Consider the following 57,671-nt stretch of genomic DNA (forward strand, 5'->3'; position numbering starts at 1 on the left):
TGTTTGATCCACGCAGCCCATATTTATCCCAGACTTCGGTCAGCAGGGTTTCGCGCGCCAGTATTTCTCCCTGGGAATTCAGTAACTGCTCAAACAGCCGGCCCGATGAAATACTCAGACTCAGCGTGTCCTGAGTAGGAATATGGCTCAGCGTACAATCATCTGAATTGTAGTTAATCTGGTCATCGATAATGTAAATCATTAAGAAATCACTGAATTTGCGCTCATTTCCGACAGTATAATTCAGCTGATCTCAAGAAGCACGAATGAGTCCTGAATCAATCAACGCATAGAGGTGACGTTTAACTGGCATTAAAATGCGACAGGCATGAAGATCTGCAGCCTGCCGCATCGTTCTCGTGATTAATTCCGGCTTTCAGGGCTGATTCTCTGCGGCAAACGCCGGGTAATTAGCCTGCGTGATGGTCTTATAGGGGATCCAGTTCAACGGGTCGACTTTCTGTTTATCCAGCAATGCCTTAACGATCTTAACCGCTCCTGTCGCCTGCCCCTTAGCATCCTGGAAAATTGTCAGCGTCATCTTTCCATTTTTAACAAACTGCTGACCGTCGGGCGTACCATCAATTCCGGCGACCAGAATGTGACTGTTTTTCGCCTGACTCAGCGCCATGATCGCGCCGATGGCCATTTCATCATTATTTGCAGCAATCGCATCAATGGGTCGCTGATTAAGCAGCCATCCCGACACCACGTCTACCGCTTCATTGCGCTGCCAGCGTGCGGTCTGTTTTTCAATCACCGCCATCTGCTTATATTTAGCGATCACGGCTTCAACAGCGCGTGTCCGTTCACGCGCTTCTTCGTTCGATAATGCACCCATTAAAATAGCGACATTGCCACGGTAGTTCATCTGTTTTGCCAGCGCCTCCATCTGCATCTCACCTCCCAGAGCAGAGTCCGAACCGACATAGGCCATATTGACCGGCAGTTTCACTTCCGGCTTGCGGTTAACAAACACCAGCGGAATGCCTGCGGCTTCTGCCGCTTTCACCATCGGCAGTACGCCCTGCGTATCAACCGGATTAAGAATAATTGCATCCACGCCCTGATTGATAAAATCCTCAACCTGCTGAACCTGAAGCGCAACATCACCTTTGGCATCGACAAACTGCCCCTCCATATTCAGCGCCTTTATCTCACCCACCATCTGTGTTCTCAGAATTGAGACGAAGTTAAGGTCGAAATTCGCCAGTGCAACCCCGATTTTTGGTGTTTTCGCCCAGGCAGTAACGCTAATCAGCAGGCTGAGCAGCAGTGCTAACAACATTCTGGTTTTCATCGTGTATTCCTGTAGGGTAATTTTTATTGAGTAAACCACCGGGCAACAGGCAAATACCCGGTGGAATCGCTTATAACGTAAAATGATCGCGGAACTGCGCCAGCGCGGTTTCGCTGTCACCTGCGGCCCAACCCTCCAGCGCAATAACGCCGCTGTAGCCCATGTGATTCAGCGTACGGGCGATGGCACGATAGTTAATTTCTCCAGTGCCCGGCTGCATCCGGCCCGGCACATCGGCTACCTGAATCTCCCCGATGGCGTCACCACAGCGGCGGATAAGCGCGATCAGATTTCCCTCTCCAATCTGCGCATGATAGAGGTCAAGGTTCATCTTCAGAGCCGGGCTGCTGACCGCTTCGACCAGAGCCAGCGTATCGGCAGCTCGCGCAAATGGCGTACCCGGATGATCCACCGCCAGATTGAGGTTTTCGAGGGTAAAAACCCGACCGGCTTGTTCGCCCAGTGCAGCCACACGGCGCAGGGTGTCGGCCGCTTTAAGCCACATCTCGCCGGTCACTAACTCAATCGGACGAACCGCCTGGCCGCTGGCATCCAGTCCGGTGCCATGCAGATTCAGTCGCGGGCAGTTCAGACGTTCTGCAACCGCCAGTGAGGTTTCTGCGCTTTGCAGTAGCTGCGCAATTTCATTATCATCGGTCAGGTTCCCGGTGAGGTAGCCTGTCATGGAGGTAAAACGTGCGCCTGTTGCCACCAGCGCGTCGATATCTTTATTAGCCCAGTTCCAGATCTCCACCCCAAATCCCAGCGCATGGATCTTTTCCACACGCGCGATAATGGGCAGATCGAGAAACACCATCTCGGCACAGACTGACAGCTGATAACCGGCCATTAGCGTGCTCCCAGCAGAATGGGTTTACGTTGTCTGACTGATTCAATGCAGGCCAGCGCAATTTCCAGCGCGTTGCGCGCATCGGTGCCGGTCGCACGCGGTTTATCACCGTGCAGAATTGCGCGCGCAAACTCTGTTATTTCAGCAACATATGCCTCACGCAGTAGATCGGTATCCAGCCGGGAGGTGGCGATTGCAATACCGTCGGCGTGATAGCGTACGCAGTTATCCTGATTGATATTGCCTGTCTGCAGCATGCCTTTACTGCCAAACACTTCGCCGCGAACGTCATAGCCGTAAACGGCCTGGAAGCTGGCTTCCGCCGTGGCTATCGCTCCGTTATCAAAGCGAATTGTCACCACCGAGGTATCAAGTAACCCTTTATCTTTAAAATCAGGCCGTACAAGTGCATCAGCCAGCGCATAGACTTCGACAGGTCGCGCCCCCGGATTAAAGTGCAGCAGAGTGTCAAAATCATGGATCAGGGTTTCAAGAAAGATGGTCCATTGCGGGATCGGGGCCGGATCGCGCAGGCCTGGATCTCGGGTCACAGAGCGGCTTAACTGGGTGGTGCCATTGTTGCCCGCCCTGATCGCTTCAATGGCTGCGGCGAAGCCCCTACTGAACCGACGATTGAACCCGACCTGCAACACGACGCCCGCGTCCTCAGCGGCAGCGATAGCCCGATCGGCTTCCTGCAGCGTCACCGCCATCGGTTTTTCGCAGAAAATATGTTTGCCCGCCTGCGCGGCGGCGATCACCAGTTCAGCATGCGTGCGGGCGGGTGTAGCAATAGCAACAGCATCTATTTCACTGTCATTAAGCAACGCCTGGATATCGGTATAGGCTTTCTCCACTCCCAGCCCATCCGCCAGTTGCTGCGCTGCGCCAGGCTGCAGATCGGCAACGGCTGTCAGCCGGGCGCCGGGCACCCGTAGCGCCAGGTTTTCTGCATGAAAACTGCCCATGCGGCCAGCGCCAATCAATCCCACTCGTACCGTTTTAAGACTCATAACTGCTCCTGTCATTTATTGTCAGCCCGTCAGAGCTGGGTAGGGTTCGGAGTTCGGCTGCACTTCAGCAGCAAAACGACCGGATTCTGAACGCATCATTGGCTCAGTGCGTTCCGGCAAAACGCGCCATCCATTTTGCCGGCCCGTCAGTGCCGGATGTTCCGTTCAGGACTCAGTGACGCCGGACAACATCGGGATATCAAAGCCTGAGGTCGTGCTGTTCTGTCATGCCGTAAGTCAGATAAACAGCAGTAACTTCAGATTTTGTTTACGCATAACCGCTTAACTTTCAGGTTGTTTTTAACCGGTGAGCGTTATCAACAGCGTTGCAAAGCGGATGCCAGTTTTTAAGCAGGTGTTTCTGTGAACGCGCTCGCAGAAGCCTCTTCATAACTGAAAGTAAAATGTACATGTCAACTTAACATGTCATTAAAATGGACATTTCATCGACGTCGGGAGAGTGGAATGCAATCGCTGCATGATTTATTGCCAAATAAAGAAGAGAGCGACGCCATATTCAGCCTGCCGGACAGCAGTGACGCGGCACAGTGGGAAACACAGCTGGTGCGCGGCTGGCAGGCGTTTATCCAGGGTGAAAAGCCACACTGGATCCGCCGCAGTATTCTGCAATCCTGGGCACGCTCACGCGAGCATCACATCGATCCGACGCACTTCTGCTACACCCCGGTCGCCCCGTCAGAGCTGGCCGCTATCCTGAGTCATCACAGCGAGCTGATCGCCGTGGCTCATAGCGTGATGGAGAATCTGCTGGCCTATAATCCCGATGGACACATTAATCTGACCGATGCTCAGGGCGTTGTGCTGAGCTTCTGCGGCAGCGACCTGACGCCGGTTGGCAGCGTTCTGCGTGAGGAAATTCTGGGCACGAACTGCACCGCGCGCTGCCTGCGCGAGCAGCGGCTGGTATACGTGCTGAGTGGGGAAAACTGGAAAACCGCACTGCGTAAACGTAACCGGCAGTGTGCCGCAGCGCCCATCCGGGATGCCAGCGGTCAGATGACTGGCGTGCTGACGCTGACCGCCACTCCTGACAACTTCAATGCTCATACGCTGGGAACGGTACAGGCCGCCGCAGAGGCGATCGGCCAGCAGCTGACGCTGCGCCGCCTGCTGGCCGAGCAGCAGTCGATACTGGAAAACCTGAATGAAGGCGTGGTGGTCTGCGACCGCGAGGGACGCATCAAAACGCTGAATCGCTATGCGCGTCAGATCTTTGCCGGTCTTGATGCCGGTAACGCTTCGATTGACCAGCTGCTGCAACCTCAGTCTGGTTCGCTGCTTACCCTGCCCTGCTGCAATGACCGTGAGATGGTTTTCCGCCCTGATGGCAGGCACAGCGTCTCCTGTCTGGTCTCGCTGATGCCGGCCCCGGACGGCGGGCGTATCCTCTCGCTTCGGGAAAACCAGCGCATTCGCGCCATTACGCGACGGGTTCTCGGCGTCAGCGCCAGTTATACCTTTGATATGATACGCGGTCAGGCCCCCACGCTTCAGCAGGCGCTTCAGGATGCCCGCGCCAGCAGTCGCAGTGACAGCACCGTTCTGCTGACCGGTGAAAGCGGAACCGGCAAAGAACTGTTTGCTCAGGCGATCCACAATGCCAGTAGCCGGGCACATGAGTCCTTTGTCGCCGTCAACTGCGGCGCGCTGCCGCGTGATCTGGTACAGAGCGAGCTGTTCGGCTACGTCGATGGTGCCTTTACCGGTTCACGGCGCGGTGGGTCGGCAGGCAAGTTTGAACTGGCCGACGGGGGCACACTGTTTCTGGACGAGATTGGCGAGATGCCGCTGGAGGCGCAGACCAGCCTGCTGCGCGTGCTGCAGGAAAGTGAAGTACTGCGCATCGGGGCGGCGCATCCGGTAAAAGTGGATGTCCGTATTATCGCGGCGACCCACTGCGATCTGCAAAGCGCAGTCGAACAGGGTGCCTTCCGGCGTGACCTGTTCTATCGCCTGAATGTCATTTCGCTGACCATCCCCGCCCTGCGTGAACGGCAAAGCGATATTCCCGATCTGGTGAATACCTTTATCCGCACGCTGTGTCAGCGGCTGAATAAACCGCCTCCGCAGGTCAGTCCTGAAGCAATGAACGCTCTTGAGGCCTGGCACTGGCCTGGCAACGTGCGTGAGCTGGAAAATCTGGTCGAGCGAATCGTCAATCTTTGCCAGAGCCACATTATCGATCTCGCCGATTTGCCGCCCGCGATGGTGACCCGCAGTGATGCTGAAAACTCTACGTCTGCCAGCAGTCTGCTGCAGGATAATGAGCGAGCCTGCATCCTGCAGACACTGCGCGCTCAGGGCGGAAATATGCGCCAGTCCGCTAAGCTACTGGGTATTTCGCGTACGGCGCTGTACAACAAGCTCAATCAATGGAACATCGCCATCGACACACTGCGTCAGTAAATTAATCATAAAACGCAGTAACTGGCCTGGCGGCCTGCAAGAATAATTCTTACGCGGCAATTCATAGCTTTTCGCCGCAGCAGGACTTAAAATGTGACCACCCATAACAGTGGTCACTGAATTTATCACCCACCTTCAATTTGTCAGGCTATCACAATGACCCAATCCGTAACGGACAGTGGAACGCGCGGTCCTGCCGATCACAATGTGCGTGACCAGATTGTCGAGGCTGCCATGCAGCACTTTGCGCATTACGGCTACGAAAAAACCACTGTCTCCGATCTTGCCCGGGCTATTGGCTTTTCCAAAGCCTATATCTACAAGTTTTTTGAATCGAAACAGGCGATTGGCGAAGTCATTTGTTCAAACCGACTGGCGATGATCATAGCGCGTGCTGAAACCGCGATCGCCGATGCTCCAGGTGCATCAGAACAACTGCGGCGGCTGTTTCAGACGCTTTCCGCCACCAGTACTGAGCTATTTTTTCACGAACGTAAACTCTATGACATTGCCGCTGTCGCGTCGCGCGACCGCTGGCCCTCTGCCATGGCTTACGAAAAGCGGATTCTGAATCTGATTCAGCAGATCCTGCGCAGGGGTCGTGAAATGGGTGAGTTTGAGCGTAAAACTCCGGCTGACGATGCGGCAGAAGCTATCTATCGGGTAATCAGACCCTATATCAGCCCGGTGCTACTGCAGTTCAGCCTCGATGAGGCTGAGGCCGCTTCCACGCAACTGGCCGCACTGGTATTACGCAGTCTTGCCCCCTGAACGAAGTGACTATTGACTTAATTAGTCACAAAGGCAAAGATAACGGCCTGTCTGATTATCGCTCAGGATCCTGATGCTGCTAAGCTTATCTTTGTCTGTTCACTTTCATACCTGCATTCGCATATCGCACCCTTCTGCTAAGGGTCTCGCTAATCGCGCTTCAGGCGCGCATCACCTTTCTGCGGCAGTACTTTATTCGCTGTCCGGACTGACTACGGGAGCAACCGCATGAGTCATTCAGCCTCATCTCAACGCATCGTCATCACCGGCGCGGGTATCGTCTCGCCGCTGGGTTGTGGCGTTGAAACCGTCTGGCAGCGATTAACGGCGGGTGAATCGGGTATTCGCGTTCTGCCCGATACGCTCACCGCAGGAACCGGTATTTCAGTGGGGGGCAGCGTGCCTAGCATTGAAGACGATCCGCTGGCCGGATATGACCCGGAGTCGTTCATTGCGCTAAAAGAGCGAAAAAAGATGTCGCGGTTTATTGAGTTTGCGCTGCTGGCAGCGGAAGAAGCGCTGAAGCAGGCAGGCTGGCATCCTGAAGATGCGTCTGCTCGTGAACGCACGGCTACGATCATTGCTTCTGGCGTTGGCGGCTTTGGTGCGATTGCCGACGCAGTGCGCACGACCGACGCGCGTGGTCCGCGCAGGCTCTCACCTTTTACTGCTCCCTCGTTTCTGGCGAACATGGCAGCCGGTCATATCTCAATTAAACACGGTTTCACCGGCCCGCTCGGCGCGCCTGTTACTGCCTGTGCAGCAGGCGTACAGGCTATTGGTGACGCCGCAAGATTAATCAGAAGTGGTGAAGCGGACATTGCGATTTGTGGCGGCACCGAAGCGGCGCTGGATCGCGTGACGCTGGGCTGTTTCGCAGCCGCGCGCGCACTATGCGCAGGATATGAAGATGAGCCGCACCACGCCTCACGCCCGTTTGATCGGGACAGAAGCGGCTTTGTCATGGCCGAAGGCGCCGGCCTGCTGGTCATTGAGTCGCTGGCCCATGCAGAGGCACGCGGAGCGACGCCGCTGGCGGAGATTGTCGGCTACGGCACCAGCGCCGATGCTTACCATCTTACGGCGGGTCCGGAGGATGGCAGTGGCGCTGCGCGGGCAATGAGGTTAGCTCTGCGACAGGCGGGTATCAGCCCGGATGACGTTCAGCATATCAATGCTCATGCAACCTCGACTCAGGTCGGCGATCACGGTGAGCTGTCCGCTATTCGCGCCGTTTTTGGCGATGATTCGCCGGTCGCGATCTCATCAACCAAATCCGCCACCGGCCATCTGCTGGGTGCGGCGGGTGGCGTTGAGGCGATATTCACACTGCTGGCCCTGCGCCATCAGCTTATTCCGCCAACACTGAATCTTTATCATCCCGATAAAGCAGCAGGCAGTCTTGACCTGGTGGCGCTTAAAGCCCGACCTGCCGCGCTGAACTATGCCATGTCGAACGGATTTGGTTTTGGCGGCGTCAATGCCAGTATTCTGCTACGTAAGTGGTAATGTCGGCATTTTGACGACTCAATCGGTGCTGCCGGATATACTGGCAGCGTCGCTGATCACATCACCATCCAGCCTATACAGCGCATTCTGTTATTTCCTGTCTGCCACCAGTCTTCAGCCCTTCAGCATCAGCTTTATAAATCTGTACCTTTCCTGACAAAATTGCCGTCGCCTGGCCGTCTGCCCTTTTCTTTCAGCACTACAATTAATTGAATGAAAACAACTTCAGAGAACGTTGATGAAAATTGCAGCTTTCGATATTGGTGGTACCTCTTTAAAAATGGGTGTGATTGACGATCAGGGAAATATTCTGACCAGCGATAGTGCTGATATTTCCCATAACGCACGCGATAAAATACTTGATGAAATCCTGGCCTGGCTGGAGAAAAATCCCGGTTGTGCTGGTATTGCCGTCAGCACACCCGGTTATATTGATGCTGACGCTGGTTATATTGCCATGGGCGGCACCATACGTGACTTTGACCAGTTTCATCTGAGCCAGTGGCTGACAGAAAAAACGTCCCTGCCTGCTACCGTCGAAAACGATGCACACTGTGCGCTGCTGGCTGAAAAGTGGCTGGGAAAAGCGAAAAAGCTCAACGATTTCCTGATGCTGACGATAGGCACCGGGTTAGGCGGAGCGGCCTTTTGCAATGGCGCACTGATTCGGGGTGGACGCAACCGGGCTGGCGAGTTTGGTTGCCTGCTGACGTCGCGTCCCACCAGCGGCAATATAGAACGCCACACCATAAGCCAGAGCTGTACCATGACGGCGCTGCGGGAGAATTACAGCCAGCTTATTGAAAAGCCTGCCGACGATGTCAGTGGTAAAGATGTCTTTGACGCATACGATCGTAATGAAGACGCCGCGCAGCAGGTGGTAAATAAATTTTATGCGGATCTTGCGGCCTGCTTATATAACCTGTTCAGCGTGTTCGACCCGCAGAGGGTATTTATCGGCGGGGGAATTACCGAGCGCGAACCCTTCCTCGAGGAACTGGGAGAGCAGCTGGCAAAATATGATCCTGATATCCGCATAGATGCCGCAACCTACGGTAACGACTCCGGCATGCTGGGTGCAACCTGGAATTACCTGCAGCGCCAGCCGGGCGGACAATAAGACCTGATGACAACTTTCCCTGAAATGAAAAGTTGTCATCAGGTCTTATCCGCAGAGGCTTAATGCTGGATGTTAGCCAGATCGTCTGAGGAAAGGCCTGTCATTTCCATGATGGTTTTACGTTCAAGGCCGCGCTGTAACATAACGCGAGCGATTTCCAGAGTGGCTTCGCGCTTACCTTCACTGCGGCCTTTCTCCATTCCACGCTGTTCGCCCAGCTCAATACCTTCAGCGCGGCCTTTTTCTATACCTTTTGCGATACCTTTTTGCTCAAGCTGCTGTGCAATAGTCATCAGTGCATCTCCGTGTTGCGGCACCCGCTGTGCCAGTTCGCGAACGAAAGCTTCGTGATCAGCTGATTCACCTGCCTGCATTAAATAGTGTATCAGCGCCAATACCTGGGGTGAAGAAAGATAATCGGCCATCAGTAAGGTACTCAGACGGTCAATGATCGAAGCCATATCACGTTGATGAATATGCTTCTGCATCAGTGTCAGTGCGGCCATGCTACGGTGCTTCATGATTTCGTCATCAGGAATAACCGTGACGTCCACCAGCGGAAAAGCACTTCCATAGAGTTGTTCTGCCACAACCGGATCATCAAATTCGTCGAACCAGCGGGTCGAATAAGGATAGGGCGAGCGCTTACCCGTGTAGAACAATACAGGTATCACCAGAGGCAGCTTTTTATGACCCGCTGCAAGATGCTGTTGCATAGCGGCAATCGCATAACGCATCAGGCGAAACGCCATATGTCTGTCAGGTGTAGATTGATGCTCAATCAGAACGTGTATATAGCCGTCCCCGGCTGAGGTTTTAAGACTGTACAGAACGTCACTAAAATATTGCCGCAAATCGTCTTCGAAAAAGGAGCCGGATTCAAGCTTAAGTGTGCCGAGATCGCAGATTTTACGCAGTTCTTCAGGAAGATGCAGCTGCATAAAATCTCTGGCAACATCCGGATTTGCCAGAAACTGTCGGAATGCCGCGTCATGGGGTACAAGGCTTTTTTTCTTTCTCATCGGTTTACTTTCTATAAGTTTCACATACTGATAGCTCAGGGGAAAATGGTTTACCCAGTCCGGACGGCAATATTATCGTTGTGTTATCTGTGAATTAAAATGGCCTACACCCATGATGAATTAACTGAAATTCTTAAAAGTAAAATCAATGCATTAAAAATAAGCCACCCCTTAATATAAAAAATAAATATCGTTAAAAAACAGCAGGATGTGCGCTGATGAACTGAAAAAAACCATGATTCCCCACATCCACCAACAAGATTGAAACCGGAATAAATAAGAGATAATGAATTATAAAAAAACGATCATTTCCTGAATCACCTGTTTTTTTCAGCACAACCTACCAATGATGAAACGGCTCAGTTTAAATTTATAAACCACGCCTGTTAATTAGCAGTATTACATTCACTAGCAAGGTGTTTTTATTTTCTGCCAGCCGCTATATCAGCATTGATTTATTCGGTAACAGGATGACTTAATAACTATAAGCCCTGCAGTGATTATTATTGATGTCCTTATCCCTGTAACGGCGCATCAAACAGACTCAGCGCTACGACGAGAAGGACGTAAACCAGCAGATAGAACAGAATCAGCGCAGCCAGCAACAGGCGATGGCTACGCATCTCACTTTTCTTCATGATGCTATTCAGAAGGTGTAGCTCAATGCCAGCGTGGCCGAGGCGCCATTGTGCCGGGCGACGATGGGGCTATCTGAAGCGTGCTTATCCAGCCAGGTGTAATCGCCGATCACGCTGGCAGCCCAGGCGGGCGTGAACTGATGACTCCATGTCAGGCTGGTGTCTGTGCCATAAAATCCACCCGCGGCGTTATAGCGTTTAAACCCGCTACGAGCACTCTGCTCGCTGTTCACGCCATACCAGGTATTCATATAACGCGCATCGCCAGCCAGACCTGCCACCTGCAGTGCCACCGTATCGTCCTGGGTCTGCCAGGGGATCAGAGTTACAGACGTCCGGTACTGCACGCCCTGACTGTCACTTAATGGCAGCGTCGCTTTCCCCTCAACCACAAACCACGGGGTAACCGACCAGCCCACCGCCAGCGCGGTGTTAACCGTTGCGTCGATATTCCCCATGCCTCTCAGCCGGTCATCACCGTCGCGCCACGATGAATTGCGGTCAGAGCGGCCCAGTCCGTAGCCCAGCGTATGTTCCAGATACAGCCCGTTATCCGCCTGCAGGTCATATCCAACGCCTTTTTGCGAGTCGAAAAAGAATGCTCCGTCGCGCGCCTGAATAACCGGCATCAGCTGCCAGTGTTGCTTATCTGCGCCGCTGTAGCGCGGGGCATTAATGCCCGCAATGCCCAGCGTCAGACTGGGCGGTGGCGTGGGACTCTCATCAGCCATAGCAGTAGCGGCACTTAACCCCAGCGAAAAACAGACCATGTGAAGCGTTATTTTTCCGGTTATCATCACGTTTCCTCATTATCACATCAGGTGCGGAGCTGAGGGATTCAGTGCCGCGTCACTGGCCGGAGTATGCGAGGCGAGTGTCAATGAACGACCAGGGATTTATGAAGAAACAGTCAAGGTGATCCGAAAATGCAGTCAAAACGTGTACTGATTATTGAAGATGACGCGGATGCGGCGGGAGTACTTGAGGCCTACCTGAAACGTGAAAATTATGAGGTCATGATTGCCGGTGACGGACCCGGCGGGCTGGAAACTGCAGGACGCTGGCAGCCCGATCTGATCCTGCTGGACATCATGCTGCCTGGCATGAACGGCACCGAAGTGCTGGCCGCGCTGCGTCGGCGTGACGATACCCCGGTAATCATGGTGACGGCGATGGGGGACGCGCCGGACCGCATTGGCGCACTGCGCTATGGCGCTGATGACTACGTGGTCAAACCCTACCATCCAGGCGAAGTCGTGGCGCGCGTTCAGGCCGTGCTGCGCCGCAGCCAGAGTCACGCGCCCGCCGCAGAATCGCTGCGCTGGGCGGGTCTGGTGGTTGATCCACTGGCACTTACCGCCGTGGTTGATAGTGACAGTGATGCACCGCGCCGCCTGGATCTGACGCCTACCGAATTTTCTCTGCTGGTCACGCTGATGCGTGCCCCGACGCGGCCTTTTACCCGCCTGTTTCTGCTGGAGCACTGTCTGCCGGAAAGCGATGCTCTGGAGCGTGTAGTCGATACCCACGTCTATAACCTGCGCCGTAAACTGGAGGCTGCAGGCATCTCTGACGTCTTACCGGCAGTACGCAGCGTCGGTTACCGGTTCAGACAGCCATGAAGAACAATACACATACCTCACTGTGGCGCTGGATCTGCATCCGGGTGCTGTTTCTGGCTATCGGCAGCGTGATCCTCATCGCCGCCTGTATGTGGTTGCGCTTTGCGGTGCAGGCGTTCTGGGTCTACCACCGGATGCCGCCCACGCTGCTCGATGAGTTCACGCAGCTGCGCCATCATCCCGCCAGCGATCCGGCACGCTTTCATCAGATTGTCGATCAGTGGTGGGGGATCAAATTTTCCGATCCTTCGCTGGCATCCTCTGACTGGCTGACCGTGCTGGTCCTGGTAATGGTCACCATCCCGTTTATGGTGATGATGGCGCTGCGTTTCGCCCGTCCGCTGTCGGCGCAGTTCAGCCAGCTGGCGACGGCGGCGCGTGCGGTGTCGAAAGGAGAATTTGGCCGGACGGCGGCGGTAGTGAAAGAAGCCCCACAGGAGCTGGTGCGCTTTACCGACGATTTTAACCAGATGACACAACAGCTGGCGCGCTACGATCGTGAGTTGCGCACCTCGCATGTGGCGATGGCACACGAACTCCGCTCACCATTGACAGCAGCGATGGGCCGCCTGCAGGGCATTCTGGACGGCGTCTTCCCTGCCGAGCCGCAGCAGCTGGCGATGATCATGAAGCAACTGACACAGCTCAGCCGCCTGACCGATGAACTGCATCTGCTGTCACTGGCAGATGCCGGGCAGCTTACCCTCAACCGCGAGCGATTTAATCTCTCTGAGTTACTGCGCGAGCGTTCAGGCTGGCTGCTGCCACAGGCAGAAGAGTCGGGTGTCGTCATCAGCGTAATGGCACCCGGCGATCTGCTGCTCTGCGCCGATACCTTTCGCCTGGGTCAGGTCATAACCATCATCTGTGAAAATGCGCTGCGCTACGCCGCCGACGGTGGCGCACTGTTGATCACCGCCAGCCAGAACGATAAGGCGACCACGCTGACTTTCCGTGATTACGGTCAGGGCGTAGAGCCAGACTTCCTGCCGCAGCTGTTTGACCGCTTTACCCGGGCTGACTCCTCACGCGCTCGCCACTCCGGCGGCAGCGGGCTGGGGCTGTCGATCGCCAAAGCGATTATCGAGGCGCACGGCGGGTCGCTGCACGCCACGCTGCCTGCCGACGTCGGTCTGCTGATTGGGATAACGCTACCGGCAGGATAAATTTACTGACTTGACCATTTCTTGATGGTTCATGGAACGTTTCTGGACACAGGCCGGGTTCAATGAGCACAACTCATTAAAGGAACCCGGTTATGACAGACTTCTTATCGGATGCTGCCCGCCAGGTGTGGCGTCATCTCTTCAGTGTACATATTTTCGCGCCGATCGTGTTCGTGCTGCTCGGCGTATTCATCATGACCGGCTGCCGCGACAACAATGCTGCCCCGCCAGCCGCCCCACTCCGCCCGGTCAAAACGGTGATTGCCCCGCCGCTCAGCAGCAACGCGTCACGCGTGCTGACCGGTGAAATTCGCGCCCATGAAGAGGTTGCACTGGCCTTCAGGCTGGATGGCCGGGTGGTGAGCCGCGCGGTTGAGCTGGGCGATCGCGTCACCGCCGGGCAACCCCTGGCCGCGCTGGAAAACGATCAGTCACGTAATCAGCTGAGCAGCGCGCAAGCCGATCTCGACAGCGCCCGCGCCGCCGAACGCGTCGCCGCGCTTAACCTCCACCGGATGCGGCTGCTGATGCCCGGCGGAGCCATCGCCCGCAGCCAGCTGGACAGTGCCGAGGGAGACTGGCAGAGCGCGCAGTCCCGCCGTCTCAGCAGCGAAGCAGCACTGAAAAATGCCCAGGATAATCTCAGCTGGACCCGGCTCACTGCGCCCGCCGCAGGCCGGATTACCGCCCTCCCGGTTCAGCCCGGCCAGGTGGTCAGCGCCGGACAGACTGTGATGACGCTGGCAGCCGGTGATGCACGCGATGCGGTGTTTGATCTGACAACGCCTGCTTTGCTGCGAGCTGACGACCAGACTCCTCTGAAGGTGACGCTGCTCGCCGATCCGGACATCCAGGCCAGTGGCACGATACGTGACATCAACCCACAGGCCGATTCACAGACCCGTACCTGGCGGCTGCGCATCTCAATGCATCAGCCACCCGAGGCGATGGCACTGGGTGCCACCGTCACCGTCACGCTTCCCGATGCGCAACCGCCGGTTATCGCCCTGCCCGCCAGCGCCCTGACCCGGTTTGCAGACAAGCCCGCGCTGCTGGTGGTTGATGCGGCATCACGCTTACAGCTTCGTCCGGTGGTGCTGGCCCGCTTCAGCGCACAGCAAATCTTTGTTTCTGCCGGGATCCGGCCAGGCGAGCGCGTGGTTACCGCCGGTGTCGGCACCCTGCAACCCGGTGAAAAAGTGACACTGGCGCAGGAGGGCTCATGAAAAAAATGACTGGCTTTAACCTTTCCGGCTGGGCGCTGGCGCATCAGCAGCTGGTCATCTTTTTCATGCTGCTGGTAATGGCGGCGGGTGTGCTGAGTTATGAACGCCTGTCACGTAATGAAGACCCGGCGTTCACCATCAAGACCGCCGTGATCTCTGCCCGGTGGCCCGGAGCTGACGTAAACTCCACCGTACAACTGCTGACGGACGTGCTGGAACAGAAGGTGCAGGAAATCCCGTCGCTGGATGCGGTTGAGAGCGAAACCCGCGCCGGAGAGACGGTCATTTATGTCAACCTGCGCGATGACACGCCGCCGTCCGAGGTGGCCGGTATCTGGTATCAGCTGCGTAAAAAGATGCATGACGTGGCTTCTTCACTGCCGCAGGGTGTGCAGGGTCCGGCGGTTAACGACGAGTTTGATGATACCTTCGGGACAATATACGGTTTCACGGCGGATGGCTTTACCGCCAGAGAGCTGCGCGATCGGGTTGATAACCTGCGCCGCAGCCTGGCCAGTCTGCCCGACATAGGCAAAACCAGTCTGCTGGGTGTAGAGGAACAGCAGGTGGTTATAGCCTTTTCCCCACGCAAGCTGAACGGCATGGGGCTCGATTTACAGCAGGTCAGCGACGCCATCAAAGCGCAGAACGATGTGGTGCCCGCTGGCAGCCTGCGCACCGACCGCGAAAATATCGCGCTGCGGGTCAGCGGTACGCTGACCTCGGTCGAAAGCCTGCAGGCGATTACACTGCATATCGGGGAGCGTTTCATCCCGCTGACCGATATGGCGACCATCAGCCTGCAACCTGCTGAACCGCCGGCGCCCACCTTTCGGGTTAACGGCGTGCCGGCTATCGGGCTGGCAATTTCCATGGCCGCCAGCGGCAACATGCTCGATTTCGGTAAACAGCTTAATCAGCGCATGCAGATACTGGCCGGTCAGTTACCGCACGGCATCACCATGACCCGCGTCGCCGATCAATCTTCGGTGGTGAAACAAGCGGTCAGCGGCTTTGTGCGGATACTGGGCGAAGCGGTTGTCATCGTGTTAGCTGTCTCCTTTGTTTCGCTGGGATTGCGTGCCGGTCTGGTGGTGGCGGCGGCTATTCCGCTGGTACTGGCGATGACCTTTACCGGCATGTTGCTGGCGGGCATCGGACTGCAGCGCATCTCACTGGGCGCGCTGATTATTGCGCTCGGGCTGCTGGTGGATGACGCCATGATCACCGTCGAGGCGATGGTGGCACGGCTCGAAGCGGGCGACAGTAAGTGGCAGGCCGCGACGTATGCATTCAGAACCACCGCCTTTCCGATGCTGACCGGCACGCTGGTGATGATCGCCGGGTTCATCCCGGTCGGATTCGCCGCCTCCAGTGCCGGGGAGTATTGCTACTCGCTGTTTGTGGTGATTACGCTGGCGCTGCTCTGCTCATGGGTGGTTGCGGTCATCTTCTCGCCGCTCACCGGCTGCTGGCTGCTGTCAGCGAAGCGCATCAAAGCCCACCAGTCGCCGGGCTTACTGACGCGCGGCTATCATGGGCTGCTGGAGGTCATTCTGCGCCACCGGCTGATGACGATTGGCGCAGCGCTGACGGTGCTGCTGGTCAGCCTGTACGCCACCACCTTTATGCAGGGTGAATTTTTCCCGGCGTCAGACCGCCCTGAACTGCTGGTCAGCCTGACGCTGCCCGCCAGTACTTCCCAGGCGGAAACCACGCGCCGTACCGCACAGTTGGAACAGATGCTGCGCAACGATCGGGATGTGGCGAACTTCACCAGTTACGTCGGCTCTGGCGCAATACGCTTCTATCTGCCGATGGATGTATTGCTGGATAATGAAAACATCGCACAGCTGGTGGTGGTGGCGAAGAATCTGGCGGTACGCGATCGGCTGCGCAGCAGGCTGGAGAAGAAACTGGCCGCGGATTTCAGTGATATCACGACGCGGGTCTCGCCGCTGGAGCTGGGTCCGCCGGTGGGCTGGCCGCTGAAATATCGTATCACCGGCCCGGACAATGGCCGGGTGCGGCAGGCTGCCGGTGAGCTGGCAGCGCTGATCGCCCGCTCTCCACTGACCCGCGAGGTGAATCTCACCGCCGGGGAGCCGGAACGGGTCATGACGCTGGCCGTAAACCAGACCGCCGCCCGTGCCGCCGGACTGTCGTCCGACACCATCGCCTCTGCGCTGAACACCCTGATGTCCGGCAGCGTGGTGACCACTCTGCGCGATCGCAACCGGCTGATTGACGTGGTGCTACGCAGTAATGACGCCGAGCGGCAGAACACGGAGACGCTGGAAGGATTGATGATCACCAATGCCAGCGGACAGAAAATTCCGCTGCGCCAGGTAGCGACCCTGAACTGGGGTGTGGATGATCCGGTGATCTGGCGCCGTCAGCGGCTCTCTTACATCACCGTACAGACCGATATCGCACCCGGTCAACGGGCTGAAAAGGTCTCGCAACAGCTCGCACCTGATGTCGCCGCCCTGCGCGCCTCACTGCCTGCCGGATACGGTATTGAAGAAGGTGGCGTAGTGGCGGAATCGGACAAAGGCAATGGTTCGGTGTTTGCTCTGCTGCCGGTGACGATCTGCGCCATGCTGGTCCTGCTGATGATTCAGCTGCAACGCTTCTTCGGTATGCTGCTGGCGCTGAGCATGGCCCCGTTTGGCCTGCCCGGCATCGTCTCCGCGATGCTGCCGGCAGGCACACCGCTGGGGTTTGTGGCGCTGCTGGGGATTATTGCGCTGGCGGGGATCATCATCCGCAACGCGGTGATTATGATCAGTGAAGTGGATGCGTACAGCCGCGCCGGACTGCCTGCTGGTGACGCTATACGGCAGGCCGCCCATCACCGGGCGCGTCCCATCCTGCTGACCGCCTGTGCCGCGATACTTGGCATGATCCCTATCGCCCATCAGGTGTTCTGGGGGCCGATGGCACTGGCGATTATTGGTGGTCTGGTCAGCGGCACGCTGGTGACGCTCACGGTGCTGCCCGCCGCGTTAAGTCTGCTGATGCAGCGACGTTCAGGTTAAAGCAGGCTGTATAAAACGTCCGGCGATCCCGTGCTGAGAGCAGCGGGATCGCCGGACGCGTTCAGTTCATCACCTCAACCAGAATCAGCGGGCACTTTCTGACTTTGCAGGCCTGACTGTAGGCCAGCGAGCAGACCGAACAGAGGTCGCGCACGTCAGACTGGTACTCATACTCCATGAAATAGCGGAACCGGCCGCCCGCCGAATCTGTTCTCCAGAATCGCTGCGGCTCCAGAATTTCATCCAGTTGCCTGAATGTCAGGGCTGACGGGTTGTGATACCCGACTCTTACGCGGTATGTAGTCATGCAGTGATTATTGGCATCCCGGCCCCGCCGCCGCCAGTTGGTTGTTGTTTTCAGTTCAATAGCTGGCGCTTATCAACCCGCTTCGCCTGGTGTCGCAGGCGGGTCGGCCAGCAGCGCCAGCAGATGCAGCACCGCTTTTGATGGATGATGCCGACGCCAGGCAAACGCCACGTCGGTAAACAGCGTGTTGTTCTCGATATCGCAGAAGCTGACTTCGGGATTATCGACGCAGCGCAGCGACTCCGGCACCAGCGCAATTCCGCAGCCTGCAGCCACCATGCCCAATGAGGTGGTGATCTGTGGCGCCTGCTGGAAGGTGTGGCGTGAAAAGCCCGCCCGCAGACAGGCCGTAACAATCAGCTCATAGAGACTGGGCGAAACGTCGCGCGGGAAGATTATCAGGGTTTCATCCGCCAGCGCGGACAACGAGACTGTCGGCGTGCCGCTGAGGGGATGGCAGCGCGGAAGCGCAATCAGCATCTTTTCGGTGGAGATCACGCGCAGATTAAACGCCTTGCTGCTTTCGCACGGCAGCCGGATAAAGGCAGCATCCAGCAATCCCTCCTGCAGATCCTGCATCAGCAACGACATATTCTCTTCGCGTGTCAGCAGCTCCATCGCCGGATAGCGTTCCGTAAACTGACGGATCAGAGTGAAGATGCGCGGATTAAACGCCACCGAGCTGGCAAACCCCAGCGACAGCTGGCCACTGATCCCGCGGGCAATCCCGCGCGCGTTCTCCAGTGCCTGATCGGCCAGTTGGACAATTTGCCGGGCATCCGCCAGAAACGCTTCCCCCGCTTCAGTAAGTTCCACTCCGCGCGTCAGCCGCTTCAGCAGCGGTGTGCCAATCTCCTGCTCCAGCCGCAGTATCTGCTGGCTCAGCGGCGGCTGAGAAATCCCCAGCATTTCAGCAGCGCGGGTGAAGTGAAGCGTCTCGGCTACGGCAACAAAATAACGCAGGTGGCGCAGTTCCATATCAAAAACGTCTCAAAGTTAACAGGTTTCGCTATTGGACCCACCGACTGAATCGGTTCACCATTAGGTTAACACGGCTTAACGGTTAATCGATGAGGCATGAAATGAGCAATTGTGTAACTGATTGTTCCTGCGAGGATCAACTAAAACATACTGTCTTAACGCTTTCCCAGGATGCACCAGAAAGCGTTATCTATCAGACATCTTTAATGAGTGCGCTGCTGAGCGGCGTCTACGACGGCAACGTCCGTATCGCCGACCTGCTGCGCAAAGGGGATTTCGGCCTGGGCACGTTTAACCGGCTGGATGGCGAGATGATTGCGTTCGACAGCAAGGTCTATCAGCTGCACTCAGATGGCAGCGCGCATCCGGCCGATCCGGCACAGAAAACCCCGTTTGCGGTGATGACCTTTTTCAGGCCGCAGCACCTGTTTGAGTTTGACCGGCCCATGTCGCGCGACGATATCCATCGGGTGATCGACAGCGAAATCACCTCCGATAACCAGTTCTGCGCGCTGCGCATCAGCGGTCGTTTCAGCCGCGTCGACACCCGCACCGTACCGTGTCAGTGCCGTCCCTACCGCTCCATGCCGGAAGTGCTGGGCGATCAGCCGACCTTTGCCTTCAGCCAACGCGCGGGCGAGCTGATTGGCTTCCGCACGCCGCAGTATATGCAGGGCATTAACGTAGCGGGCTATCACGAACACTTTATTACCGACGACCGCGAAGGCGGCGGCCACATTCTCGATTATGCGCTGGAACAGGGCACCCTGACCTTTGGTGCCATCAGCAAGCTGGTCGTGGATTTACCGCAGGACAGTGACTTTCTCAATGCCGACCTGAATCCCGCCAATCTTGACGCCGCGATCCGTGCGGTAGAAAGCTAATCAGAGGAAAGACGATGAAAACTCCAACCGATACCACACTCTGGACCTGCGGCGCTGACCTGGTGGTCGCACAGCTTGAGGCGCAGGGCGTGCAGCATGTTTTTGGCATCCCTGGCGCAAAGATCGACAAGGTTTTCGACTCGCTGCTGGATTCCTCCATTCAGACCATCCCGGTTCGTCATGAAGCCAACGCCGCCTTTATGGCCGCCGCAGTGGGCCGGCTGACCGGCAATGCCGGTGTGGCACTGGTTACGTCCGGGCCGGGCTGCTCCAACCTGATCACCGGCATGGCCACCGCCACCAGCGAAGGCGATCCGGTGGTCGCCATCGGCGGCCAGGTGAAACGCTCGGACAGCGCCAAGCAGGTTCACCAGAGCATGGATACGGTGTCCATGTTTCGCCCGGTCACCAAATATGCGGTTGAAGTGACCGATCCCTCTGCGCTCTCTGAATGCCTGTCGAATGCGTTTCGTCACGCCGAGCATGGCCGCGGCGGCGGCGCCTTTATCAGCCTGCCGCAGGATATTGTCGACCAGCCGGTGACCGGCAAGGCACTGAGCAGCAAGGGCCGTCCGGTGCTGGGTGCCGCGCCAGACGCGATGATTGACACGGTCAGCCAGGCGATTGCCGGGGCGAAAAATCCGGTCATCCTGTTGGGATTAATGGCGAGCCAGCCGGAAAACAGCGAAGCGATTCACGATCTGCTGAGCCGCAGTCATATTCCGGTCACCAGCACCTATCAGGCGGCGGGCGCGATCAGGCAGGATCACTTCTCACGCTTCGCCGGTCGCGTCGGACTGTTTAACAACCAGGCAGGTGACCGGCTGCTGCAACAGGCTGACCTGATCATCACCATCGGTTACAGTCCGGTAGAATATGAACCGGCGATGTGGAACAGCGGTAACGCCACCCTGATTCACATCGACGTGATTCCGGCAGAGACCGACAACCGCTACCTGCCGGACGCCGAGCTGGTGGGCGATATCGCTGCCACGGTGCGTAAACTGGCAGCACGCATTACCGCGCCGCTGCAGCTGACATCAGAAGCCGCCAGCATTCTTGAAGATCGTCAGCAGCAGCGCAAACTGCTGGCGATGCAGGGTGCCAGTCTCAATCAGTTTGCCCTGCATCCGCTGCGCATCGTGCGCGCTATGCAGGACATCATTAACAGCGACGTCAGCCTCACCGTTGATATGGGCAGCTTCCACATCTGGATTGCCCGTTATCTTTACAGCTTCCGTGCCCGCCAGATCATGATCTCCAACGGTCAGCAGACCATGGGCGTGGCGCTGCCGTGGGCGATTGGTGCCTGGCTGGTCGATCCGCAGCGCAAAGTGGTATCGGTTTCAGGGGATGGTGGCTTCCTGCAGTCCAGCATGGAGCTGGAAACGGCCGTCCGGTTAAAAGCCAATATCCTGCACATCGTCTGGGTCGATAACGCCTACAACATGGTGGCAATGCAGGAAGAGAAAAAATATCACCGCGTCTCTGGTGTCAATTTTGGCCCGGTCGATTTCAAAGCCTACGCCGAAGCGTTTGGCGCTGCGGGCTTTGCGGTGACCAGCGCGGCAGAACTGGAGCCGACGCTGCGTAAAGCGATGGATGTCCAGGGTCCTGCCGTGGTGGCTGTGCCGGTCGATTACGCCGACAACCCGCTGCTGATGGGTCAGCTGCATCTGAGTCAGCTTCTTTAATTTCACAAAAGGAAATCAGGATGAAAAACAGAGTGGCATTGGTAACCGGCGCAGGCCAGGGCATTGGTGAAGCGATCGCCCTGCGTCTGGCAAAAGATGGGCTGGCGGTGGCCGTCGCCGATTTCAATCAGGAGACCGCCCGCCAGGTCGCGGAGAAGATTAACCAGCAGGGCGGCAAAGCGATAGCCCTGAAAGTCGATGTCTCACAGCGCGATCAGGTGATGGATGCTGTTGAAGAGGCGCGTCGCACGCTGGGCGGTTTTGATGTCATCGTCAACAACGCCGGTATTGCACCCTCCACGCCGATTGCTGAGATCACCGAAGCGGTGGTCGACAAGGTCTATAACGTCAATGTCAAAGGGGTAATCTGGGGCATGCAGGCCGCAATTAAAGCGTTCGCTGCAGAAGGCCACGGCGGCAAAATCATTAACGCCTGTTCGCAGGCGGGTCACGTCGGCAATCCGGAGCTGGCGGTCTACAGCTCCAGTAAGTTTGCCGTGCGCGGCCTGACGCAGACCGCCGCGCGCGATCTGGCACCCGCCGGTATCACGGTCAACGCCTTCTGTCCGGGCATTGTCAGAACCCCGATGTGGGAAGAGATCGACCGGCAGATCTCTGAAGCCGCCGGAAAACCCGCCGGTTACGGCACCGAAGAGTTTGCAAAACGCATTACGCTCGGACGGCTTTCCGAGCCGGAAGATGTAGCCGCCTGCGTCGCTTACCTCGCCAGCCCCGACTCCGATTATATGACCGGTCAGTCTCTGTTGATTGACGGCGGCATGGTGTTTAACTGATCTGCTCTCGCCTGCTGCGTCTCTGCGCAGCAGGCTTTTCTCCAGACCGGATTGAACCGTTAATTTATTTTATCTGAAAAGCGGTTACCCATCAGCCGGTTGCCCTCCTGACCCCGTTTTTGCTCAGTTTTTGTCGCCGCAGAGATTAAAGCTGCTTATCACCCTGCCGATAAAACAGAGACTCCTCTCCCTGTTCGAAGCGACCATGTTAACGATCAACCATAACGAAACCGCCGCCATTACGAACAAATTGCGGTACGGTACTGACTCTGTTCTGGGACGAACGGTTGAACGGCTATCATCAGGGATGCGGATTAACAGTGCCAAAGACGATGCGGCAGGTCAGGCGATTGCCAACCGTATGACGGCCAATGTCAACGCCGACGCGGTAGTGGCACGCGGCCTTAATGATGCCATCAGCTATTCCCAGACCGCCAGTGGCGGCCTGGGCACCATCGTCGATCTGCTGATCCAGGCGCGCACGCTGTCAGTGCAGGCCGCTAACGGCACGCTGTCAGACGCGGATCGGCAGAGCGTCAACGGTGCATATCAGCAGATTCTGGCCGGCATCAACGAAGTTGCGGATCACACCGAGATCTTCGGGCGTTATCCGCTGGCAACGGATAATCCCGATCTGCCGCCTGCGAAACTGGGTAACGTTGACCCTATCAACGTTAAGTTCCCGGTGCCGGGCAAGAGTTACTCGTTTACCTCGGGTGTGATCCCGCTGGCCTATATCCCGGCAGGCTCAACGTCGATAAGCATTACCATCGACTCACTGGGTCAGGATGATGATCTCCAGTTGTTTACCCGCGACGGTAAACATCTGGCGGGAACTCCGCTGGACGGCAGTGCACCTGATTACACCTGGACCAGCAAAGGCATTACGGATGCAGCAACCGCAGATTCGCGCCTGCTGACCAGTAAAAACGGTTTTGCTACTGGCGCAGCTTATGACAGCTCTCAGCTGCTGGAAGGCGGTCCGAGCTGGGCGCTGGCGGGCAGTAACAGCAGCAGCTACAACGGGATGACCATCACCTACAGCGGTGACGGCGACCGCTATGAAGATGTCGCCAGCGGCGATTTCAACAACGGCACTAATACCGGCACCCGGCTGGAGCGCATCACGCTGGACACCGTCAGCGAAGATTTGATCGTGGTGGTGGTGGGCAACGGCTCCTTCACCGGTAGTCTGACCTGGGGAAACCTGCCGGAGCCCAAGGGCGTGCCTGCAACGCCGCCACATGAGAGTCGTCCTCTCGAAGTGATCACCAGCGCCGACTATGGTCAGCCGATACAGTCGGATAGCATCCCCGCTACGCCGTCAGATACTAAAACGCTGGGACTGAACAACACCACCCTGCTGACCAGTGGTGACATCTCCACCACCATGAAGGCGCTGGATAAGGCGCTGGAGAAGATCAGCGGCTATCAGTCGCGCTATGGCGCTAAGATAAATCGTTACGAGTCAAACCGTAATGTGCTGTCACAACAGGGTGTGGATACCTCTACGGCTCGCAGCCGCATTCAGGATGCAGACTATGCTGAAGAAGCGAGTCAGCTGGCGCGCAGCCAGATTATTCAGCAGGGCCAGACTGCCGTCAGCAAAATGGCGAACAAAACACCTGAAATGATCATCCAGCTATTAGGCAGCTAATACCTTATCCGGCTGAGCATCCTGACTCAGCCGTTTATCCTGTTTCCTCACCATCTGAACCGCCTGATTCCGCACCCTGCTGGCCCGACATTCGCGATTACACCTCGTCACCCTTTGATCCCAGTCACACAAACTCGTTTAAGATTCGTTTAAAGATGATCGCGATCACCCTTCCTTGTTAAAGAAATGCTAAATCCCGACAACTATTTACTATCATCCTGCAGTGCAGGGTTAAATAAAACAACAGGTTAATCGTTACCACGCTAACTAATTACCTGAATTTTCCTGGCTTCATGTAACTTTTTCATTACTTTTACGCCAATGTGAGGGCTGCTATTTTGCTGACGATACTGGGTTTTTCCATGGTTGTTTGCTTCATGTATCTGATCATGACCAAACGCATGTCAGCCTTAATTGCGCTGATCCTGATACCAACTATATTTGCGCTGATTGGCGGATTTTATGCCGGACTGGGTGCCATGATGCTGGATGGCGTCAAAAAGCTGGCGCCGACCGGTGTGATGCTGACCTTCTCCATTCTCTATTTTGGTCTGATGATCGATGCCGGGCTGTTTGACCCACTGGTACGCTTTATTCTGCGGCTGGTGCGCGGCGATCCCCTGAAAGTGCTGGTCGGCACCGCGGTGCTGACGCTGCTGGTTTCGCTGGATGGTGACAGCTCTACCACTTACATGATCGCTATCGCCGCGTTTCTGCCGCTCTATCACAGGCTGGGCATGAACGTGCTGATGATGACCTGTCTGGTCAACCTCGCCAGCGGCATCATGAACCTTTCTCCCTGGGGTGGACCGACGGCGCGTGCCGCCGCGGCACTGCGCATTGATGCGCTCGACATCTTTATTCCGATGCTGCCCGCGATGCTGCTCGCCTGCGTCAGCCTGGTCGCGATGGCGGTGCTGTTTGGCCTGCGTGAGCGTAAACGGTTAGGCGTGATGACCATGAAAGATCACCATCTCGACAATATCGAGCTGGGTCTGGGCGATGCCGAAGAGTGCGCTGCCAACCGCCGTCCGAAGATGTTCTGGCCTAACTTTATCCTGACCACCGTGCTGCTGGTGCTGCTGGTAATTGGTTTAATGCCGATTCAGATCCTGTTTATGCTGGCGTTTGCCATTGCGGTGATGCTCAACTATCCCACGCTGGAGGAGCAGAAAGCGCGTATCAGCTCGCATGCCGGTAACGTGCTGGCGGTGACCGCGCTGATTTTTGCCGCCGGTATTTTCACCGGTATTCTCTCTGGCACCGGCATGGTGGATGCCATGGCGAAGAGTCTGCTGGCCGTGATCCCAACCAGCTTCGGACCTTACCTGGCGGTGTTTACCGCGCTGGTCAGCCTGCCGTTCACCTTCTTTATGTCGAATGATGCCTTCTACTTCGGCATCCTGCCGGTTATCGCGCAGACGGCGGCCAGTTATGGCATTACCGCCGAAGAGATTGCCCGTGCTTCCATTGTCGGTCAGCCGTTCCACCTGCTGAGCCCGCTGGTGCCGTCGGTCTACCTGCTGGTGGGCCTGGCGAAAGTCGATATCGGTGACCACCAGCGTTTTGCCATCAAGTGGGGCATTCTGGTCAGTCTGGTATTGATGGCAGGCGGTTTGCTGACCGGTGCTTTCCCGCTGTTCCACAGTTAATTCTCTGCTTTCTGGCGGATAACCGGCTTTTTTTGCCCGGTTATCCGCTTCACCGCTCCGCCTGTTGTTGCAACCCGCTCTACACTCTATAGCCAGGCTGATGTGCTGCGCGCCAGACAGGCCGTAGTCTCTCAGAGATTTTGCCGATGACCCTATGGAGGCCCTATGAAAATTCACCACCTTAACTGTGGTTGTATGTGCCCGCTGGGCGGCGCGTTCTATGATGGATTCAGTAAAGGCCTGAAAGCGCACCTGGTCTGTCACTGCCTGCTGATTGAGACAGATCGCGACGGGCTGGTGCTGGTCGATACTGGCTTTGGGCGGCAGGATATCCATACGCCCGGCAGTCGCCTCTCGGGCTTTTTCCGCGCCTTAAACAATATTCAGCGGCGTGACGATCTCACCGCCTTGTCACAGGTGAAGGCACTGGGCTTTCGGGCTGACGATGTGCGGCATATTATTCTGACCCATCTTGATTTTGATCATGCTGGCGGACTGACCGATTTTCCGCAGGCGCGCATCCATCTGTTGCAGCAGGAGGTCGATACTGCCCACCAGCGTCATAGCTGGCTGTCGCGCGAGCGCTATCGTCCCGGACAATGGGGCGGGATCGGCAACTGGGAAACCTATCAGCCGCAGGGGGAAACATGGTTTGGTTTTGAGGCGGTAAATCGCCTGCGGGATTTACCACCGGAGATTTTGCTGGTGCCGCTGGCGGGCCATACGCCGGGTCACGCGGGCATTGCGATTCAGCAACCCGATGGCTGGCTGCTGCACGGCGGCGACGCCTGGTTTTACCGCGGCGAAATGCGACAGCCGACGCGCCACTGCACGCCGGGACTGCGCTTTTACCAGTGGATGATGGGCATGGATAATGTGGCCAGACGGCACAACCAGCAGCGACTGCGCGAGCTCTCCTGCCAGCGCGGCGGCGAAATCACCTTTTTCTGCAGTCACGATGCGCGCGAGTTGGATGCGTTGCAGGTAAATGCGCCGCTGCGCTGATGGGATAAACTCCGTAATGGTGATGAGGACAGCCACCTAAGAGCGAGGATTAAGCCGTCCCGTCGCGCCTCAGGGACGTCACGAGCCCCGGATGCAGAGGCACGCCGGAAACGTCTGTCGTTTCTCGTGCCTTGTGCAGATAGCATGCAGCCTGCATGGATAACCAGAGCCGCGCCGCAATACCCAGGCCTGCTTCCAGACATACAGCCATTTCCGGGCTGACGGAAGCTTTTCCGCCTGCCACTTTGCTCAGCGATGCCGCCGAAACGCCCAGCTGTTTAGCCAGACTGCGCAAACTGATGTCATTATCTTCCAGATATTCCGCTATCAGGCTGCCTGGGTGTGGCGGTTTAAACATTACCATCAATGATAACCCCCGAGGTTGAGAATGAATGCGTCGACGTCCGTGAATCCGAATGTGATGTGCCAGTTTGCTCTGACCGGAACTGAATAGACGTTCTTTCTTTCCCCGTGCCTGGGTAAAAGCGAAAGCCCGGCTTTTCATTGTACAATGGTTTGTTTTATTCACTGCGGAGGTCTTTATGAAAGCCATCATTTTCGGCGAAGCCCGACGGAATCTTTCTGCCACGATGATTCAGACGGCAGAAGATAAAGCGCCAGTAATGATCATTCGCCGGAACGGTGAGTCCTGCGTGCTGATGTCGACTGAAGAATATAACTCACTGGAAGAGACGGACTGGCTACTGCGATCGCCCAGGAATGCCCGCAGATTGATGGATGCTATCGAAAGCCTGCGAAGCGGTGACGGGACTGACAGGAATGTGATTGCGTAAAACTGTCCAGGTCCGCAGAAGCCCGGCGGGTCTGTGCCGTCAGTGGGGATGCTCTGTCAATCGCCTTATGCCGCTATCATTATTGACGGGCTCAGGAGTTTACCCCTGAGCCCTTATCTTGCGCCTGTTTCAGCGGCGTCGTCATCCACCGCAATCCTGTTACGCCGGATCGCCCGCCCTCTTTTTAAGCTGTGCGGAAAGCCATGGCGCAGTCAGACTCTCTGCGGATGTGCTGACCGCTTCCGGCGTACCGGACGAGACAATCTTTCCGCCCTTCAGCCCCGAACCGGGCCCCAGATCAATCACCCAGTCCGCCTCTGCCACAATACGCATTGTGTGTTCCGCCATCACGACGGTGTGGCCGCGCGTTACCAGTTCATTCAGCACAATCAGCAGTTTGTCCATGTCGGATGGGTGCAACCCGGTTGACGGTTCATCAAGAAGATAGAGCGTGGCTGTGCGCTGGACGCGTTGCAGCTCCCAGGCGAGCTTGATGCGCTGACACTCACCGCCAGAGAGCTCCGTGGCGGGCTGACCCAGCGTCAGGTATCCCAGCCCCAGAGATCGCAGTGCCGACAGGGAACGCTGGATCCCGTCGTACCCGTCAAACACCCTGGTGGCATCGTCTACGGTAAGATCAAGCACATCCGCTATGGTCAGGTCGTTCCACTTCACCTCTAGCGTTTCGGGGTTGTAGCGGCTTCCCGCACAGACCGAGCAGGTTGCGGTGGCGCTGGGCATAAAGAGAAGCTCAATCGAAATCTGTCCCTGACCCTCGCACGCAGGACAGCGACCCGCGGGCAGATTGAAGGAAAACCGGCTGGCGCTGAAACCTCGGGCTTTCGCCTCGGGGGTCTCTGCAAACAGCCGGCGGACGATATCGAAAAAGCCGGTATAGGTGGCCAGATTGGAGCGTGGCGTCCGCCCGATAGGGCGCTGATCGATTCTGACCAGACGGCCAATGGCGTCATTTCCGCTGAGAACCTGACCTTTAACGTCCGGCACCAGGTCCTCTTCTTCACCCTCTTCACTGTCAGATGTTTTGTCAAAACGTCCGAGCATTTCCGGAAGAACGCGATTCAGCAGCGTCGATTTGCCTGAGCCGGAAACGCCGGTAACCGCCGTCATTCTCGCCAGTGGGATGGCGATATCCACGCCGATAATATTGTTGCAATGGACCTGCTCAAGCCTGAGCCAGCTCTCCGCGGGCTGGCGCTGGCGCAGCCCGGTATAGCTGCGGGAAAAGAGATAGCCTGAGGTCGGTGAGGCACTGACGTCTTTAAGGCCTGCCGGTTCACCGTTATAAACGATCTCACCACCATGCGTTCCCGGACCGGGACCGACTTCGATGAGCCAGTCCGCCTCGGCGATGAGATCAATATTATGTTCAACGACCACCAGCGAGTTACCTGCACGCACAAGATTCCTGAGGGATGCGAGCAGCGCTTTGACATCCTCTGGATGCAAACCAGCAGAAGGCTCATCCAGCACGTAAAGCACGCCAAACAGCCGCGATATCAGCTGGGTGGCCAGACGTACGCGCTGCAACTCGCCGGATGAGAGCAGCGTGGTGCGGCGTCCCGGAGCCAGATGCCCAAGTCCCAGCGTCTCAAGCTGTTCAAGCCGCATGCAGATATCTGACGCCATCCGGATGACGGCCTCCCGCAGTGCCGCCTCGGCAGGCAGATCTGATGATGAACCGTCTGCATAAGGCCTCAGCCGTTCAGCAAGTTCAGAAACCGACAACTCACTCAGACTGGCAATGTCATAACCGGCAAAGGTCACGGACAGCGCGTTCCGGTTTAACCTTTTGCCGTGACACGCTGAACAGGGCGTGACCGTGACAAAGCGCGCCAGCCGTTTTTTCGTCGTCTCGCTGCCATTGGAATAGCTCTGTAATACGATTTTTGCTGCGCTGGTGTAGGTACCGGTATAAGCGGGCTCTTCGCCAGCCGCCAGGGCTTTTTCACGCTGTTCAGCGTTCAGACCCATAAAAATCGGCACTGATGGCTGCTCGTCAGTCAGCAGTATCCACTGCTGGTCGCGGGCTGAAAGCGTATCCCAGGGGGCATCGACATCGTAGCCGAGCGTCTCAAGGATGCTGCGCAGATTTTTGTTATGCCAGCCCCGCGGCCATGAAGCTATGGCGCCCTGCCGGATGCTCAGTGACCTGTCCGGCACCATCGCCTCGGTTCTGACGGTATGAACCCGTCCCAGCCCCTGGCAATGCGGACAGGCACCTTCAGGATTGTTAGGCGAGAAATAATCGGCGGTCATAAACGGCACACCGTCAGGCCTTGTACCCGCACGGGAGAACAACAGGCGCAGCGTGACGGAAATTCGGGTCAGGCTGCCTACCGTTGAACGCTCCTGCGCGCCAGCCCGGCTCTGCTGAAGCGCCACCGCAGGCGGGAGTCCGTCAATATTATCCACATCCGGCGCAGCGGCCTGATCGATCAGGCGACGGGCATGGGGTGAAACCGACTCGATAAACCGGCGCTGGGCTTCTGCATAAAGCGTATCAAAGGCGAGTGAGGATTTTCCGGAGCCTGAAACCCCCGTGAACACCACCATGGCATTACGGGGAAACCGCAGCGATACATCTTTGAGATTATGTGTTCTTGCACCCTGTACCGAGACATAAGGATCAATGTGCTCATCAGCGCGATAAGTATGGGCGTTATCTTGTTCTGTCATGATGTCCCTGTTTGATGATGCACGGCAGACTAACGATCATCTGCCGTTAATGACTGAAAATTGCAGAGGCTGACCCGGCTTTCGGGCTATCTGGCCCATTACGGGACAGAAACACCAGCAAGGGTAGTCAGGGATTTTAGTCTGCACAACGCGGGGTCGGCTGATTCAGGGATGTGCAAAGAACAGCACATAAAAAAGCCCACACAGGGCGGGCTTTAGTTACCGGACGCTTATCCTTTCGGATTGAGCTGCGCCCAAGAGTGACGCGAGCGGAATATTGAACATTTTATGCAGGTTCCGGATCATAGGCAGCGTCAGCGCACGCTTATGATTCAGTACCTTATAGACGCGGTTCGGGCGTCCAATTGCCGGCACCAGGTCTTTCGCTGTCAGCCCCATCTGTTCCATGCGGAATTTAATTGCCTCCACCGGATCAGGTGCCTCAATCGGATAATGTTCCTGTTCATATTTTTCAATAAGCAGGATCATAACTTCCAGAAAGTCACCAACTTCACTTCCCGGTTCTGGCTGATTGTCGAACAGGGGAGATACGGCGGCCAGAGCGGCTTCATAATCTGCTTCACTGTGAATCGGTTTGATTTTATAAGTCATCACATTTCCACCCTATTTGCATTTACCCTGTCGTACGTCGTTTTATCTCAAGATGATGGCTATGTCATTGCGTGCTTGCAGAAACAAAGCCCATGAGCATAAGAATGGCGTCCATGTGTTCAGATCCATTTATGAACGTTACGCTGGCAGGTCGGCACAGATAAGTGCCATTCCGGGCGAAAAAAACTGAAAGGCGATCCCGCGCCGCAGATTTCATTCAAAACGTGCTCTGCACGCAAAAAAACCCGTCAGCGACGGGTTTTTTCAGGCCTGAAAGATGAACGTCAGCGTTATGGCTTTTTAAACTTGTCTTCGACCTTATCTTTTGCTTCAGCAATTTTATCCCCGGCTTTTTCCACGAAACCCTCTTTATGGGCGGGTTCGCTGCCTGGCGTTACCGGACGGCTGTCGTGGTCAGCGCGCGCCTGACGCGTGCTTTCCAGCAGCGGATCGGTCGCGGCAGGATTCCCGGTCACCGGATCTGCATTGAGATGGTCGGCACGAGCATGATCAATATCCACTTCCTGACGACGCACCGAGTCATTGATGGTCTCGACCCGATCGCTGGCCTCTTTGCGCAGCACCACTTCTTCGATGATCTGCGCAGTCTTATTGACGACCGGCTGCTCATGCGTCTCTTCCACTTCAACCGTTTTCTCGGACCAGTCAACCTGGTCCGGTGAGCCCGTTTCGTTCACCGGACGACGGAATATTTCCGCATGCTGCTCATGCAGAGAGACGTTTTCAGACACCCGATCCGTAACAGTGTAGCGGCGCACGCGGGTTGATCCTTCGCTGACCAGTCGTTTACCTACTTCCAGTCGCTCTTCGGCCAGACGCAGCACATCCTCGTCACTCTCATCACCGGTCAGAGCTGTACGCGCCGCGCCGCGATGGACAGGATCGGTATGGAGCGGATCGATGGCACCGTTTTCCTGAAGCGTGCCGCTGGCAGGCGCTGTCAGGCCATCATCGGGCGCATAGTCATCAGGCAACGCGGCACTGCGTTCAGTCAGCTCTTCATGTGCATCCAGAATGCCCAGTGCGCGCGGCAACTCATCCTCATCGGCCCGCAGCGACAGCACCACACCGCCGGTACGCATCGCATCCTCATAGACTTCGGCCTGATCCTCTTCCAGCGTGTTGCCAAACAGGCGCTGCCAGAATCCCGGATGACGGGCTTCATGACCTTCAGTACGCAGCCGTTCACCGGAGATGATATCAATGTCATCATCCAGGAACCCGGCCTTAATCAGGTTACGCTTTGCACCTTCTGCCAGTGAGATATTGCTGAACATTGTTACGATTGTTTCACGCGCCATGTTGTGTTCCTCGGTGATGGATTCGGACGGCTCTGAACAGGGTATTCGGGTCAGATGAGCCTGCTGCCGGCGCAGAGAGACAATCTGCTCTGTCTCCACCTCGCTGACGACTTTGCGAATGTGCCACTCCTCTTTCAGCACCAGATGACGGACGATCTCGACCTCCTCTTCGACAATCGGAATAATCAGGACGCCATTTTCTTCACGAATCGCCGGCATCTCAGTCAGCCGCTCCGATTTAGGAATACGTTGAATATCCGCCGTCTGCTGCCGGAGCATCAGCGCAATTTTCTGCTGATGTTCAGTGACCTGGCGGGTAACCCTGACATGACCGTCGATGACCCGCTGTTTCGAGACCTCAACGGTTTCCTCCGCCAGACTTAAGACCTGTTCGCTACCCTCTGACCCTGGTTTTTCAGGAGGTTGATTGTTCATAGTTAACCTGCCTGTGAAACAGAGCGATCATTGGTACTTTCCCTGACCTTGAGCATAAGTGACTGCTTTTCGGTTAGTTAAAGCCTGGCACAAACAATGATAAAGGAAAGAAAAAAGCAGAAATATGCCGCGATGTGAAGATAACGTGGCGCTAAAATCGGATAAGCGATGCGGCAGATAAATAGAGGATCACAGGGTGAATAACAGTGAAATCTCAGCTTTCAGATGAGCGAAAGAGACGGGATCGGGCAGTGAGCACGCCTGACGTGCCTCACCTCAGGGATTGATCCATCCGCTTTCCTGCCGTTCGCCATGGGCGGAATAGTGAAACAGCGCACGCTGATTCTCATTGCGCTGAAGCTGATACGCATCCAGCATGCTGACCTGCACAATCACCACGCCAAAACGTGATTCGCCCGTTTCTGCTGTCGACGCGTCCGGTAGCTCATGAGCGGGGGCCAGCGCTTCTCCCGGCGGCCCGCCTATGTAAGTCTGGCGCGTGTGCTGCGGTAACGTGCGCCAGGCGTCACGGGCAACTGCACTTCCCGCGGCATAACATTCAGCCTGTCCCACCAGCCGTAGCTGCAGGTGACGCTCATGGCAATATCCCAGCACGGTAACCTGGGGGTTCGCTGCCATCTCCAGCCACTTCGGACTACGCACATCGGTATGAAAGGTCAGCATCCGGCGAACGTCATGGCACTCGCGCAGGACCACCGTGCGCGCCTGAGGCCGTTGTGCAGCATCCACGGTAGCGAGCGTCAGATAACGAAATCCGGCCTGCGGATCGGCGACAGCCTCTGCCAGTGCTGCCCAGCTGGCTGTTTCAAAGCTTTTCAGATCCATTGGAAATTACTCTCATCAGGGACAATGTCAGCCATCTGGCTAAAAGCGTAGCAATGATGTGAGCAGATGGCCTGTCCGCTCTGCTCTGGCAGGAAAATATGACCCGCGACTCGCCGGGCAATACCGCGGAAGAGTAAGACAGCCGCGGGATTGCGGAACGCCTCGCAAAGTCGCGCCAGTCAGCCGCTCTGTGCTATTTTTGCGCCATCACCTTACCGTCTTGTCCGCAGGGAATTGCACTATGTCTGATGAAAAGCCCGCTGAAGTCCGGCCAGAAATGCGCGTTAAAGTGACCTCGCCGCGCCTGACCTATCGGCCACTGAGCCAGGAAGACTGGCCTTTTTATCTTGCGGTCAGTCAGGACAGATCGGTGATGAAGTACATCAGCGATCCGCGCAGCGCTGAAGAGATCCGAACCCTGTCATTCGACGTGCGCCTGCCAGCCCGGTACAAAGGCTGCACACACTGGCTGTGCCTGGTCATTGAGGAAAAAGCGACGGGTCTTCCGGCTGGCTTCTGCGGGTTTATTGATCGCGGAGAGGGCATTGCGGAATTTGGTTTTATTCTGGCTGCCCACGCGCAGGGCAAAGGCTACGGCAGCGAGTCGCTGCATGCCACTATCGCCATCTGCTTTGAGCAACAGGGTTACCGCAAAATGACCGCAACGGTGACGGCAGGCAATGTCGCCTCGCGACGTACGCTGATCTCCGCGGGCTTTATTCAGGAAGGCACTCTGCGGCAGAATTTCTTCCTCGATGGCCAGTGGCACGATGACTGGATTTTCGGATTGCTGAAACAGGATTACCGACCCGGAAAGCCAGACTGACAGGCGTCGATTGTCCCCTCTCTTCTGCTGTCAGGGTCAGAATGTTCAGGGGGATGTGACATCGTAACCGCTGGCAACAGCGGGCACAGAATGCTCCTCGCCGTACAGCATCGCTTCAAAGTCCGCCGGTGTCAGTGGCCGGCACAGGCCATTACCCTGCATAATGTGACATCCGGCCGACGTGACAAAGGCAATCTGCTCTTTGTCTTCAACCCCTTCAGCAGCCACCCGAATACCCAGACTTTTGCCGAGTGCGGTGATAGATCGGAACATCATTCGCACCCGCATGCTGGAGTTCAGCTCGTGCGTCAGCGACTTGTCGATTTTGAAACCTGCCACAAAGCTGTGGCGCAGCAAATTAATGGCCCCCAGCGTGCGTCCATAATGATCAATGATAAATGAGGCACCGGTCCGGCGCACCGCTTCAACCTGAACCGGCATATCCTGCACCAGCACAGCCAGCAGAGGCTCATCCACTTCCAGCTCAACAAAACCCGCATCGCCGCCGGCACTCTCACTTATAACGGTTTCCAGGCTGTTCCCTGTCAGCTGACGCGGAAACAGATTGATGCTGACACGAAGCTCAGGCGATCGCACCTGCCACTGCCGGACCTGTGCCAGAGCACTGCGGATAATCCATTCCCCCAGCGTTACGGAAAGCGGGCTTTTAACCAGCATGCTGATGAAGTCGGCAGGCAACAGCAATCCGCGTGTCGGGTGCTGCCAGCGTACTAGCGTCTCGCAGCCAGCCAGTTTTCCGCTTTCCACGTCGAAGCGGGGCTGATAGTAAAGTGTGAACTGCTGCTGCCGCACCGCCGTTTCCAGTTCGCGTTCAAAACGGCGGCGCTGCTGCTCCGCTTCACGAAACGCAGGCTTAAACAGGATACTGCAGCCTTTGCCTGAGGCTTTGGCACGATAAAGTGCCAGATCAGCAGCGGACATCACCGCTGAGGGATCGCGACCGTGTTCCGGGTAGGAAGCGATGCCGGTACTGGCACCGACCACAACCGGCGAGTCGTGGTAGCGGAACGGCGTCTGTACGGCCACAATCAGTTTTTCCGCCGTAATCGCTGCCTCTGCGCTGCCGCCCGCCAGCAGGATCACAAATTCATCACCGCCCAGCCGCGCAGCCGTCACGGCACCGGCACACACTGCACGAATCTGCTCGGCCACGTGACACAGCAGCGCATCGCCAGCTGCATGTCCCAGCGTATCGTTCACCTCTTTAAAACCATCGAGATCGGTCATCAGTAACGTATAGGGAACACCCGCTTTGGTCAGCTGCCCCACCTGATCCATGAACGCGCTACGGCTGGCGAGTCGTGTCAGCATATCCAGAGAAGCCAGCTCACAGAGCCGCGCCTCACTTTCATAGCGGGCTGTAACGTCGCGGATGATCATGCCCACCAGCCGCTCGCCCTCTTCACGCCAGCCCGAAAATGAGACTTCTGCCGGGAATTCACGGCCGTCACGCGTGACGCCCCATATCTGCAACGAACGAGGATGAGAGATAGCTGCTTCGTCTGAGGTAATCCGGGCCAGCTCGTTACGGTAGTCAGTCTGGCAGCGCGCCGGGATCAGCTCGCTGACATACTGACCTCTCATCTCCTCTGCGCTGTAGCCGAAGAGAGCAGTGGCTGCCGGATTCCAGAAGGTGATGCCGCGCCGCAGGTCGGTACAGACAATGGCGTCGGGTGAGGTGGATGAGATTGCCTGAAGACGCTGCTGACTGGTGTAGCGCAGTAACTCCAGACGATGCATCTCCATGCGATCCATCACCAGCGCAGCAATATCGGTCAGATGCGTCCGATCCTCTGCAGTCAGCGGCTCGCGCGGATGACTGTCGGTCAGGCAGACGGTGCCAATGTGATGACCATCCGGCGTCGAGAGCGGGATCCCGGCATAAAAGCGGATAAAGGGGTAGCCATGAACCAGCGGACTATCGCGGAAGCGGGGATCTTTCAGCGTATCGGGCACACACAGGATATCGCCCTGCGCTAGCGTATGGTGGCAGAAGGCGACGTTGCGCGACGTACCGGAAATGTTCAGACCGTAACGGGAAGCGAAAAACTGTCGCTTCTCATCGATTAGCGATACAAAAGCCACCGGTACGCGGAACAGTCGCGCAGCAAGCGTGGTAAGGCGATCCAGCGCATCGGTCGGCGGTGAATCCATCAGATGATACTGCTTAAGTGCATCAAGGCGAGCCGCCTCGGCATCATGATAAACTGGGCGTTTCAGCGTAAATCCCCTCTGATGTTATCTGCTGTGGCCGGCATGACGCAGCATGAAGAGGACACGTTCAATCAGACAGGACGCGCAGAACTGGCTGCCGACCCGCTACCGGAAGAAAGGCCCGTCAGTGAACTCTGCAACAAAAACCAGCTGCAACGAGTCCGATAATACCGGCATCGCAGACAGCGGGATGCCGGTTAATACGTTATGCCGGGCAGTGCGGTCGTGACGGTTCGGCGGTTAATAGCGGACCGTGCCAGGACAATCCTGCCAGAGCAGATAAGATGCGCGAATTAATGCGCTTCGCTTAGCTCTTTATATCGGCCTGAAATACGTTAACTTCAGGGGAAAAAGCGGCAGAACGCCTTACTTTTTAAGCTTTGGAACCAGTTCGTAGTGCGGATGCTCTCCCGCCAGCAGCATCAGCAGTTCATATTCTCCCTGGCTGAGCAGCGCAGGGTTTTTGGATGCTTCTTTAGTCTGCCAGACGCGCTGGCTAAGGTCGAAACGTTCGGCTGCAATCTCCTGCGAAAGACCCGCCGCAAGGCGCAGCTCACGCACGTTATGCTGGACGGCAACAGGCCGCTGTAAAATCTGATTTCCCATATGAAACGCTCCGCATACGGTGCCCCGGTGAGATGGTCAGGCAACCGAATCCGCCTGCATCCAATACATAAATTTGAGTTAAGTTTTAAATGCGCAGCGATCCGTAATCGTCAGGAAAGCGTAAAGCTCAGGTAAAACCACAGAGATTAACTGTAATTATATTTAATTCGTGAAACGGATAATTATTGCACCGCTGAGAATAACCCTCGCCCTTCTGAATAGTGATTATGATCAGGTAATGATTAACATTCATCACCGCCTGAAAAAGATGACTTTTTTCATTCAGAAATAAAAGAGCGCAATTATTAACCGTTATTTTACTTTACAGAGCCGTTATCTGCAGATGAATAAAATAGCCGGTCAGGCTATGCCTGACCGGAATCCACGGCCGCGTGTGTTTAATCGATGCAAATGTCAGTTCACTATCCCGACAACCTGCGGTGGCAGGGTGAAGCGGGTAATAACGCTGCCCAGCATTTCAGTCTGTCCGCTAAGGCTGCCTGCCGTTGCCGAAACCTGCTGGACCAGCGTCGCGTTCTGCTGCGTAACGCGGTCAAGTTCAGCCACCGCCACGGTGACCTGGGCAATCCCTTTGCTCTGCTCATCCGAGGCCAGCGCAATCTGTCCAATCAGCTCATTGACGCCGCCGACACCGCGCAGTACGGCTTCCATAGTCGTTCCGGCACTCTCTGCCGCCCGCCGGCCATCATCCACGCGTGCCACGGTATCGGCTATCAGCTCTTCGATCTCTCTGGAGGCCGCAGCACTTCGCTGGGCCAGTGAACGTACCTCACTGGCAACCACCGCGAAACCGCGGCCCTGCTCGCCCGCACGCGCGGCTTCTACAGCGGCGTTGAGCGCCAGAATATTGGTCTGAAATGCGATGCCATTGATGGTGGCGGTGAACTGCTGGATTTTCTCTGATCCCTGCGCGATGCTGGTGATGGCTGCCGACACCCGCTGAACCAGCTCCACGCCCTGATGGGTTGTATTCGTGGTGCTGGCGGCCAGTTCACGCGCTTCTCGGGCATTCTGTGCATTATGACGCACGGTAACCGTGATCTCTTCCATGCTGGCGGCGGTCTGCTCCAGCGCAGCGGCCTGAGTGGAGGTCCGGTCAGAGAGATCGGCATTACCCGCTGCGATGTCGCCAGCCTCACGATGAAGAATGGCTGCGTTGTCGTGAATAGCGCTAACCGTCTGCAACAGACTGTGCTGCATCTCTTTAACCAGCGGCACCAGCTGCCCGACGCAGTTGCGACCCAGATCTTCCGGCTCGCGCGTCAGGTCACCTCCGGCAATAATTTTTAAATGCCCGCGGATTTTACCCACCGGACGCACCAGATGGACGACCAGATAGCGGTCGCAAAACAGCAGCAACGCGAAGGCTGCCAGCAGTGCCGCCAGCAGTATGCGCTCGAGCTGACGCCGGTCGGCGTTAAGAACGGCCTGATTTTGCGCCAGCTGCTGCGTCACGCTATCCAGCTTCGCACGGGTAACCGTTGCATACTCTGAGGGTGAGGTCGTAAGTGCTGCGCGAAAGCTATCCCAGTCAGCACTGGCCGGGGTTAAGGCGACCAGGGCGTTTTTGTCTGCGGCTGTTCCAGCCTGCATAACAAGAGCGCTGTGCGTAAGAAAACTCAGTTGCTGCGTCAGAACTGCTGAGCGATCGGTCTGACGATAAATATCCCGCACAATCTGACTGCTGTAGCCACCTGCCAGCGCGACCACGCCCAGTGAGACGATCATTATCCACAGCACAACGCGGCGAATAGTGAAATGCCTGAGTGAGTTCATGAGGTTTTCCCCGATGTTGTCATTGGTGTAGTTAAAATCAAACAAAAATAAGTTATGTCATCTACTTTAATGCGTTATTATATAGTGCACTATGTTTGTGCTTACTATCCTGGCAGGGTATTCCAGAAATTAAAAGTTTTTAACGACAAAATAACAGAATCGTCATTCATAAAATATTTCGTTAAAGAAAAAGGATTTGCTATTCTGATCAGGACTGGCAGGCAATGTAATAAAAAATAAATCGTCATGGCTCTTTCTTTTTACAGAAATAGACTGTAGTCATGACGCTATAACCTTCAATTTTTCTGTTTAGTTTCGCTCCGTAACCAGCCGGCGCGGAGGAATCCATGCTTATGAGCCTTAGCGGCGGCGACGATTGCCGTACGCGAACCCTGCACGCGCTGCGCAGTAACGACGAGAGTCGTGACGATGTGTTGCGACAGTTCGTCCGGCTGGCCAGCCAGGCCATTGGCATTCCCGGCAGCTTTATCTCCGTTCTGGATGATGAGATGCAGCACGTCAAAGCGGCGCACAATTTCACACTGACTCAATCCACGCGACAGGACTCGCTCTGCCGGCACGCCGTGGACAGTGACAGTACAGTAGTGGTGCCCGATACTCTGCTGGATAGCCGTTTTGCTGCCCATAAGCTGATTACAGGCGCGCCTTTTATCCGTTTCTATGCTGGCGTGCCGCTTAAAAGCAGTACCGGTCTGATTCTCGGTACACTCTGCGTGACCGACACGGCACCTCATCGCTTCAGTGACGATCAGGTGGCGATGCTGAAAATGCTGGCCGCGCTGGTGATGTCTTTTCTTGACGCCTGGTACTCGGCTGGCTTTGCCGACCCGGTAACCGGCCTGCCCAATCGTCAGCGTCTGATCCGCGACCTGCAGTTCCTTGCCGCCTCCGGCGACACCACGCCACGGCGGCTGGTGCTGATTGACTGTATTGATATGCCGCGTGCTTACGAGCTGGCGCGCTCAATGGGCATGGGGCCGGTTGAAAGTCTGCTGAAGGATATGGCAACACTGCTGCCGCTGCGTCTGCGCCCAGCCCCGGGAGAAATGCTTTACACCGTAGCAACCGGACGCTTTGCCCTGCTGACACGGCAGGAGAGCAGACTCACTGCCAGCTGGGTGGCCAATAAGCTGGCCGGGATCAGCGCCGATCTGGGTGATGGGCTATCGGTTGCGCTGATGACCCACACCGGTGAGGCAAGTTTCAACACGGGTGAGATGCCTGCCCAGGAGATTCTGCGGCGTGCAGTCAGCGCGTTGCACGAAGCCATTACCCGCAACGTTGCCTCAATGCCGTTCAGTGAAGCCACTGATACGCACCATACCCAGGATTTCACCCTGATGCATGACCTGGCCACTGCTATACGCCAGGATAAAGGGTTATGGCTCGCCTGGCAGCCGAAAATCTGCCTTCACAGCGGTAAGCCGATAGGACTGGAAGCGCTGATCCGCTGGCAGCATCCGCAGCGCGGCGAGCTTTCACCTGCGCAGTTTTTGCCCGTTGCCGGGCAAACCCAACTGCTTACAGAGCTGACCGCCTGGGTCACAGAGCACGCCATCGCCCGTTTGTCCCGTCTTCGCGACAGCTATATTCAGCTGCCCATCACCATTAACGTCAGCAGCAGCGATTTTTCCCGTGACGGTTTTGCTGACGAACTGGAAGAACAGATGCTAAGAGCGAAGCTGCCGGTTTCACTGCTGGGCATTGAGTGTCTGGAAACAGAACGGATTCTGGAAAGCCCCACCGCGATGCAGGGGCTTGAGATGCTGAAGCTACGGGGATTTGGTATTTCACTGGATGACTTCGGGACCGGCTACAGTAACATCAGTTATCTGCGGCGCATGCCGCTGGATGTGATCAAGCTGGACCGCTCACTGATCAGTGAAATTTCGTCTGACACCGCATCGCGCGTCATTGCCCGCAGTATCATTGCAATGCTCAAAGACCTTGATTACATGGTGCTGGCCGAAGGCGTGGAGAATGCGGAAACCGTTACGGCGCTGACCGAGTTCGGCTGCGACCAGGCTCAGGGATTTTTCTACTCCAGGCCGCTGCCGGAAGCAGCGCTGGATGAGTGGCTCGGCTGGCGATTACGCAGTAAGTGCTGATTCTGTCTTCCCTGCCCCGCAATCTTATCTGGCAGACTCAGGCGTACTGAATCCGTCCTGCCCGGAAATGATAACCGTATTGCGTCCGGCCGCTTTCGCTTCGTAAAGCGCTTCATCCGCCCGGCGCAACAGCGCCTCACGATCGCGACTCTGGTCATCACGTGAAGCCACGCCTGCTGATATGGTCATCGTCCCGACGAACGGGAAGGTGGTAGCGCAGACGGTCTCGCGGATGCGTTCCGCGGTGCGGGCTGCATTGGCCAGCGTCGTGTCCGGCAGCAGCAGTATAAACTCCTCGCCACCAAACCGGCTGACGATATCGCCGGTTCGGCAGGCCTGACGCAGCAACGCCGCCAGGCTCACCAGGACCGCATCGCCCGCGTCATGCCCATACCAGTCATTGATCTTCTTGAAATGGTCAATATCAATCGCGATGACACACTGTTCATGCTCACTGTCTGCCTGCGCCGCCAGCGCCGAAAATCCGCGACGGTTGCAGAGCCCGGTCAGCGGATCGGTCATTGCTTCATCGTTAAGCGCAGCCAGATGGCCTGCCACGGCATGGCGATGCGCCTGCACCGCTTCTTTGAGCCGGTCAGCCTCGTAATACCAGGTTTTGACAGTGGCGAGTGACTCCGCCTGTGCTTCGCTGCCGCCATCCCGCACTCTGTCCGCCAGCTTTTCCAGTGGCGAAGCGATCCGTCCAGCCATAAAAGCAATCACGCCAGCCGTTACGAGAATAATGCCCAGAACGAACCAGATGGCGCTTTCTGCCGTGCGCAGCAGAATATGCCTGACCGTTTCAGAGGTGCCGGTAATAAACACATTCCAGCCGGTTTTATGCAGCGTGCCATAGCCGGTCAGAAAGTTTTGCCCCCCATTTTCCAGGGTAAAATATCCACTTTCCGTAGTGGACAGACGCTTCTGCAGCGCCAGGCTCAGCAGCATCTTCGTTCCGACGAGCGCCGGATCATGACTGAAAATAATCAGCCCCTCATTGCTGACCACGCTGACCGTCGAGCCTTTGGTATAAAAATGCTGGCTAAGGATCTCACTCAGCATGCTCTGTTTTTTAAGATAAATGGTGCCGCCGATATAGCCCAGATAGCCCCCTTCTTCGCTGAACAGCGGCTGAGATAAAAACACCACATAGTTTCCGGCGGCAGAGGTAAAGGGCGCTGAGATAAAGGGCTTACGGGTGGCAATAGCCTGCAGACTGGCTGCTGAGTGAAGTTTCATGCCTGTCAGATTCAGGCTATCCGGTGAGGTTGCCGCAATAATGGCATCGTGGTTAACCACCACCACCGAGTTGAAAAAGCCTGACTGCATGCGCAGACGATCGGCCTCTGCTTTTAGCTGTTTCAGATCGCTAAGGCCCTTGATCTGCGATGCACTCCAGGCCAGTTCCCGTTGTGCTGTTGTCAGGTAACGATCAGTGGTATCGGCCAGTTTGCGGGCATAGGCAATGTTTCCTTCAAGCAGGCTGTCTTCTATATTAGCCTTCTGAAACAGTAGCAGCGCACTCAGCAGCAGACCCGAGGTCAGAATGACGCCCCCAATGGAAAGCAGAGTCAGCAGCGAACGAAGGCGCATTTTTTCATGGAACATTGCAGTCGGGATCCGAATGAAGTATCACCTCAGTGTAACAGTTGATGCTTAACGTCAAGGGAAGAACAGAAGAGGATTTACAGTGGATCACGCTGCATTGCCGGGCGCAGGACAAATCCGTACGGGCTTGCATAAGGCTTTGTTGAGCATTTCTCAGGCACGGATAAACAGCAGCCGAAAATAATTAAGCAGTAATAATGAAACGGATTAAGCCGCGACCGGCTCAGGTGAGACGCCTTATTATTACTAAGCGCCAGCATGAGGTGCTGCAGGCACGAAAAATAACGGGGCAGAATCTGCCCCGTTTATCATCATGAATGAAATTCCCGTAAAAAAGCTAAATGAAATCTGCGTTGTGAATACGCAGTCAGGCACAGGATTACTCATTACGGTCGGATTAACGCCAGAACGACTTAATATAAGAACGGCTGCTGAGTCTTTTAATAAACTGATGCGGGCAGGTAAAGCGACACCCTTCCCACTCCAGATTAAGCCACTGAAATTCATCATTTTTAATTTTATCCAGCAGGATCATCGCCTGCATGGGCGTCTGGAAAGCATAAGCCTTCATAACGCCCTCTTTGGTACATAAATCAATATGGACCATGTGCCCCCCCGGAGTTAAAAAGATCGTATATTTTATAATTATTGAACAGCCTGTTTAGCATAATCCATTTACCGTCCGCCGATTATCTGATTCCGTAATATTTACGTAAAAAACAAATACTTTATTTTTCATTTAATTTTCGGGCAACTTAGCTCTATTGTATCAATTAATTTGACCATGTTTGCGTAACGTGCCAAAAGCCGGGGAAATGCTCTTTTTTTTAATCAGCAAGCCGGCGGAAATAATAAGCGCGCAGGAGGATGACGTTTATCTGACTGCATTTGAGGCATGAGACCGCGCGCGCGGCAGGACCGGCACCTTCATGAAACGCCAAAAAATTCGTGCTGACCGATGCGATGGTGATGGTCATAAAGCGAACGCATCGTTTACACTCTCAGCAGCCTTATCGGCACGGTTATATCGTGTACGCAGAGAGGCAGGAGATTACTGACGGCGGGCAATAAGGAATCTTATGCTGAATTATATGGTATCGCTCTACCGTACTGTGCCTGTCTCATCTGAATGTCTCAGCGACTGGCTTACCCGCTGGCTGGCGCAGCAGCAGGCCCGGTGCCACGATCATCACTTCTCCGCCGCCTTTCCCTGGCGTGAAACCAGCCTGCCCCAGCACACGTTTTTGCAGCGCGAACTGACGATTAACGGCCAGCGTTTTCTCACCGGCCCGCGCTATCTGGGGGGCGACCCCGCTCAGCCTTTTATTGAGATCGTGGCCCGTGATGGCGCACTGGATTACGCAGCCGCAGCCGCCATCATGCGTGAGTGGCAAACGATCAGGCCGCTGAAGATGCGTATTCTGCTGCCGGCCACGGATCCTGATATTGGTATAACCGATCAGCTGATTTACCTCAGCATTCCAGGCTTACACTCCGCGTCTCACGACGATGAGATTTCGCTGATTACGGCCTGCCGGAAAGATTATTCCCTCTGTAGCTCCGCCATTAACCGCGCTTATCGTGCCAGCTGGCACACGCTGCCGCATCTGCGGGATCAGCTGATGGCCACCAGCAGGCAGGAATTACGGGACGATATTGCCGGGGGGCATGTGTTTCTGATCCTCTGGCAGGGCATGGTGGCGGGGCTGATGATTTGTGTGCCGCGCCGACTGGCCTTTATTGAAGGATTTCAGATTATGGATGAGGTGATTCTGCCGGCGTATCAGGGCCGTGGACTCGCTGCACGCGCTCAGCAGCGTTTGCTGCAGCAGCTTCACCATTACTGCGGTCATGATGCGATGCTGACCGGCACCATTCTGCCCGGCAATACGCCGTCTCTGCGAAGCGCGCAAAATGCCGGACGGCGCTGTGTGCTGAAATATCACTTTTTTACCCCCGCTGATTTACGGGCGGAGCGCCGGGCCATTTAAATCACCACAGCGCCAGCTCAATCAATTTATCCTGAATGCTGTAAACGCGCTGCTTCAGGTTCAGACCCTCTGCTGCGCTAATCCACTTTGCTTCAACCGCATGATTAATTTTTTCCAGTGCGATTCTGGTGCTGCTTTTCAGACCGTTGTACCAGTTGGCATCCGCACGATTTGCCGCCTGTTTTTCCAGGGTTCCGACGAGTTCCGCGACATTTTCACCACTGGCTGACGTTTCAGTTACAGACATATCTGCCTCTTTTTGGTGCTAAAAATGATGAAACCGGCGGCACGTATTATACCGATTATCCGACAGGCATGACGCCTTACTGTGCGCATAACCCGGCATGCATCGCAGAAGCTTTATAGCCTTGCTGAGATGACCTGCAGGGCGCGGCTTCGCTCGCAAAATTCCGCCTGCTGTTCATCACTCAAAATCAGTGATTTTGTGCCACGGAGAGAACTGTCGGAGGACGTTTTGACGACAACATCTCTGACTACCGCCAGTGACAATACCCTCACACTACGGCGCTGGATTACCGTGGGGCTGCCCGCTACCGAGCTTTTTAACCTGTGACTTGAGCCCGATACCCTGCCCCGCATTATGAGCCACTTTGCCAGCGTGACGCCGGTCAATAAAAGCGATGCACACTGGCAGATTGAGGGCCCGCTGGGTAAGCACTACCGCTGGGATACCCGCATTGTCGAAGCACAACCAGGCGAAGTTATTGCCTGGCGCTCGCTTGAGGATGCAGACATTCCTAACGAAGGTGCACTGCGCCTTCGCCCGGCGCCGGGGGAATGGGGCACCGAGCTGGCTCTGACTCTGCAGTTCACGCCGCCGGGTGGCGCACTGGGAAAAAAGGTAACGACGTTATTTGATCTGCTGCCAAAAGAGGTGGCCAGCAAAGCGTTATATCGCTTTAAAAGCCTGGCTGAAACCGGTGAAATTCCTGGCCTGAACGGGCAGCCTGCGGGTCGTCATGCCGGACGTCAGGATAAGGAGAAATAAATGCGCGCACTCTGCTGGAATGGCGTCAACGATTTAAGTGTTGAAACCGTAGCCGACCCCGGTCTGCTCAATCCTCATGATGCCATTATTCGCGTCAGGCTCACCACCACCTGCGGCTCCGATCTGCACGTCATTGACGGCCTGATCCCGAGTATGCGTGAAGGCGATATTCTGGGTCATGAATTCATGGGTGAGGTAGTTGAAGTTGGCCGTGCGATAAAAAATATCCGGCGTGGCGATCGGGTCGTAGTGCCCTCTTTCATCTCCTGTGGTTCCTGCTGGTATTGCCAGCATCAGTTGCCCTCCTGCTGTGACAATACGCATCCGCAGTGGGAGAAAGGTGAAACAGTGCTCGGTCATGCCACGGGCGGCATTTACGCTTACAGCCACGCGTTTGGCGGTTATGCAGGCTCACACGCAGAGTATGTTCGTGTGCCCTTTGCCGACAATGATTGCTTCGTCGTGCCCGAAGGCGTAACCGATGAGCAGGCGCTGTTCCTCTCTGATGCGACGCCGACCGGTTATATGGGTGCCGACTTCTGTAATATTCATCCCGGTGACACCGTGGTGGTCTGGGGTTGTGGCGGTGTCGGACTGATGGCACAGCAAAGCGCCTGGCTGATGGGCGCGCATCAGGTCATCGGTATCGATCGCTATCCTGAACGGCTGGCCATGGCACGCGACTTCGCAGGCAGCATAACGCTGGATTACACCGAGGTGGACGTCAACGAAGCGCTGCTGGCGTTAACCGGCGGGCGCGGCCCGGACAGCTGTATTGATGCTGTCGGCATGGAAGCCCGCGGTGAAGGATTAAGTCAGGTCTATGACAAGACCAAACAGATGCTGCATCTGGAAACGGATGTCGGTGCAGCCTTGCGCCAGGCGTTATATGCCTGCCGTAAAGGCGGCAACATCGCGATTCTGAGGGTATATGGCGTGATGGATAAGTTCCCGCTGGGGCTGATGATTAATAAAAGCCTGACCATCCGTACCGCCCAGCAGCACGGGCAACGCTACATGCATCATCTGCTGGAGCATGTTGCCAGAAATGAGCTGAACCCGGCTTTTATGGCGACACATCGTCTTCCACTGGAAGAGGCCCCACGAGGCTATGAGATATTTAAACACAAAGAAGAGGGCTGCGTTCGCGCCGTGTTCGTGCCCTGAAAACACATAAACCGATTCGGGCGGCGCTGCCGCCCGGCGGGACCTTTCCTGAATTCTGGCAAAAATCCCACTTATTCCCGGACGCTGAAACACTGATGATAAGCGCCTGTCACCGTAAAGCTGAACCTGAATTAACCCGCCATAATTCCATGTTGATATGAATTTTTTATGAACGTAAAGTGAAAAAAACACATCAGAATCAGATCCCTGTAAACGCTAAGCAGACACCTCTGCCTGTTCACATTTTGAAAACAAAATAATCACAATAAGTTATTTTTTCATGTGTAAATTAGTGCCAATTTTCATTTATGGAGCAGGCCAATGACGCAATATGTGGCAGTTTTTCTCTCTTCACTGTTCATGTGCAGCAACGTTTTCGCAGGTTCGGTTTCTTCCGTATCACTCGACGCGCTTTCCACCGCATTAAATGAACGCATGCAGGTCATGAAGGCTGTGGCGGGTTATAAAGCGCAGCATCATTTACCCGTTGAGGATCTGCCTCGTGAGCAGGTTGTTCTGGAAAAGATGCTGCATAACGCGCAGCAGGCAGGACTTGAACCTCAATCGGTGGAGCCTTTTGTCCATGCTCTGATGAACGTCAGCAAAGCGATTCAGTATCGCTATCGGGCTGACTGGCTTTCAGCACCCGAGAGTGACGTACCCGTCACCGATCTGGCCGGGACCCGGCAGCAGATTGAACAGCTGGATACCCAGCTCCTGGCTGCGATCAGCCAGCGCCTGATGACCGGCAGCTTCTCGCAGGAGGACAAAGCGTTTCTGATGTCACAGCTCACGGCACCCCACCTCAGCGAAAGTGATAAAAACAACCTTTTCGCTTCTCTCGCCCGCATTCAGCGCTCGCATTAGTCCTTAAGCCGTGGAGTGAGCTATGCAGCTTCATGAACTGATGAACCCCAAATACACTGACAATCCGTTTCCCCTTTATCGAAAACTGCATCGACAGGGCCCGCTTATTCCTGCCGGGGATAAGATCATCATCAGCGGGAGCCATGCGGTGGTGGAAGCACTGCTGAACGATCGGCGGGTCGGCAAGAATTATATGGAAAGTGTCAGGCTAAGATTTGGAGATGCCGCAGCCGACATGCCGCTGTTTCAGGGCATCAGCAGAATGTTTCTGGTGCTGAATCCGCCGGAGCACAACCGGTTAAGAGGACTGGTTATGAAGGCATTCAGCGCCCGGGAAGTTAAACCCCTCCGGGAGATGGCGCTGGCGGTAGCCAACGAGCTGATGGATGCGCTGGCAGGTCGTCGCGACTGCGATCTGGCCCAGGCATTCGCCTTTCCGTTACCGGTACGCATTATCTGCAGGATGCTGAATCTCGCTGAGTCTGACGCGCCTGAACTGGGTCGGCTCACGTCAGTTCTGGTCAAAGTTTTCGACCCGCAAATCAGCCAGTCGGATCTGCTGGAAGCCGCCGATGCGTTTGCCGTACTGGAGCGTTACTTCAGCGCAATGATCGTCGCCCGGCGTGACAGCACGGCCAGCGATCTGGTGTCCCTTTTTCTGCGCAGCAGCAGCGATGGCGACCGGCTAAGTCACGATGAGATCATCGCCAATGTGATACTGCTGTTTATTGCCGGCCATGAGACCACCTCAAATATGCTCTGCAATACTCTCCTGGCTCTGCATGACCATCCGCAGGAACTGGCTTGCCTGAAACAGAATCATGCGCTGATACCTGATGCCATAGCGGAGTGTCTGCGTTACGACAGTTCGGTCCAGATGCTGTACCGCACGACGCTGGAAGAAATTGAGGTGGCAGGCCAGCTCATTCCGCCAGGAACACGCTTTTTTCTGAGTCTGGGCGCAGCCAATCACGACCCGCTTGTCTTTACCTCGCCGGAGCGGGTCAATATCCGGCGACATGAGGGACGCAACCTGGCATTTGGTGCCGGGATACATCACTGTATGGGCTACCGGCTGGCACTGGCGGAAATGGAGGTGGCGCTGGAGGTATTGCTGACCCGACTGCCAGCAATGCGGCCGGTAACCGCCGGGGTTCGCCGCAATCACAGAGCCAACCTGCGTGGTGTCAGCGCCCTGCCGGTCAAGTGGTGAAGCCGCCGGGGCCAGAAGCGCCCGGCGATTAGCCGCGCAGGCGCAACGTAGCGGGCAGCACCAGCTGGCTGTCTGCTGGATCATTTCCGGCGATCATCGTGGTCAGCATAGAAAAACAGGCCTGCGCGAGCGCCGGAACATTCTGCTCTACGGTGTCGACAGGAATCGAGAGTGAATCATAGAGATAGTGGTCATCAAAACTGGCGATGCGGATATCGCCGGTCAGCAGGTGATGCTCACTCATGTAGCGCAGTACCCCTTCCAGCAGGCCGCAGGCGGCAGTGAAAATTGCTTTAGGTGGACGCCCCAGCCGCTGACATAGTGCGGCAAACATCTCGTAACCGCTGCCGGGATGGTAGTTCCCCTGGATTACCCACTCCGGCTGCAGCGTTACACCGGCCCGCGCCAGCCCCTCTCTGAATCCCGCCAGACGATCCTGAGTCGGAGAAAGATCGGACTGTCCGCCCATAAAGTAGATCTCCTCCGGACAGGCGCGCGCCAGCTTTTCAACCAGCTCAGCGGTGGGCGTCACGGAGTCGGTGATGACCCAGGGCAGCGTCGTGTTGTTCATGTGGCGGTCAAACAGCAGCACCGGCAGCTGTTCGCTGAGGCTGACATAGTCGCTGTCAGTCAGCATACTGGAGGCAACAATCAGGCCGTCGACCTGACGCGCCACCAGATTGTTGACCACGACCCGTTCCTGACCGGCATTTTCGTCGGTACAGGCGATCAGCAACTGCAGACCCGCCGCACGGCAGAGATTTTCCAGCGCATGAGAGAAAGCTGCAAAACCGTGGTTGGTGATCTCCGGTACTACCAGCCCCAGCGTATGACTGCGGGCGTCGTGCAACATCCGCGCATGGATACTGGGCTGATAATGGTGTTCGCGGGCCAGCCTCAGCACCCGCTCACGCGTCTCCTTCGCGACCCGTAACTCTTCGCCACGGCCGTTGAGCACCAGGCTGGCAGTGGCTTTTGAAACCCCGGCCAGCCCGGCGATATCACTGATGGTAACGCGTTTTGTTTTTCTCACGGCAAGGCATCGGTTAGGGAAACAAGGGCTTATTCTACCATGCAGCGACGTAACGACCAGTAGCGCGCCTGCAGTTCTGCGCGCCCGCGCAGAGTCAGCAGCGCCGGCTGGTCCGGAAAATATCGGCTGCTCATCACCCCTTCCCCGTCGTTGATGAAGATCTCAACGCTGGAGTGGTCACACAGAATCTGTAACCGGCGGGCTGCCCCGGTCCAGTAACGATACGTCCATTCACCCGACATCAGGCTGCGACGGGCAAGCCGCAGTTCGTTGTGCTGCCACGTCAGGATCAGGGTATCGGCGAAATTGAGTTCGATGTCGCCCTGGCTCTCAAGCTCAAGCTCCAGCCGCTGTGCGCCGATCGGTGGCGTATCATCAGCACGGCCCTGATAGTGCTGCTCGTGCTTGCGCAACGCCTGCAGTTCCGCGATGGGCTGCTGACAGAGCCGCCCGTTACGTGAGCTCAGCTCGCGCAGACAGGTCATCTGGTGGATCCAGCCCTGCGCCACGGTTGGCTGGGCCATCTCTTCACCGTCTGGCGTCCCCATCCAGCCCACCAGCAGCCGCCGGCCATCCGCGGTCAGCGTGGTTTGCGGAGCATAAAATTCAAAGCCGGCATCCATTTCGTTCAGCGGGCCGTGCTGGTATGCAGGCTGCTGATAATCCAGGTCGCCACTCAGCCAGGCACAGGCGTGACTGTTCAGAAAGCGCTTCTCTTCGGGCGCAACACCCTGCGGACAGCAGATCAGATAGGTGCTGTCTCCGAGCGTGAACATGTCCGGGCACTCCCACATATAACCCGCGGCATCCAGCCCGCCCAGTCCGCTGCCCGCAATCTCGCCGGGATTCTGCCACTCCCGCAGATTGTCAGAACGCAGCAGCAGCACCCTGCCCTGCCGCTGCGTATTCTGCGCCGCCAGCACCATGTACCAGCGATCGTCGTGACGCCAAACTTTGGGATCGCGAACGTGGCCGGTATACCCCTCCGGCACGGCGATGACCGGACCGAGCTTGTCAAAACCGCCCGCTCTGTTTTGCTGCGCCAGGCACTGCCACGCCGTGCGCGAGCCATCATCAAATTTTACGTTGCCGGTGTAGACCAGTGTCAGTACGCCGTTATCGTCGACCGCGCTGCCGGAGTAGCAGCCACTGCGGTCATACTCCTCATCCGGCATCAGCGCGATGGGCTGATGCTCCCAGTGCAGCAGATCGGCTGAGCGCCAGTGCCCCCAGCATTTATGCTGATGCGCACAGCCCAGCGCGTTCCACTGGTAGAAGAGATGATAGTGACCGTCGAAATGGATGAAGCCGTTGGGATCGTTAAGCAGTCCGGTAACCGGTGCCAGATGCCAGCCGGGATAGTGGCTGTCGCTGAGCGCCTTTGGCATCCCCTGCATCACCGCCTGCAGAATGGCGGCAAGACGTGTTGATGAGGCCATTATTCAGAGTCCGTTTTGTATTTGAGCAGATAAGAGATCACAAACGCGGTGGTGAACGCGATGGCGACGCCAATGACATAATTGAGCAGAGAACCCGCCTTAACAATCGCCATGCCCGGCAGACCGGTCAGCCCGACCGCCGTCATATAGACATGGACCGATACCACCCAGGCACCGCCCAGCGCGCCGCCCACCAGACCCGCGATAAAGGGTTTCATAAACCGCAGGTTGATACCAAAGATAGCCGCCTCGGTGATCCCCAGCAGTGCTGAAAACGCCGAGGGCAGCGAAATTGCTTTGATCTTCGCATCGCGGGTTTTAAACCACACCGCCAGACAGGCCCCGCCCTGAGCAACGTTCGCCATCGCCCAGATAGGCAGCAGAAAGTTAACCCCGATAGACGGGTTACCCAGCAGTCCCGCCTCAATCGCATGGAAGCTGTGATGCACGCCGGTAATAACAATCACCGAGTAGAGCCCGCCAAATACCAGTCCCGCCAGCCAGCCAGCGTGAGCAATCAGGGTGCTGAGCACAAAAGAGATCCCATCGCCCAGCATACGGCCCGCCGGACCGATAATCAGCAGCGCAATGAAGCCTGAGATAATCACCGTCAGGAACGGGGTCAGAATAAGATCGAGCGCATCCGGGATCACCCGACGCAGCTGCTTTTCCAGCATGCTCATAAACCATACCGCCAGCAGCACCGGGAATACCGTACCCTGATAGCCAATCATCGCCACTTCAATGCCGAAGAAGTTCATGGTGTGGAAACCGGCGGCGACGCCCCAGGCGTTGGTCAGCGCCGGGTGCGTCAGAATGCCGCCCAGCGTCGCGCCCAGAAATGGGTTGCCGCCAAACTCGCGTGCCGCCGTAAAACCAATCAGGATCGGCAGGATAATAAAGGCCGCTGAGCTGCACATATCCAGCATGATGTAGAGCGCATTTTCCGGATTGACCCAGCCGTAGGTTTTAACCATCCCCAGCAGGCCCATCAACAGACCCGACGCCACAATAGCCGGAATGATCGGCACAAAAATGTTCGACAGCAGACGAGCGATACGCTGGAAAGGATTGAGCTTGCGGGCGGCAATATCAGCAGCCTCAGACTTGCTCGATTCGCTAATGCCAGCTTCGGCGATAAAAGCGGCGTAGACCTTGTTTACCACACCGGTACCGAAGATAACCTGAAGCTGTCCGGCGTTGCGGAAGCAGCCTTTAACGCCCTCAATCCGGCCAACCGCGGTAGTGTCCGCTTTTTCATCATCTGCCAGCACCAGCCGTAGCCGCGTCGCACAGTGAGCCGCACTGGCAATGTTCTCTTTGCCACCCAGCAGGGGCAGCAGGGCCCGCGATATTTTTACATAGTCCATACATACCTCACTCTTGTTATGTTTTTATCCGCGTGACGTTCAGGCCCCGGCAGCCGGGGCCGCCCGATCAGAACCAGGTTTCCATCTGTATGCCGAAGTTCCATTCGCCGCCGGCATCGAAGCCTTTGCTGCCGAACGCGTCGTCACTGGCATAGTTATCCAGCCGGTGATCCCAGTTCATCCAGGTGGCAAACAGACGAATCTCCGGACGTTTAAGGAAGTCGCCGACATCACCGGCTTTCAGGGTTGGCGCAACGGTGAGTTTGGTGAAGCTGCCGCTGACCGCGTTACGGTTGTTGTAGCCTTCCGGACGCAGATCCATGTACTGATAAGAGCCTTCATACTGCATCTCGAAGTTCTGCGTGATTTCCTGAATCAGCCGGAGGTTGACTGTCGCCCAGTCATAGCTGTCACCTTTGACATAGCGATCGTCACTGCGCTGTGCCAGTAAAGCGGGCGCAATGTGCCAGCCACCGCCAAGAGGCGTCGTACCGTAACTCGCCAGCCGCCAGGTATCCGCTTCCGGTAGCAGTGCGCCGTCAGAACCAATCGACTTCACCTCAGCGCCCAGGCCATGACCGTAGAGCAGGGCCGTTTTCGACGTGCCTTCTGTCAGCCCATAAAAACTATCGTTATGCAGGCCCAGCAGCGCATGGACGCCGGTTTCTGCCGCATCGCTTTTGACACGGAGACCGTCAATATCCCGGCGATCGTCGTTATCTTTCGCCCGCATACCGCTGACCATCATCTGCACCGGGCCGACAAAGTTATTCAGCGACAGGATGTAGTTCTGCGCGGTGTTTTCATTGTTTTCGATGTCACCAAAGGTACGGCCATAAAGCGAGATGTTGCTGCGTGCCTGATCGCTCCATGTCATGTCGTAGATACCGGCACCGGTTCCGGCAAGGAAGACCACATCGGAGTCGATCCAGTGAATATCGAAGTTATCACGATCAAAACGCTTACCGGCCCAGACCGTTGCGTTATCGAACGCACCGCTGAAAGTGGGAAGCTGTCCCAGCTCGACAAACGCCTGACGCAGGTTGAGATCGCTGCTGGCGGCCGTCCAGTCGTTATAAGTGCGCTGTCCATCGGCCAGCATCGCTTTGAAGCGGGTGGTGGCGCCATTGTCCAGCGTCTGCTTATGTTCAAGGTTGAGCTCAACGTAGGTATCCGGCTCATTACCCAGACGCCCAACGTGACCGCCGGTTTCTCCAGCCGGAGTTACGGTCGGGCCACCCTGAGTTCTGGCGGCGGAGCTGTTCATCAATAATCCTGAGCGGGCATAACCGTGGAACTCAAAGCCACCTTCATCGGCAGATTTTTGTTCCGGTTTCGTAGTGCGCTGCGCGACCTCAGCGGCAGAGGTCTGGGTCTGCTGCTGCACCGCTGCCAGCTGATGAGCTTGCCTTTCAGCCATCTGAGCCTGTTTTTCGGCGACCTCTGCGCGGCTTTCAGCGGCATTCGCCCGCTGCTCGGCAGCCTGCAGGCGCTGCTCCATCGCCGCAAGGCGGGCTTCGATGCTGCTCATGCTGGGATCGGCCCAGACGGATGTGGAAAGGAATATTGCAGTGAGGGCGACGGCTAACGTGCTTTTTTTCATTTTTTTATATCCCTGAGGAGAAGCTATCATCACCGGTATTTTTTGCTAAACCGGTTTAGGCGCAAATCATAGCCACGGGTAATTTCCCTCTGCAATGAAAATAGCTAAACCGGTTTAGTGATTGTGAGATAGCTCCCAAAACAGGGGCATTACAGGATGATTAGCCGGCCAGATCGTCCAGCTGGTGGCGCCAGGGAAGTGCTGTCATGGCTCCTTTCGCCGTGGTTGCAAGTGCGCCACAGCGCTGCGCAGTCACCAGATAGCTGGCAAGTTGTGATTCGTTTACAGGCAGACCCGACTTGGCCAGCTCCCAGAGTAACCCGGCTACAAAGGCATCACCTGCACCGGTAGTATCGACGCTGTCAACGGGCGTGGTGGCATGGTGGGTTATCTGGCCCTGATAACAGGCCATCACCCCTTCCCTGCCCCGTGTCACCAGTAACAGGCGAATGCTGAATTTGGCGGCCAGTTGAGGCATGCTGACAGCTGCTTTCTGACCCGGACTAAGAAAATCGAGCTCTTCGTCAGAGAGTTTCACCACGTCCGTATGACTGAGGGCTTCGTTCACCACCGCATGGAGGAGTGCCGTGTCGGGCCAGAGATCTTCCCGCAGATTTAAATCGAAGCTGACATGGCCGCCTGCCGCGCGGATTTGTTTCATGGCGGTCAGCGTCGCCGTACGAGAGGGTTCCGCCGCTAAGGCAATGGAACAGCAGTGCAGCCATTCCCCGCGATGAAACTCGGGCAGATCTGACGGTTCAAGAAACAGGTCGGCACTGGGCCGAACCATAAAGGTAAAGGAGCGCTCGCCCTGCTCATCCAGCCCGACCACCACGGTTGATGTGCGATGCTGTGAATCGGCAATCATGCAGGCCGTATCAACATTTTCTTCACTGAGCGTCTGCCGCATAAATTCACCAAACGGATCGGCACCCACCCGTCCGATAAAACCGCTGTTTCCCTGCAGGCGGGCAATGCCAACGGCGACATTAGCGGGTGCTCCGCCCGGACACTGCATCAGGCTACCCGGCATTTCGGGTAGCAAATCGACCACGGCATCCCCGAGGCACCATACGCGAACAGACATAAAAAACTCCTCTGATTAAACCTGAAAGCTAAACCGTTTTAGCTATAACGCTAAATGGCGTCAGCTTCAAGCGTTAACATGTTTAAGTGATATGTGATTAGCAGAGGAGTTTCATGATTAGAGAGCAGGAATAAAAAAACCGGCGCAGCGGCCGGTTCCATTGTCAGTAATGTGTGATGAAGATTATTTAAGCGTAGAGAGTATCTGTCTGATCGACGCATCAATCTGTTCAGCAATCTCTTTCGGCAGACGACTGAATTCGTACTGCACGGTGCGCTTCTCATCATTGGTTTTACGACGCGCATAGGTATTGGCCGTAGTAAACGTTGCCAGCTTTTCCGTCACCGTTTTACTGACCGGTGCTGGTTTTTTTAACTGACGACGGGCGCTTTTGAAGCCATTCAGGATTGCGCTCTTCTTCTCGTCTGCATTAGCGTTTTGCAGTGCATCATCTGCCTCCAGCTTTTGCTGAATTTCGCTGACCAGTCCGGCGACATCAATCGCTTCCGCTTTCGCCTCCTCCCAGACATCAAGCAGCAACTGATAATCCTGAAGGGTCAGCTCAGAAACGACCGGGAAGAGTTCGATAAACTCAGCGGGTACGGATGCGGCCTGAAATGCACGGGAGACCTTAGCATTTGAGATACCTTCCGCTTTAGCAATGTCTGATTTGCTCATGCCACTTTCATTCATCAGCATAAAGCGCAGCCCTAATTCACGCAGGTTATGCTCTTTCGCCGTCTGAATATCAGCAGCCAGCTGACGCGCATCGCTAAGGCTCAGTTCATCCGCGGTGACCAGCACTTCCAGACTGGCCCCGGAAAGAATACAGGCAGCGCGACGGCGCGAGCCATCCATGATCTCAATTCGGTCACCGTTCACGCGACCTATGGCCGGGAAAAATTGCTGCAGTGTAATCGTACGCGTGATTTCCTGCAGCGATTCAGGCGTCAGCGTGCTCTGATCACGTCCATTGATTTTCGGGTCAACGCTGGTTCGGGTTTCAATATCGTCATGCAGGATCAGCTGGCGTACAAAGGTCGCCTTCGCACCTGACTTCAGTGTAAAAGTGCGCGACTGGCTGCTGCTGTCGATCATGTTCGCAATAGCAGAATCGCCGAACTTGCGGCCAATGCGCTGTATCGGTTTGCTCACAGGGTACTCCTGATATATTCGATGCGATCAAACACAGCCCTTGAGAACTGCTCGGCTTCATATTTGGCTTTTCGCAGGGCGTCTGCGCTGCCCGGATAGGAAGCGGGGTTGGCACTGATCACCGTGTCAAAGGATTCGCCACAACGCTCAAATCCATCAAGACGCGGTAAGCCGCAGTCCAGCATCGATTTGGTAAATACCTCACGGGCATAACTTTGTGACGTCAGGTGATCATGCTTGGAGGTCATTTTAGACATAAAGCCAATATTAGCTTTGAGCCGCGGTTCGATACCTTCAGCCTCAATACGCTCCAGCATTTCTGGCAGGCGCGTCAGGTACTTCATGGTGGAGTGGAAATCGACCTGTGCCGGCGGCGTCGGTGTCAGCAGCACATCGCTGGCCGCGATCGCATTCAGCATAAAGGAATCAAGATGAGGGCCGGTATCAAGGAAGATAAAATCGTAGTCACCTGCCAGACGGTCGATCACATTACGGCGAAGGACTTCTGAGGGGGCAACGCCGGGCAGATGTTCAGCAACCAGTTCTTCCCAGTCGCTGGCAACGAACCCATCGTCGATTGAGGCCGGGATAACGTCAACGCCGGGCATGACGGTAGGTTTAATAAACTGCTCGCGAAGCTGGTCTGCATCCAGATCGTTGAGCATAGCCTGCGCTGCTGTTTCCAGTACTGAACCGACACTGTTGGTATGGCTCAGGAACATCGTGCTTGACGCCTGGGGATCCAGGTCAATAACCAGTATGCGCAGGTCATTGTGCAGCATAGAAGGATGGGCGCGCATACCGTGAGCCAGCGTGACGGTGCTGACGGTTTTAGAGACACCGCCTTTAAGGCTGACAACAAACACGACAAAGGGGCCATCATGCCGATCGCGATATTTTGGTACTTTACGATGCTGATAAATGTCGACGACGTTCTGAATGGTCAGGGCATATTGCGATGTACTGCCGGTTTGCTTTTTACCAAACTGGTATCCTGCTGCTTCCATATCACTAATTGCAGCGACGACAGCGTGCTTACTCAGCAGTGGCATATTAGCAACAGCATTGCGGGAGAAAGTCTGGTAAAAACCTGTCTGGTTAAATTCCTGACGCTGCTGCTCAATGTGGTCACTGAGTCCATGTAACATGGA

At 56.1% G+C, this 57,671-nt stretch carries 49 protein-coding genes and 1 pseudogene (1 of these 50 running past the window's edge); 22 read left to right on the forward strand and 28 right to left on the reverse strand.

Translation table 11 applies throughout. The annotated features are described in order from the left end of the window. From BY447_RS22335 to BY447_RS22350, 4 genes and pseudogenes are all read right to left on the reverse strand, one after another. A pseudogene (locus BY447_RS22335) lies at positions 1–202 on the reverse strand (transcriptional regulator); the annotation flags it as partial. Between the two features lie 174 nt (positions 203–376). Next, entirely contained in the window at positions 377–1,300 is a 924-nt protein-coding gene (locus BY447_RS22340) for a substrate-binding domain-containing protein (RefSeq protein WP_013356593.1), read from the reverse strand. 70 nt (positions 1,301–1,370) lie between these two features. Then, positions 1,371–2,150 carry a TIM barrel protein gene (locus BY447_RS22345; protein WP_110332298.1) on the reverse strand — a complete coding sequence of 260 codons (780 nt, stop codon included), beginning with the start codon at positions 2,148–2,150 and terminating at the stop codon, positions 1,371–1,373. Continuing rightward, positions 2,150–3,163, reverse strand: a complete 1,014-nt coding sequence (locus BY447_RS22350; RefSeq protein WP_110332299.1) for a Gfo/Idh/MocA family oxidoreductase — start codon at positions 3,161–3,163, stop codon at positions 2,150–2,152. The genes BY447_RS22345 and BY447_RS22350 overlap by 1 nt, the downstream gene beginning before the upstream one ends. Before the next feature lie 465 nt (positions 3,164–3,628). On the opposite strand from BY447_RS22350, the gene BY447_RS22355 reads away from it, so the two are divergent. The 4 genes from BY447_RS22355 to BY447_RS22370 all read left to right on the forward strand — a co-directional run bounded on the left by BY447_RS22355 (position 3,629) and on the right by BY447_RS22370 (position 8,990). After that, positions 3,629–5,590 carry a sigma-54-dependent Fis family transcriptional regulator gene (locus tag BY447_RS22355; RefSeq protein WP_110332300.1) on the forward strand — a complete coding sequence of 654 codons (1,962 nt, stop codon included), beginning with the start codon at positions 3,629–3,631 and terminating at the stop codon, positions 5,588–5,590. A gap of 156 nt (positions 5,591–5,746) precedes the next feature. Further along, positions 5,747–6,361 (forward strand): TetR/AcrR family transcriptional regulator, encoded by a 615-nt coding sequence (locus tag BY447_RS22360; RefSeq protein ID WP_110332301.1) that lies wholly within the window; start codon positions 5,747–5,749, stop codon positions 6,359–6,361. Between the two features lie 228 nt (positions 6,362–6,589). Then, positions 6,590–7,870 carry a beta-ketoacyl-ACP synthase II gene (fabF, locus tag BY447_RS22365; RefSeq protein ID WP_110332302.1) on the forward strand — a complete coding sequence of 427 codons (1,281 nt, stop codon included), beginning with the start codon at positions 6,590–6,592 and terminating at the stop codon, positions 7,868–7,870. A gap of 238 nt (positions 7,871–8,108) precedes the next feature. Next, entirely contained in the window at positions 8,109–8,990 is an 882-nt protein-coding gene (locus BY447_RS22370) for an ROK family protein (RefSeq protein WP_110332303.1), read from the forward strand. 59 nt (positions 8,991–9,049) lie between these two features. Here the strand turns inward: BY447_RS22370 and BY447_RS22375 are convergent, their stop codons facing one another. The 3 genes from BY447_RS22375 to BY447_RS22380 all read right to left on the reverse strand — a co-directional run bounded on the left by BY447_RS22375 (position 9,050) and on the right by BY447_RS22380 (position 11,447). Beyond that, positions 9,050–10,012: an Rpn family recombination-promoting nuclease/putative transposase gene (locus BY447_RS22375; protein ID WP_110332304.1), complete on the reverse strand. Its 963-nt coding sequence runs from the start codon at positions 10,010–10,012 to the stop codon at positions 9,050–9,052. A 515-nt stretch (positions 10,013–10,527) separates the two neighbouring features. Continuing rightward, positions 10,528–10,650 (reverse strand): hypothetical protein, encoded by a 123-nt coding sequence (locus BY447_RS23600; protein WP_323859540.1) that lies wholly within the window; start codon positions 10,648–10,650, stop codon positions 10,528–10,530. An 8-nt stretch (positions 10,651–10,658) separates the two neighbouring features. Further along, positions 10,659–11,447, reverse strand: coding sequence for a MipA/OmpV family protein (locus BY447_RS22380; protein WP_110332305.1), 789 nt, complete (start codon positions 11,445–11,447; stop codon positions 10,659–10,661). 129 nt (positions 11,448–11,576) lie between these two features. Here BY447_RS22380 and BY447_RS22385 point away from each other — a divergent pair, with 129 nt between their 5' ends. The 4 genes from BY447_RS22385 (at position 11,577) to BY447_RS22400 (ending at position 17,705) form a co-directional block, all read left to right on the forward strand. Next, entirely contained in the window at positions 11,577–12,272 is a 696-nt protein-coding gene (locus BY447_RS22385; protein WP_033785233.1) for a response regulator, read from the forward strand. After that, positions 12,269–13,438: a sensor histidine kinase gene (locus BY447_RS22390; protein ID WP_110332306.1), complete on the forward strand. Its 1,170-nt coding sequence runs from the start codon at positions 12,269–12,271 to the stop codon at positions 13,436–13,438. The genes BY447_RS22385 and BY447_RS22390 overlap by 4 nt, the downstream gene beginning before the upstream one ends. Positions 13,439–13,530: 92 nt before the next feature. Further along, positions 13,531–14,664, forward strand: coding sequence for an efflux RND transporter periplasmic adaptor subunit (locus BY447_RS22395; protein WP_110332307.1), 1,134 nt, complete (start codon positions 13,531–13,533; stop codon positions 14,662–14,664). Beyond that, on the forward strand, positions 14,661–17,705 hold the full coding sequence (locus BY447_RS22400) for an efflux RND transporter permease subunit (RefSeq protein ID WP_110332308.1): 3,045 nt from the start codon (positions 14,661–14,663) through the stop codon (positions 17,703–17,705). The genes BY447_RS22395 and BY447_RS22400 overlap by 4 nt, the downstream gene beginning before the upstream one ends. Before the next feature lie 61 nt (positions 17,706–17,766). Here the strand turns inward: BY447_RS22400 and BY447_RS22405 are convergent, their stop codons facing one another. Continuing rightward, positions 17,767–18,012, reverse strand: coding sequence for a hypothetical protein (locus BY447_RS22405; protein ID WP_110332309.1), 246 nt, complete (start codon positions 18,010–18,012; stop codon positions 17,767–17,769). Between the two features lie 72 nt (positions 18,013–18,084). After that, a complete protein-coding gene (locus BY447_RS22410; RefSeq protein WP_110332310.1) occupies positions 18,085–18,990 on the reverse strand; it encodes a LysR family transcriptional regulator in 906 nt (301 codons plus the stop codon). 104 nt (positions 18,991–19,094) lie between these two features. Between BY447_RS22410 and budA the strand changes: the two genes are divergently transcribed. From budA to BY447_RS22440, 6 genes are all read left to right on the forward strand, one after another. Next, positions 19,095–19,877 carry an acetolactate decarboxylase gene (gene budA, locus BY447_RS22415; RefSeq protein ID WP_110332311.1) on the forward strand — a complete coding sequence of 261 codons (783 nt, stop codon included), beginning with the start codon at positions 19,095–19,097 and terminating at the stop codon, positions 19,875–19,877. A gap of 14 nt (positions 19,878–19,891) precedes the next feature. Continuing rightward, a complete protein-coding gene (alsS, locus tag BY447_RS22420; protein ID WP_033785226.1) occupies positions 19,892–21,571 on the forward strand; it encodes an acetolactate synthase AlsS in 1,680 nt (559 codons plus the stop codon). 20 nt (positions 21,572–21,591) lie between these two features. Next, entirely contained in the window at positions 21,592–22,365 is a 774-nt protein-coding gene (locus tag BY447_RS22425; RefSeq protein ID WP_033734994.1) for a (S)-acetoin forming diacetyl reductase, read from the forward strand. A 205-nt stretch (positions 22,366–22,570) separates the two neighbouring features. Next, a complete protein-coding gene (locus tag BY447_RS22430) occupies positions 22,571–24,022 on the forward strand; it encodes a flagellin (protein WP_110332312.1) in 1,452 nt (483 codons plus the stop codon). A 338-nt stretch (positions 24,023–24,360) separates the two neighbouring features. Beyond that, positions 24,361–25,674, forward strand: coding sequence for a CitMHS family transporter (locus tag BY447_RS22435; RefSeq protein ID WP_033785223.1), 1,314 nt, complete (start codon positions 24,361–24,363; stop codon positions 25,672–25,674). Between the two features lie 165 nt (positions 25,675–25,839). Further along, positions 25,840–26,679 carry an MBL fold metallo-hydrolase gene (locus tag BY447_RS22440; protein WP_110332313.1) on the forward strand — a complete coding sequence of 280 codons (840 nt, stop codon included), beginning with the start codon at positions 25,840–25,842 and terminating at the stop codon, positions 26,677–26,679. A 49-nt stretch (positions 26,680–26,728) separates the two neighbouring features. Here the strand turns inward: BY447_RS22440 and BY447_RS22445 are convergent, their stop codons facing one another. Then, on the reverse strand, positions 26,729–27,043 hold the full coding sequence (locus BY447_RS22445; RefSeq protein ID WP_110332314.1) for a HigA family addiction module antitoxin: 315 nt from the start codon (positions 27,041–27,043) through the stop codon (positions 26,729–26,731). A gap of 178 nt (positions 27,044–27,221) precedes the next feature. Here BY447_RS22445 and yefM point away from each other — a divergent pair, with 178 nt between their 5' ends. Further along, entirely contained in the window at positions 27,222–27,473 is a 252-nt protein-coding gene (yefM, locus tag BY447_RS22455) for a YoeB-YefM toxin-antitoxin system antitoxin YefM (protein WP_013356618.1), read from the forward strand. Between the two features lie 159 nt (positions 27,474–27,632). Here yefM and BY447_RS22460 read toward each other — a convergent pair whose 3' ends face one another. The 4 genes from BY447_RS22460 to BY447_RS22475 all read right to left on the reverse strand — a co-directional run bounded on the left by BY447_RS22460 (position 27,633) and on the right by BY447_RS22475 (position 33,385). Continuing rightward, entirely contained in the window at positions 27,633–30,170 is a 2,538-nt protein-coding gene (locus tag BY447_RS22460; RefSeq protein ID WP_110332315.1) for an excinuclease ABC subunit UvrA, read from the reverse strand. A gap of 219 nt (positions 30,171–30,389) precedes the next feature. Further along, positions 30,390–30,782, reverse strand: coding sequence for a helix-turn-helix domain-containing protein (locus BY447_RS22465; RefSeq protein WP_110332316.1), 393 nt, complete (start codon positions 30,780–30,782; stop codon positions 30,390–30,392). 290 nt (positions 30,783–31,072) lie between these two features. Continuing rightward, on the reverse strand, positions 31,073–32,539 hold the full coding sequence (locus BY447_RS22470) for a YsnF/AvaK domain-containing protein (protein WP_110332317.1): 1,467 nt from the start codon (positions 32,537–32,539) through the stop codon (positions 31,073–31,075). A 276-nt stretch (positions 32,540–32,815) separates the two neighbouring features. After that, complete coding sequence (locus BY447_RS22475; RefSeq protein ID WP_110332318.1) at positions 32,816–33,385, reverse strand: pyridoxamine 5'-phosphate oxidase family protein; 570 nt, start codon at positions 33,383–33,385, stop codon at positions 32,816–32,818. 241 nt (positions 33,386–33,626) lie between these two features. On the opposite strand from BY447_RS22475, the gene BY447_RS22480 reads away from it, so the two are divergent. Continuing rightward, positions 33,627–34,211 (forward strand): GNAT family N-acetyltransferase, encoded by a 585-nt coding sequence (locus BY447_RS22480; RefSeq protein WP_110332319.1) that lies wholly within the window; start codon positions 33,627–33,629, stop codon positions 34,209–34,211. Positions 34,212–34,256: 45 nt separating this feature from the next. On the opposite strand, the gene BY447_RS22485 is transcribed toward BY447_RS22480, so the two are convergent. The 3 genes from BY447_RS22485 to BY447_RS22500 form a co-directional block, all read right to left on the reverse strand. Next, complete coding sequence (locus BY447_RS22485) at positions 34,257–36,386, reverse strand: putative bifunctional diguanylate cyclase/phosphodiesterase (protein WP_110332320.1); 2,130 nt, start codon at positions 36,384–36,386, stop codon at positions 34,257–34,259. Positions 36,387–36,812: 426 nt separating this feature from the next. Further along, on the reverse strand, positions 36,813–37,052 hold the full coding sequence (locus tag BY447_RS22495) for a hypothetical protein (RefSeq protein WP_013356627.1): 240 nt from the start codon (positions 37,050–37,052) through the stop codon (positions 36,813–36,815). A gap of 414 nt (positions 37,053–37,466) precedes the next feature. Next, entirely contained in the window at positions 37,467–38,849 is a 1,383-nt protein-coding gene (locus tag BY447_RS22500) for a methyl-accepting chemotaxis protein (protein ID WP_110332395.1), read from the reverse strand. A 347-nt stretch (positions 38,850–39,196) separates the two neighbouring features. Here BY447_RS22500 and BY447_RS22505 point away from each other — a divergent pair, with 347 nt between their 5' ends. After that, complete coding sequence (locus tag BY447_RS22505; protein WP_110332322.1) at positions 39,197–40,978, forward strand: EAL domain-containing protein; 1,782 nt, start codon at positions 39,197–39,199, stop codon at positions 40,976–40,978. 24 nt (positions 40,979–41,002) lie between these two features. Here the strand turns inward: BY447_RS22505 and BY447_RS22510 are convergent, their stop codons facing one another. The 3 genes from BY447_RS22510 to BY447_RS23300 all read right to left on the reverse strand — a co-directional run bounded on the left by BY447_RS22510 (position 41,003) and on the right by BY447_RS23300 (position 43,563). Continuing rightward, positions 41,003–42,586, reverse strand: coding sequence for a diguanylate cyclase (locus BY447_RS22510; RefSeq protein ID WP_110332323.1), 1,584 nt, complete (start codon positions 42,584–42,586; stop codon positions 41,003–41,005). Between the two features lie 397 nt (positions 42,587–42,983). Next, a complete protein-coding gene (locus BY447_RS22520; protein ID WP_323859541.1) occupies positions 42,984–43,157 on the reverse strand; it encodes a hypothetical protein in 174 nt (57 codons plus the stop codon). Between the two features lie 256 nt (positions 43,158–43,413). Further along, positions 43,414–43,563, reverse strand: coding sequence for a hypothetical protein (locus BY447_RS23300; protein ID WP_158280090.1), 150 nt, complete (start codon positions 43,561–43,563; stop codon positions 43,414–43,416). A gap of 102 nt (positions 43,564–43,665) precedes the next feature. Here BY447_RS23300 and BY447_RS22525 point away from each other — a divergent pair, with 102 nt between their 5' ends. Next, positions 43,666–44,577 (forward strand): GNAT family N-acetyltransferase, encoded by a 912-nt coding sequence (locus tag BY447_RS22525; RefSeq protein WP_110332326.1) that lies wholly within the window; start codon positions 43,666–43,668, stop codon positions 44,575–44,577. 1 nt (position 44,578) lies between these two features. On the opposite strand, the gene BY447_RS22530 is transcribed toward BY447_RS22525, so the two are convergent. After that, on the reverse strand, positions 44,579–44,824 hold the full coding sequence (locus tag BY447_RS22530) for a hypothetical protein (RefSeq protein WP_110332327.1): 246 nt from the start codon (positions 44,822–44,824) through the stop codon (positions 44,579–44,581). Positions 44,825–45,166: 342 nt separating this feature from the next. On the opposite strand from BY447_RS22530, the gene BY447_RS22535 reads away from it, so the two are divergent. The 4 genes from BY447_RS22535 (at position 45,167) to BY447_RS22550 (ending at position 48,833) form a co-directional block, all read left to right on the forward strand. After that, on the forward strand, positions 45,167–45,586 hold the full coding sequence (locus BY447_RS22535; RefSeq protein ID WP_323859543.1) for an SRPBCC family protein: 420 nt from the start codon (positions 45,167–45,169) through the stop codon (positions 45,584–45,586). Continuing rightward, positions 45,587–46,753 carry a zinc-dependent alcohol dehydrogenase gene (locus BY447_RS22540; protein ID WP_110332328.1) on the forward strand — a complete coding sequence of 389 codons (1,167 nt, stop codon included), beginning with the start codon at positions 45,587–45,589 and terminating at the stop codon, positions 46,751–46,753. Between the two features lie 321 nt (positions 46,754–47,074). Beyond that, a complete protein-coding gene (locus tag BY447_RS22545) occupies positions 47,075–47,620 on the forward strand; it encodes a chorismate mutase (RefSeq protein WP_033785208.1) in 546 nt (181 codons plus the stop codon). A 22-nt stretch (positions 47,621–47,642) separates the two neighbouring features. After that, the gene (locus BY447_RS22550) at positions 47,643–48,833 is read left to right on the forward strand and encodes a cytochrome P450 (RefSeq protein WP_110332329.1); all 1,191 of its coding nucleotides are present in this window, start codon (positions 47,643–47,645) and stop codon (positions 48,831–48,833) included. Between the two features lie 28 nt (positions 48,834–48,861). On the opposite strand, the gene BY447_RS22555 is transcribed toward BY447_RS22550, so the two are convergent. From BY447_RS22555 to BY447_RS22585, 7 genes are all read right to left on the reverse strand, one after another. Continuing rightward, on the reverse strand, positions 48,862–49,866 hold the full coding sequence (locus BY447_RS22555; protein ID WP_033785205.1) for a substrate-binding domain-containing protein: 1,005 nt from the start codon (positions 49,864–49,866) through the stop codon (positions 48,862–48,864). 29 nt (positions 49,867–49,895) lie between these two features. Continuing rightward, positions 49,896–51,305: a sucrose-6-phosphate hydrolase gene (locus BY447_RS22560; protein ID WP_110332330.1), complete on the reverse strand. Its 1,410-nt coding sequence runs from the start codon at positions 51,303–51,305 to the stop codon at positions 49,896–49,898. Next, positions 51,305–52,675, reverse strand: a complete 1,371-nt coding sequence (locus BY447_RS22565; RefSeq protein ID WP_110332331.1) for a sucrose-specific PTS transporter subunit IIBC — start codon at positions 52,673–52,675, stop codon at positions 51,305–51,307. Before BY447_RS22565 ends, BY447_RS22560 begins: the two co-directional genes overlap by 1 nt. 67 nt (positions 52,676–52,742) lie before the next feature. After that, positions 52,743–54,278 (reverse strand): carbohydrate porin, encoded by a 1,536-nt coding sequence (locus BY447_RS22570; protein ID WP_110332332.1) that lies wholly within the window; start codon positions 54,276–54,278, stop codon positions 52,743–52,745. Between the two features lie 160 nt (positions 54,279–54,438). Then, positions 54,439–55,365, reverse strand: coding sequence for an aminoimidazole riboside kinase (locus BY447_RS22575; protein WP_110332333.1), 927 nt, complete (start codon positions 55,363–55,365; stop codon positions 54,439–54,441). A 183-nt stretch (positions 55,366–55,548) separates the two neighbouring features. After that, entirely contained in the window at positions 55,549–56,520 is a 972-nt protein-coding gene (locus BY447_RS22580) for a ParB family protein (protein ID WP_013356649.1), read from the reverse strand. Continuing rightward, positions 56,517–57,671, reverse strand: partial view of an AAA family ATPase gene (locus BY447_RS22585; RefSeq protein ID WP_013356650.1) — the 3' portion only. 48 nt of this gene lie beyond the right edge of the window; the window shows 1,155 of its 1,203 coding nt (coding positions 49–1,203); its start codon lies beyond the right edge, outside the window; it ends in the stop codon at positions 56,517–56,519. Before BY447_RS22585 ends, BY447_RS22580 begins: the two co-directional genes overlap by 4 nt.

This window comes from Pantoea sp. JKS000250, assembly GCF_003201065.1.
GTDB lineage: Bacteria > Pseudomonadota > Gammaproteobacteria > Enterobacterales > Enterobacteriaceae > Pantoea > Pantoea vagans.

Excerpts from the sequence above, each read along its gene's own strand:
- BY447_RS22340 (WP_013356593.1), bottom strand. The coding sequence starts at position 1,300 with ATGAAAACCAGAATGTTGTTAGCACTGCTGCTCAGCCTGCTGATTAGC.
- BY447_RS22345 (WP_110332298.1), bottom strand. The coding sequence starts at position 2,150 with ATGGCCGGTTATCAGCTGTCAGTCTGTGCCGAGATGGTGTTTCTCGAT.
- BY447_RS22350 (WP_110332299.1), bottom strand. The coding sequence starts at position 3,163 with ATGAGTCTTAAAACGGTACGAGTGGGATTGATTGGCGCTGGCCGCATG.
- BY447_RS22355 (WP_110332300.1), top strand. The coding sequence starts at position 3,629 with ATGCAATCGCTGCATGATTTATTGCCAAATAAAGAAGAGAGCGACGCC.
- BY447_RS22360 (WP_110332301.1), top strand. The coding sequence starts at position 5,747 with ATGACCCAATCCGTAACGGACAGTGGAACGCGCGGTCCTGCCGATCAC.
- fabF (WP_110332302.1), top strand. The coding sequence starts at position 6,590 with ATGAGTCATTCAGCCTCATCTCAACGCATCGTCATCACCGGCGCGGGT.
- BY447_RS22370 (WP_110332303.1), top strand. The coding sequence starts at position 8,109 with ATGAAAATTGCAGCTTTCGATATTGGTGGTACCTCTTTAAAAATGGGT.
- BY447_RS22375 (WP_110332304.1), bottom strand. The coding sequence starts at position 10,012 with ATGAGAAAGAAAAAAAGCCTTGTACCCCATGACGCGGCATTCCGACAG.
- BY447_RS23600 (WP_323859540.1), bottom strand. The coding sequence starts at position 10,650 with ATGAAGAAAAGTGAGATGCGTAGCCATCGCCTGTTGCTGGCTGCGCTG.
- BY447_RS22380 (WP_110332305.1), bottom strand. The coding sequence starts at position 11,447 with ATGATAACCGGAAAAATAACGCTTCACATGGTCTGTTTTTCGCTGGGG.
- BY447_RS22385 (WP_033785233.1), top strand. The coding sequence starts at position 11,577 with ATGCAGTCAAAACGTGTACTGATTATTGAAGATGACGCGGATGCGGCG.
- BY447_RS22390 (WP_110332306.1), top strand. The coding sequence starts at position 12,269 with ATGAAGAACAATACACATACCTCACTGTGGCGCTGGATCTGCATCCGG.
- BY447_RS22395 (WP_110332307.1), top strand. The coding sequence starts at position 13,531 with ATGACAGACTTCTTATCGGATGCTGCCCGCCAGGTGTGGCGTCATCTC.
- BY447_RS22400 (WP_110332308.1), top strand. The coding sequence starts at position 14,661 with ATGAAAAAAATGACTGGCTTTAACCTTTCCGGCTGGGCGCTGGCGCAT.
- BY447_RS22405 (WP_110332309.1), bottom strand. The coding sequence starts at position 18,012 with ATGACTACATACCGCGTAAGAGTCGGGTATCACAACCCGTCAGCCCTG.
- BY447_RS22410 (WP_110332310.1), bottom strand. The coding sequence starts at position 18,990 with ATGGAACTGCGCCACCTGCGTTATTTTGTTGCCGTAGCCGAGACGCTT.
- budA (WP_110332311.1), top strand. The coding sequence starts at position 19,095 with ATGAGCAATTGTGTAACTGATTGTTCCTGCGAGGATCAACTAAAACAT.
- alsS (WP_033785226.1), top strand. The coding sequence starts at position 19,892 with ATGAAAACTCCAACCGATACCACACTCTGGACCTGCGGCGCTGACCTG.
- BY447_RS22425 (WP_033734994.1), top strand. The coding sequence starts at position 21,592 with ATGAAAAACAGAGTGGCATTGGTAACCGGCGCAGGCCAGGGCATTGGT.
- BY447_RS22430 (WP_110332312.1), top strand. The coding sequence starts at position 22,571 with ATGTTAACGATCAACCATAACGAAACCGCCGCCATTACGAACAAATTG.
- BY447_RS22440 (WP_110332313.1), top strand. The coding sequence starts at position 25,840 with ATGAAAATTCACCACCTTAACTGTGGTTGTATGTGCCCGCTGGGCGGC.
- BY447_RS22445 (WP_110332314.1), bottom strand. The coding sequence starts at position 27,043 with ATGGTAATGTTTAAACCGCCACACCCAGGCAGCCTGATAGCGGAATAT.
- yefM (WP_013356618.1), top strand. The coding sequence starts at position 27,222 with ATGAAAGCCATCATTTTCGGCGAAGCCCGACGGAATCTTTCTGCCACG.
- BY447_RS22460 (WP_110332315.1), bottom strand. The coding sequence starts at position 30,170 with ATGACAGAACAAGATAACGCCCATACTTATCGCGCTGATGAGCACATT.
- BY447_RS22465 (WP_110332316.1), bottom strand. The coding sequence starts at position 30,782 with ATGACTTATAAAATCAAACCGATTCACAGTGAAGCAGATTATGAAGCC.
- BY447_RS22470 (WP_110332317.1), bottom strand. The coding sequence starts at position 32,539 with ATGAACAATCAACCTCCTGAAAAACCAGGGTCAGAGGGTAGCGAACAG.
- BY447_RS22475 (WP_110332318.1), bottom strand. The coding sequence starts at position 33,385 with ATGGATCTGAAAAGCTTTGAAACAGCCAGCTGGGCAGCACTGGCAGAG.
- BY447_RS22480 (WP_110332319.1), top strand. The coding sequence starts at position 33,627 with ATGTCTGATGAAAAGCCCGCTGAAGTCCGGCCAGAAATGCGCGTTAAA.
- BY447_RS22485 (WP_110332320.1), bottom strand. The coding sequence starts at position 36,386 with ATGGATTCACCGCCGACCGATGCGCTGGATCGCCTTACCACGCTTGCT.
- BY447_RS22495 (WP_013356627.1), bottom strand. The coding sequence starts at position 37,052 with ATGGGAAATCAGATTTTACAGCGGCCTGTTGCCGTCCAGCATAACGTG.
- BY447_RS22500 (WP_110332395.1), bottom strand. The coding sequence starts at position 38,849 with ATGAACTCACTCAGGCATTTCACTATTCGCCGCGTTGTGCTGTGGATA.
- BY447_RS22505 (WP_110332322.1), top strand. The coding sequence starts at position 39,197 with ATGCTTATGAGCCTTAGCGGCGGCGACGATTGCCGTACGCGAACCCTG.
- BY447_RS22510 (WP_110332323.1), bottom strand. The coding sequence starts at position 42,586 with ATGTTCCATGAAAAAATGCGCCTTCGTTCGCTGCTGACTCTGCTTTCC.
- BY447_RS22520 (WP_323859541.1), bottom strand. The coding sequence starts at position 43,157 with ATGAAGGCTTATGCTTTCCAGACGCCCATGCAGGCGATGATCCTGCTG.
- BY447_RS23300 (WP_158280090.1), bottom strand. The coding sequence starts at position 43,563 with ATGACCATCACCATCGCATCGGTCAGCACGAATTTTTTGGCGTTTCAT.
- BY447_RS22525 (WP_110332326.1), top strand. The coding sequence starts at position 43,666 with ATGCTGAATTATATGGTATCGCTCTACCGTACTGTGCCTGTCTCATCT.
- BY447_RS22530 (WP_110332327.1), bottom strand. The coding sequence starts at position 44,824 with ATGTCTGTAACTGAAACGTCAGCCAGTGGTGAAAATGTCGCGGAACTC.
- BY447_RS22540 (WP_110332328.1), top strand. The coding sequence starts at position 45,587 with ATGCGCGCACTCTGCTGGAATGGCGTCAACGATTTAAGTGTTGAAACC.
- BY447_RS22545 (WP_033785208.1), top strand. The coding sequence starts at position 47,075 with ATGACGCAATATGTGGCAGTTTTTCTCTCTTCACTGTTCATGTGCAGC.
- BY447_RS22550 (WP_110332329.1), top strand. The coding sequence starts at position 47,643 with ATGCAGCTTCATGAACTGATGAACCCCAAATACACTGACAATCCGTTT.
- BY447_RS22560 (WP_110332330.1), bottom strand. The coding sequence starts at position 51,305 with ATGGCCTCATCAACACGTCTTGCCGCCATTCTGCAGGCGGTGATGCAG.
- BY447_RS22565 (WP_110332331.1), bottom strand. The coding sequence starts at position 52,675 with ATGGACTATGTAAAAATATCGCGGGCCCTGCTGCCCCTGCTGGGTGGC.
- BY447_RS22570 (WP_110332332.1), bottom strand. The coding sequence starts at position 54,278 with ATGAAAAAAAGCACGTTAGCCGTCGCCCTCACTGCAATATTCCTTTCC.
- BY447_RS22575 (WP_110332333.1), bottom strand. The coding sequence starts at position 55,365 with ATGTCTGTTCGCGTATGGTGCCTCGGGGATGCCGTGGTCGATTTGCTA.